Source organism: Streptomyces sp. NPDC056061 (genome assembly GCF_042266885.1).
In the GTDB taxonomy this organism is placed as follows: Bacteria; Actinomycetota; Actinomycetes; order Streptomycetales; family Streptomycetaceae; genus Streptomyces.
The window spans coordinates 114,913-172,583 of sequence record NZ_JBHJWQ010000012.1 but is presented as its reverse complement, the minus strand read 5'-3'; the positions used below and the strand labels follow the sequence as shown (position 1 = coordinate 172,583).

General features: G+C 70.9%; 39 protein-coding genes (2 of these 39 only partly in view). 19 read left to right on the top strand and 20 right to left on the bottom strand.

All coding sequences use genetic code 11. The features are described 5' to 3' along the window. Positions 1-274: the 3' portion of a serine hydrolase domain-containing protein gene (locus ACFC79_RS19190; RefSeq protein WP_376241573.1), read on the top strand. 875 nt of this gene lie to the left of the window's left edge; only the last 274 of its 1,149 coding nucleotides appear in the window; its start codon lies off the left edge, out of view; its stop codon occupies positions 272-274. An 843-nt stretch (positions 275-1,117) separates the two neighbouring features. Here the strand turns inward: ACFC79_RS19190 and manD are convergent. The 11 genes from manD to ACFC79_RS19135 form a co-directional block, all read right to left on the bottom strand. Then, a complete protein-coding gene (gene manD, locus ACFC79_RS19185; protein ID WP_376241571.1) occupies positions 1,118-2,347 on the bottom strand; it encodes a D-mannonate dehydratase ManD in 1,230 nt (409 codons plus the stop codon). Positions 2,348-2,349: 2 nt separating this feature from the next. After that, positions 2,350-3,735 (bottom strand): mannitol dehydrogenase family protein, encoded by a 1,386-nt coding sequence (locus tag ACFC79_RS19180; protein WP_376241569.1) that lies wholly within the window; start codon positions 3,733-3,735, stop codon positions 2,350-2,352. Positions 3,736-3,742: 7 nt separating this feature from the next. Further along, entirely contained in the window at positions 3,743-5,392 is a 1,650-nt protein-coding gene (locus ACFC79_RS19175; protein WP_376241567.1) for a hypothetical protein, read from the bottom strand. Between the two features lie 35 nt (positions 5,393-5,427). Beyond that, positions 5,428-6,582 (bottom strand): N-acetylglucosamine-6-phosphate deacetylase, encoded by a 1,155-nt coding sequence (locus tag ACFC79_RS19170; protein WP_376241565.1) that lies wholly within the window; start codon positions 6,580-6,582, stop codon positions 5,428-5,430. Continuing rightward, positions 6,579-7,499, bottom strand: a complete 921-nt coding sequence (locus tag ACFC79_RS19165; protein WP_376241563.1) for a carbohydrate ABC transporter permease — start codon at positions 7,497-7,499, stop codon at positions 6,579-6,581. Before ACFC79_RS19165 ends, ACFC79_RS19170 begins: the two co-directional genes overlap by 4 nt. Continuing rightward, positions 7,496-8,443 carry a carbohydrate ABC transporter permease gene (locus tag ACFC79_RS19160; RefSeq protein ID WP_376241561.1) on the bottom strand — a complete coding sequence of 316 codons (948 nt, stop codon included), beginning with the start codon at positions 8,441-8,443 and terminating at the stop codon, positions 7,496-7,498. Before ACFC79_RS19160 ends, ACFC79_RS19165 begins: the two co-directional genes overlap by 4 nt. After that, on the bottom strand, positions 8,440-9,729 hold the full coding sequence (locus ACFC79_RS19155) for an extracellular solute-binding protein (RefSeq protein WP_376241559.1): 1,290 nt from the start codon (positions 9,727-9,729) through the stop codon (positions 8,440-8,442). Before ACFC79_RS19155 ends, ACFC79_RS19160 begins: the two co-directional genes overlap by 4 nt. Positions 9,730-9,773: 44 nt before the next feature. Beyond that, on the bottom strand, positions 9,774-10,625 hold the full coding sequence (locus ACFC79_RS19150) for a Gfo/Idh/MocA family protein (RefSeq protein WP_376241557.1): 852 nt from the start codon (positions 10,623-10,625) through the stop codon (positions 9,774-9,776). 3 nt (positions 10,626-10,628) lie between these two features. Then, a complete protein-coding gene (locus tag ACFC79_RS19145) occupies positions 10,629-11,654 on the bottom strand; it encodes a Gfo/Idh/MocA family protein (protein ID WP_376241555.1) in 1,026 nt (341 codons plus the stop codon). A gap of 69 nt (positions 11,655-11,723) precedes the next feature. Further along, positions 11,724-12,731, bottom strand: coding sequence for a Gfo/Idh/MocA family protein (locus tag ACFC79_RS19140; protein WP_376241553.1), 1,008 nt, complete (start codon positions 12,729-12,731; stop codon positions 11,724-11,726). A gap of 74 nt (positions 12,732-12,805) precedes the next feature. After that, the gene (locus tag ACFC79_RS19135; protein ID WP_376241551.1) at positions 12,806-13,810 is read right to left on the bottom strand and encodes a LacI family DNA-binding transcriptional regulator; all 1,005 of its coding nucleotides are present in this window, start codon (positions 13,808-13,810) and stop codon (positions 12,806-12,808) included. A gap of 140 nt (positions 13,811-13,950) precedes the next feature. Here ACFC79_RS19135 and ACFC79_RS19130 point away from each other — a divergent pair, with 140 nt between their 5' ends. From ACFC79_RS19130 to ACFC79_RS19055, 16 genes are all read left to right on the top strand, one after another. After that, positions 13,951-14,655 (top strand): 6-phosphogluconolactonase, encoded by a 705-nt coding sequence (locus ACFC79_RS19130; RefSeq protein ID WP_376241675.1) that lies wholly within the window; start codon positions 13,951-13,953, stop codon positions 14,653-14,655. A 237-nt stretch (positions 14,656-14,892) separates the two neighbouring features. Next, positions 14,893-16,662, top strand: coding sequence for a glycoside hydrolase family 20 zincin-like fold domain-containing protein (locus ACFC79_RS19125; RefSeq protein WP_376241549.1), 1,770 nt, complete (start codon positions 14,893-14,895; stop codon positions 16,660-16,662). A 424-nt stretch (positions 16,663-17,086) separates the two neighbouring features. Then, positions 17,087-18,109 carry a LacI family DNA-binding transcriptional regulator gene (locus tag ACFC79_RS19120; protein ID WP_376241547.1) on the top strand — a complete coding sequence of 341 codons (1,023 nt, stop codon included), beginning with the start codon at positions 17,087-17,089 and terminating at the stop codon, positions 18,107-18,109. Positions 18,110-18,114: 5 nt separating this feature from the next. Continuing rightward, positions 18,115-19,710, top strand: a complete 1,596-nt coding sequence (locus ACFC79_RS19115; protein WP_376241673.1) for an FAD-dependent oxidoreductase — start codon at positions 18,115-18,117, stop codon at positions 19,708-19,710. A gap of 193 nt (positions 19,711-19,903) precedes the next feature. Continuing rightward, positions 19,904-21,187, top strand: coding sequence for an ABC transporter substrate-binding protein (locus ACFC79_RS19110; protein WP_376241546.1), 1,284 nt, complete (start codon positions 19,904-19,906; stop codon positions 21,185-21,187). Positions 21,188-21,189: 2 nt separating this feature from the next. After that, on the top strand, positions 21,190-22,152 hold the full coding sequence (locus ACFC79_RS19105) for a carbohydrate ABC transporter permease (RefSeq protein ID WP_376241544.1): 963 nt from the start codon (positions 21,190-21,192) through the stop codon (positions 22,150-22,152). Continuing rightward, positions 22,142-22,981 carry a carbohydrate ABC transporter permease gene (locus ACFC79_RS19100; protein ID WP_073786170.1) on the top strand — a complete coding sequence of 280 codons (840 nt, stop codon included), beginning with the start codon at positions 22,142-22,144 and terminating at the stop codon, positions 22,979-22,981. Before ACFC79_RS19105 ends, ACFC79_RS19100 begins: the two co-directional genes overlap by 11 nt. After that, positions 22,978-23,955, top strand: a complete 978-nt coding sequence (locus ACFC79_RS19095; RefSeq protein WP_376241542.1) for an ROK family protein — start codon at positions 22,978-22,980, stop codon at positions 23,953-23,955. Before ACFC79_RS19100 ends, ACFC79_RS19095 begins: the two co-directional genes overlap by 4 nt. Continuing rightward, positions 23,952-24,653 carry an N-acetylmannosamine-6-phosphate 2-epimerase gene (locus tag ACFC79_RS19090; RefSeq protein ID WP_376241540.1) on the top strand — a complete coding sequence of 234 codons (702 nt, stop codon included), beginning with the start codon at positions 23,952-23,954 and terminating at the stop codon, positions 24,651-24,653. The genes ACFC79_RS19095 and ACFC79_RS19090 overlap by 4 nt, the downstream gene beginning before the upstream one ends. Further along, positions 24,650-26,293, top strand: a complete 1,644-nt coding sequence (locus ACFC79_RS19085; protein ID WP_376241538.1) for a DUF4127 family protein — start codon at positions 24,650-24,652, stop codon at positions 26,291-26,293. The genes ACFC79_RS19090 and ACFC79_RS19085 overlap by 4 nt, the downstream gene beginning before the upstream one ends. A 14-nt stretch (positions 26,294-26,307) precedes the next feature. After that, positions 26,308-27,891, top strand: coding sequence for a beta-N-acetylhexosaminidase (locus ACFC79_RS19080; RefSeq protein ID WP_376241537.1), 1,584 nt, complete (start codon positions 26,308-26,310; stop codon positions 27,889-27,891). A gap of 508 nt (positions 27,892-28,399) precedes the next feature. Then, entirely contained in the window at positions 28,400-29,266 is an 867-nt protein-coding gene (locus ACFC79_RS19075) for a DUF4132 domain-containing protein (protein ID WP_376241535.1), read from the top strand. Next, a complete protein-coding gene (locus ACFC79_RS19070; protein ID WP_376241533.1) occupies positions 29,263-34,176 on the top strand; it encodes a DNA-binding protein in 4,914 nt (1,637 codons plus the stop codon). Before ACFC79_RS19075 ends, ACFC79_RS19070 begins: the two co-directional genes overlap by 4 nt. 159 nt (positions 34,177-34,335) lie before the next feature. Beyond that, positions 34,336-35,487 (top strand): AAA family ATPase, encoded by a 1,152-nt coding sequence (locus ACFC79_RS19065; protein ID WP_376241531.1) that lies wholly within the window; start codon positions 34,336-34,338, stop codon positions 35,485-35,487. After that, positions 35,484-39,263, top strand: coding sequence for a DUF5682 family protein (locus tag ACFC79_RS19060; protein ID WP_376241529.1), 3,780 nt, complete (start codon positions 35,484-35,486; stop codon positions 39,261-39,263). Before ACFC79_RS19065 ends, ACFC79_RS19060 begins: the two co-directional genes overlap by 4 nt. Next, positions 39,260-41,131 carry a hypothetical protein gene (locus ACFC79_RS19055; protein ID WP_376241527.1) on the top strand — a complete coding sequence of 624 codons (1,872 nt, stop codon included), beginning with the start codon at positions 39,260-39,262 and terminating at the stop codon, positions 41,129-41,131. Before ACFC79_RS19060 ends, ACFC79_RS19055 begins: the two co-directional genes overlap by 4 nt. 166 nt (positions 41,132-41,297) lie before the next feature. Here the strand turns inward: ACFC79_RS19055 and ACFC79_RS19050 are convergent, their stop codons facing one another. Both ACFC79_RS19050 and ACFC79_RS19045 read right to left on the bottom strand, forming a co-directional pair. Then, the gene (locus ACFC79_RS19050; RefSeq protein ID WP_376241525.1) at positions 41,298-41,729 is read right to left on the bottom strand and encodes a DUF3995 domain-containing protein; all 432 of its coding nucleotides are present in this window, start codon (positions 41,727-41,729) and stop codon (positions 41,298-41,300) included. Positions 41,730-41,739: 10 nt separating this feature from the next. After that, entirely contained in the window at positions 41,740-42,183 is a 444-nt protein-coding gene (locus tag ACFC79_RS19045; protein WP_376241523.1) for a DoxX family protein, read from the bottom strand. 123 nt (positions 42,184-42,306) lie between these two features. Here ACFC79_RS19045 and ACFC79_RS19040 point away from each other — a divergent pair, with 123 nt between their 5' ends. Next, positions 42,307-43,281, top strand: a complete 975-nt coding sequence (locus ACFC79_RS19040; protein ID WP_376241521.1) for a LuxR C-terminal-related transcriptional regulator — start codon at positions 42,307-42,309, stop codon at positions 43,279-43,281. A 122-nt stretch (positions 43,282-43,403) separates the two neighbouring features. On the opposite strand, the gene ACFC79_RS19035 is transcribed toward ACFC79_RS19040, so the two are convergent. From ACFC79_RS19035 to ACFC79_RS19010, 6 genes are all read right to left on the bottom strand, one after another. After that, entirely contained in the window at positions 43,404-44,624 is a 1,221-nt protein-coding gene (locus ACFC79_RS19035; RefSeq protein ID WP_376241519.1) for a hypothetical protein, read from the bottom strand. Between the two features lie 651 nt (positions 44,625-45,275). Then, positions 45,276-46,283, bottom strand: a complete 1,008-nt coding sequence (sbnA, locus tag ACFC79_RS19030; protein WP_376241517.1) for a 2,3-diaminopropionate biosynthesis protein SbnA — start codon at positions 46,281-46,283, stop codon at positions 45,276-45,278. 213 nt (positions 46,284-46,496) lie between these two features. Next, positions 46,497-47,567 carry a 2,3-diaminopropionate biosynthesis protein SbnB gene (gene sbnB / locus ACFC79_RS19025; protein WP_376241515.1) on the bottom strand — a complete coding sequence of 357 codons (1,071 nt, stop codon included), beginning with the start codon at positions 47,565-47,567 and terminating at the stop codon, positions 46,497-46,499. Beyond that, positions 47,564-48,568, bottom strand: a complete 1,005-nt coding sequence (locus ACFC79_RS19020; protein WP_376241513.1) for a TauD/TfdA family dioxygenase — start codon at positions 48,566-48,568, stop codon at positions 47,564-47,566. Before ACFC79_RS19020 ends, sbnB begins: the two co-directional genes overlap by 4 nt. A 23-nt stretch (positions 48,569-48,591) precedes the next feature. Beyond that, entirely contained in the window at positions 48,592-51,846 is a 3,255-nt protein-coding gene (locus tag ACFC79_RS19015) for an amino acid adenylation domain-containing protein (RefSeq protein ID WP_376241511.1), read from the bottom strand. A gap of 77 nt (positions 51,847-51,923) precedes the next feature. Next, the gene (locus ACFC79_RS19010) at positions 51,924-54,437 is read right to left on the bottom strand and encodes a Pls/PosA family non-ribosomal peptide synthetase (RefSeq protein WP_376241509.1); all 2,514 of its coding nucleotides are present in this window, start codon (positions 54,435-54,437) and stop codon (positions 51,924-51,926) included. A 1,267-nt stretch (positions 54,438-55,704) separates the two neighbouring features. Between ACFC79_RS19010 and ACFC79_RS19005 the strand changes: the two genes are divergently transcribed. Beyond that, the gene (locus tag ACFC79_RS19005) at positions 55,705-56,316 is read left to right on the top strand and encodes a LacI family DNA-binding transcriptional regulator (RefSeq protein WP_376241507.1); all 612 of its coding nucleotides are present in this window, start codon (positions 55,705-55,707) and stop codon (positions 56,314-56,316) included. A gap of 377 nt (positions 56,317-56,693) precedes the next feature. On the opposite strand, the gene ACFC79_RS19000 is transcribed toward ACFC79_RS19005, so the two are convergent. Further along, on the bottom strand, positions 56,694-57,671 hold the 3' end of the coding sequence (locus ACFC79_RS19000; RefSeq protein WP_376241505.1) for a BTAD domain-containing putative transcriptional regulator. Its footprint extends 1,953 nt past the window's final position; 978 of the gene's 2,931 nt are visible here — the last part of the coding sequence; the start codon falls outside the window, past its right edge — the gene reads right to left on this strand; its stop codon occupies positions 56,694-56,696.

Here is a 57,671-nt window from a genome sequence, read left to right as displayed (position 1 = left end):
TCCGGCGGCCGAGATGAAGGAGATGACCAGCACCGTCCAGGTATCTCCCGACCTGCCCGGCGTCGGCTACGGGCTCGGTCTCATGCAGCAGAAGCTGAGCTGCGGCAAGGAGGTCTGGGGGCACGGCGGCGGCATCCACGGGTCCCATTCCGAGGCCCAGGTCACCCGGGACGGGGAGCACTCCCTCGCCGCGAACTTCAACGCCGACTGGACCGGTGACACCCAGAAGCTGATCGAGGCGGAGTTCTGCGGCACCGCCCCGGCGAAGCGGTAGCCCTCAGTGGGGCAGGACCGGCAGCCGGCAGTGGGGCAGGACGACCACGCAGGCGGCCGGCTGCCGGTCACGCCCCTGCTCCTTGGGCTGGAACCGTCCCGTCGGAGTCCCCCATTTCACGACGCGCCTGGCATCGTCGTGCAGATGAGTGAGGTGAACAACCCCGGAAGTTCCTCCGGAGGCGTCTGGGTTTTCGGCCTGGAGGAGATCCCCGCCGTCGGCGCGAGCGAGGATGTCACGACGCATCAGGTCGCTCCCGCCCTCGGCAGGACTCGTGACGGAGGCCCACCATCCGCTGCCTGCCTGCCTGCCTGTCTGCCTGGCGAATCAGGCGACTCGGAGAGCGTGACCGGAGTCGCAGACGCAAGGCTGAGTAGTCGACATGTGCGACCTTGGTCAATTTTCGCGACAGGCGCTGGGGGCCTTCGTGGGCAACGGCCGCGCGGAAGTTCTTCGGGGGCATGCGGAGAACGTGACGGAGCCCTTCCCCCGGCGGGGGGAAGGGCTCCGTGAGTGAGCGCCGGGCAGGCCTTGCACCTGCATCTCCCCGCAGGAAGCGGGGCGTCTTTCCTTGGACCACCAACGCAGTGTCAGCCGCGACGAGTTGATGCGAACTGCCAAGATCAACTGTAGCGCATGCGGGCCGTCGGCCGGCCTCGGCCGACGCGCGGCCGACACTGCCGGGATTTCGGCCCCGGTGACGCCGAAGACGCTGAGACGGAACGGGCGACAGCAGACCGGCGCCCGGACGACTGCTCCGGCTCGGCCCATGGCGGCACCGCGTGGCCGGGGGACCGGGGTCGTGGTGCCGGCAGCGGTGGGCCGGGCTGCCGCGCCTCGGGGTCACCAGTCGTGAATGGTGCCGTCGGCAAGCCGGTTGTAGGGCAGGTACGCCTGCTGGTACGGGTGGGCTGCGGCGGCTTCCTCGTCCAGCTCCACGCCGAGTCCGGGGGTGTCGCCGGGGTGGAGCAGGCCGTCCTCGAACGTCATCGACTGGCGGAAGACCGACTGCGTGGCCTCGCTGTGGCCCATGTACTCCTGGATGCCGAAGTTGTGGATGGCCAGGCCCAGGTGGGCTTGGGCGGCCAGGCCGACGGGGGAGATGTCGGTGGGGCCGTGGAAGCCCGACTTGATCTGGTATTCGGCCGCGGTGTCCATGATCTTGCGCAGCGGGGTGATGCCGCCGAAGTGGGTTGCGGCTGCCCGTACGTAGTCGATGAGCCGTTCGGTGAGCAGGGTCTGGAAGTCGGCCGCGTGGTTGAACACCTCGCCCACGGCCAGTGGGGTGGTGGTGTGGTGGCGGATCAGGCGGAAGGCTTCCTGGTGTTCGGCGGGTGTGCTGTCCTCCAGCCAGAACAGGTCGTAGGGCTCCAGGGCTTTGCCGAGCTTGGCCGCCTGGATCGGTGTCATCCGGTGGTGGCCGTCGTGCAGCAGCGGAAGGTCCGGGCCGAACTCGTTGCGTACAGCCTCGAAGACGGTGGGCAAGTGGTGCAGGTAGGCGCGGGTGTTCCAGACCTCCTCGGGCGGACGGCTGCCCCGCCCGGCCGGTTCGTGGTCATAGCGCACGCCGCTGGCCTGGGGTTGTGCCGCCACTCCGTACAACGCGCTGATGCCGGGGACGGAGCTTTGGATCCGTACGGCCTGGTGGCCTTCCTCGATGTGCCGGCGCACCGAGTCGAACAGTTCGGGCAGGTCTCGGCCGGAGGCGTGGCCGTAGGTCATCAGCCCGGTGCGGGAAGCGCCGCCGAGCAGCTGGTAGACGGGCATGCCTGTGGCCTTGCCCTTGATGTCCCACAGCGCCATGTCGACGGCTGCGATGGCCGCCATCGTCACCGGGCCGCGTCGCCAGTAGGCGCCGCGGTAGAGGTACTGCCACGTGTGCTCGATGCGGTGCGGGTCGCGGCCGATGAGCAGCTGGGCGACATGGTCGCGCAGGTAGGCGGCGACGGCGAGTTCGCGGCCGTTGAGGGTGGCGTCGCCGAGGCCGGTGATGCCCTCGTCAGTGGTGATCTTGAGGGTGACGAAGTTGCGGGTGGGGCTGGTGACGATGATGTCGGCCGAGGTGATGCGCATGTCTACCTTCTGGGTTGTGGGGAGTGGCGGAGCCGGTTCACGGCGGTCAGGATCGCCGGATCCTCTCCCCAGGCCGGGCTGATCACGGAGAGGAGCGCCGCCAGGCGACGGTTGTCGCCCGCCAAGGCGCAGGCACGGGCCAGAGCGGGGGCAGCGGAGTCGGGCAGGGCTGCGGGGTCGGGTGCCGTGAGCACGTATTCGGCCCAGGCCGCCGCGCAGCGCAGGGCGGGTTCGGGGTCATGTCCGGCGGCCTGTTCGGCACGGACCACCGGCAGGAGGCGGGCGCGCAGTTTGGTGCTGCCGTCCATGCCGATCTGGGCCAGACGGTGGGCGATGCGCGGATTGCGGAAGCGGGCCAGCAACTGCCGGCGGTAGGCGGGAATGTCGAGCCGGTCGTCGTCCAGGTGGCGGGCGGCGGCGTCCCACAGATCGTCCACCGCCCTCTCGCAGCCGGGATCGCGGATGGCCTCGGCCACCGTTGTGTGGCCCCGGGCGAGGCCCGTGTAGGCGAGCAGCGAATGTGCCCCGTTCAGCAGCCACAGCTTGCGCCGCTCATAGGGGCCGATGTCGTTGACGAACAAGGCGCCCGCCCGCTCCCATGGCGGGCGCCCGGCCGGGAAGCGGCCGGCCAGGACCCAGCTGTGGAACGGCTCGGTGACCACCGTGTTCAGGTCGCGCAGACCCAGGTGTGCCGATGCCAGGTCGGTGTCGATGTCAGTGGTGGCCGGTGTGATGCGGTCGACCGACGTGCTGACGAAGCTGACCCGGGCATCGATCCAGTCGGCCAGCTCCTCGTCCAGTGCGGCGGAGAGGCTGCGGACCGCTCGGTGCGTCACCGCTCCGTTGCCGGGCAGGTTGTCGCAGGAGATGACCGCCACGCCGCCGACTCCGGCACGGCGGCGCGCGGACAGAGCGTCGAGCAGGCGCGCGGGGGCCGTGACCAGGGAGCCGTCCGTCCCTCTGCGCAGGGCCTGCAGATCGTGCCGTACGGGCGCCGCGGACAAGTCCAACTCGCCGTCGGCGCCCAGGTGGTAGCCGGCCTCGGTGACCGTCAGCGTGACCGCGGCGGTCTGCGGGGACGCCGCGAGCATGCGCAGCCGCATCCGGTCGGCCCCGTCGTGAGCCTCGGTGATGGAGCCCACCAGCTCGACACGGTCCTGCGCGGCGGAGCGCTCGATCACCGAGTACAGGCCGTTCTGTGCCGCCAGCGCATGTGCGGCGGCCGGGCGGCGACCGGTGAAGGCTGCGATGCCCCACTGGTGCTCATCGTCGGCCCGGTGGGTGTACCAGGCTTGGTGTGCGCGGTGGAAGGCGCCGAGCCCCAAATGGATGATCCGCACCGGGGCCCGCGAGGGGGCCCCGGCCGTCGCTTGGTTGAGCAATCGCATGCGGGGACTACTCCTGCGGATAGGTGACCCCGCCGCCGCCCTGCACGGAGGGAAGGATGAGCAGGCTCTGGTAGTGGTGCATGGCGATGCCGGCGAAGTACTGCTCGTCCGGGGCGTAGGCGGCGTAGACCTTGGCCAGTTCGGCCTCCATGTAAGTGCGGCCCTCTTCCCAGAAGGTGACCGTCTGCGGGTCGCCGCCACCGGTGAGGTCCTTGGTCTCGACGCCGATCACCACCGATTCCGGCTTGCCGATCTGGCGGGCGTAGGCGACCTCGTGGGCCGCGCGCGCGATGATGCCGCCGGGGCCGTCGGCGTGGTCGACGTAGTCCATCAGCGAGACGTAGTCGCTGAGATCCTGCACGTGGTCGCTGAGCGGGGCGGTCTTGCCGTGCCAGGTGACGGCGGTGCAGCAGGCAGTGGAGGAGTCGAACCAGCTGGGGATGGCGGGCCCGAACAGCAGCGGCTGGCCGGAGGCGTCGCGCAGGTGGACGAGCTTCTCCAGCAGGTCGAGCCAGACGACAGGGATGTTGCCCGAGTCCGGCTCCTTCCACTGCGGCAGGATGTAGGGCTCGATGTCGACGTTCACGCCGTCGAAGCGCGCGTCCGCGGGGGCGGCCAGGTTGTAGTCCAGAACCTTCTGGAACTCGCGGACGGCGTGGTCCTGGTACTGCGGCAGGACGCCCAGATACGGCGGGACGGTGCCGGCGGCGACGACCGCCTGGACGTGATAGCCGCGGCCGCGTGCCCAGCGGATGAACGAGGCCACCTGCGGGCGCGCCTCGCGCAGCATGTCCTTGCCCTGGTAGTCGTCCACACCGAGGTAGAGGGTCCGGACCGGCGCCGAGCCGGGGAAGGTGGTGGTGTCGTCCATCATCCTCCCGAGCCGGTCGCGGGCGGCGGTGTCGAACACCGCCGGGTAGGAGTTCTGCTCCCACACCCACATGGCGCGGTCCTGGTCGTAGTTCTGCCGCGGGGCGGGCGTCGCGCCGCCGAGCGAGACATAGGTGGAGGTCGAGGTGCCGACCCGGCCGCTCCGGTCGGTGGCCCGTGCCTCGAGGCCGGCGAAACCGGGGGTCAGGGAGCGCACGTCGAGCAGCGCCGCGTACCGGTTCGGCGAGCCGGGGACGCGTGAAGCCGACTTCCAGGAGCCGCCGTTGGCCCGCACCTGCACGCTGCGCAGCCTCTTCCCGGAGGTCACCTCGATGACGGAGCGCAGGGTGGTGCCGCGGACCTTGTCGGACATGCGCGGGGAGACGATGCGCACGGCCGGCTTGGCGGCGGCGGGGTTGTGGACGTCGACCGACAGGAACGAGGACCACTGCGTGTACAGCGTCTGGTTGTTCTTGCCGTACGCGGCCAGGCCGAGGGTGCCGTCCTTGTCGCTGATGTCCACGGTGGCCGACCACGTGCCGTTGTCCGGATCGGTGGTGACCGGGACGGTCTGCTGTGCGTCGACGACCAGCTTCAGGTCACTGGTCTCGGCGTAGCGGCCGTGCACGGTCATCGTGCGGCCCTGGACGGTGGCCCCGTCGCCGGGTGACTCGATGGAGATCACGGGGGTGGTGGCTGCTTGGCTGGTGCCGGTCGGTACCAGCCAAGCAGCGGTCGTACAGGCAAGAGCCAGTCCCAGGCTCCAGAGCCTTCTGCCTCTGCGCACGGTGATACTCCGTTCTCTTGGTGGGAAGAGTTGATTCAGAGCTGCGAGGTGTGGTCGGCGCGGTGGACGACCGTGCCGGCGACCACCGTCTTCAGGACCCGGAAGTCGTCGTCCAGGAACACCAGATCGGCGGCTGCGTCGGCCGTAAGGCTGGCCCGGTCCGCGAGGCCGGCGAGTTGCGCGGGGTTGGCCGCCGCCAGCGACAGGAGGTCCTCGTCACTCAGCGGGGTGTGCGTGCGCGCCCAGCGCACGCAGTCCAGCAAGCAGGCCGCCGATCCGGCCAGCAGTGTGCTGCCGGCCAGGACGAGGCCGCCCTCGTCGGTGACGCTCACCCGGCCGCCGACCGCCGTGGTGTAGGTGCCGGGCGGGGAACCCGCCAGGGCCGCCGAGTCGCTGACCAGGAAGGAACGTGATATCCCCTTGGCACGGATCATCGCGGTCAGGGCGTCGGCGGGCAGATGGTGTCCGTCGGCTATGAATGAGGCGGACAGCCGGTCGTCGGCGAGTTGCGACCAGATCTGATTGGGGTGGCGCGGCAGCAGGGGCTGGATGCCGTTGCCCAGATGGGTGGACAGCGATGCCCCGGCCGCCGCCGCACGGTGGATCTGATCGGGTTCGGCCGCACAGTGCCCGATCGACACCAGGACACCGGCGCGCATCGCGGCCTCGATGTACGCGGTCGCCCCCGCCCGCTCGGGCGCCAGGGTCACGATGCGCAGCAGCCCGTCGGAGGCGGCGACCCAGCGGGCCAGTTCGGCGGTGTCGGGGTCGCGCAGATGCCGTGCGTCATGCGCACCGCGCGCCCCGTCCGCCGCGGACAGATAGGGCCCTTCGACATGGATGCCGGCGACGGAGTGGGCGAGCAGCGGATCGGAGCGTACGGCGGCCGCGATGGTTTCCAGCGCGTGGACGATCTTGTCTTCCCCGGCGGTGATGACGGTGGGGAAGAACGTCGTGGTCCCCGCGGCCCAGAGGGCCTCGGCGAGCCGGTGAACGGTGTCGACGGTGATGTCGTCGGCGTTGACGTCATGGCCGCCATAGCCGTTGACCTGGAGATCTACCAGGCCGGGGAGCAGAATGGGCAGGCGTTCCGGCCCGTTCGGTCCACCGTTTTCGACCGAGCGGATGCGCCCATGGGCGTCGGTGATGACGCGGGCCGTGCGCCCGTCGAGGAGTCGTCCGTGCATCATCCCTTGACCGCCCCCGCCACCAGGCCCGAGCTCATCCGGGAGTGGACCGACATGAACAGGGCGATCACCGGTACGGCGATCAGGGCGGAGCCGGCCATGACGCCGCCCCAGTCGGTGGCGGAGGTCTCGCTGCTGAAGCTGCGCAGCCACAGCGGCAGCGTCGCGTGGTCCGTCTTCGTCATGACGATGAGGGCCAGGTTGTACTCGTTCCAGGTGTGCAGGAACGCGAAGACCGACGAGGTGACCAGCCCCGGTCCCAGCAGGGGCAGGGTGACGCGGAAGAACGCGCCTACCCGGCTGCAGCCGTCGACCATGGCCGCCTCTTCCAGCTCCGCGGGAATGTTGTCGATGAAGCCGCGCAGCAGCCACATCGTGAACGGCACGTTCCCGCCCAGACACAGGAGCGACAGGCCGGTGACGGTGCTGAGCAGATTCCAGTCGTCCAGCATCCGGAACTGAGAGATGAACAGCGCCTCGGCCGGCAGCATCTGCACGACGATCACCAGCATGACCAGTGCGCCGCGGCCCTTGAAGCGGAACCGGCTGGCGGCCACCGCCGCCATGAACCCGAAGAGCACGGCGAGGACGACCACCACCGAGGTGACAGCGGCGCTCGTCCGCAGGGCCGACCAGAACTTGTCGTCCTGGAGGACCCCGGAGAAGTGCTTGAAGGTGCCGGGGAACGGCACGAACTTCGGGGTGAGGCCGAACAGTTCGGATGTCGGCACGAACGCGGTGTTGACCATCCAGTACACCGGGAAGACCCACACCAGGGCGGCCAGCACCGCGAGTGCGTTGAGCGCGGAGCGTCGACGGGTGCGCCGCCTCTGCGCGCTGGTCGGAGGATGGGGCCCGCCGGCGGGAGAGGCCGGGGGATTGGCCGGGCCGCTGGTGCGGGCCATGGTGGATGCGCTCATCGGTCCGTCGCCTCCTTCTGCTGCTTGAGCAGCGTGGCGATGTACTTCCAGGTCAGCAGCAAGGTGAGCAGCAGAACGACGGTCGCCAGAGCGGAGGCGACACCGTAGTTGCCCTGACCGATGCCGAGCCGGTAGACGGCCGTGCCCAGCAGGTTGGTGTCCTCGGTGGAGCCGCCGCTCTGCTGCAGGACGTAGATCTGGGTGAACACCCGCAGGTCCCAGACGATCTGCAGCAGTCCGACGATCATGATGACGGGCAGCACCAGCGGCAGAGTCACGCTTCTGAAGCGGCGCCAGGCGGAAGCCCCGTCCAAGGAGGCCGCCTCCATGACCTCGGCGGGCACCTGGCTCAGGCCCGCATAGCTCATGAACGCCACCAGCGGGATGCTCATCCAGATCACGATCAGCGCGGCCACCGTGAACAATCCCATCGGATCCGCTGTCCAGGCATGCCCCTCCATCCCGGATATGCCCAGGTGGGACAGCAGCCAGTTGACGACGCCGTAGCGGCTGTCGAACAGCCACTGCCACACGGTCATGGTGACCATGACGGGCATGGCCCACACCAGGAGCAGGCAGACCTGCAGCATCAGTCGGGCCCACCGGCTGATCGCCGTCATCAACGCGGCGAGGCCCACCCCGATCACCATGGTCAGGCTCATGCAGACGAGGCAGAACGCGATGGAGCGGACGAGGACCTTGAGCATCGCCGGGTCGCTGAGCACGGTCTTGTAGTTGTCCAGCCCCACCCATGCGGGCGGCTGACCGAACTGCTGGCGCAGCCCGAACTCCTGGAAAGACATGAGGAGCTGCCGGACCAGCGGATAGCCGAGGGCCACAATGACGGCGAGGAACATCGGCGCCGCCAGCAGATACGGCGTCACGGAGGTTCTGGGCCGGCGCCGGTCGGGCGGCGCGGAAACATCCTTCGGAGCGGTGGTCATTTCTTGTTCAGGACTTCCTCGATCTTGCCGTCCGTGGCTTTGGCCAGCTTCTCGGCGGATCCGCCGCGGGCCAGCTGCGCCCAGAAGTCGGCAGGGATGTTGTTGCCCTGGACCACCGCCCAGTTCTCCGCGGACGGGGTGAGCACGGAGCTCGCGGCGATCTGCTGCTGCAGCTGCCCGCTGGCCATTCCCTCGGGGACCGCGTCGGCGTAGGCGATGTTGCCCGGGATCCAGCCCTGTGCGGCGACCCGGGTCTGGAACTCCTTGCTGTAGATCAGCTTCAGCGCGTCCTGCGACAGCGACTTGACCTGCGACTTCGCCGAGATGCCGACGCTGGAGCCGCCGGAGAAGGAGTGGCCCACACCGCCCGGCTCGACCGGCGGGATCGCCATCACCGCGGTGTTCTTCTTCATCTCCGCCGAGATGTTCTGCTCGGCGAAGGTACGGCCGGACATGATCGCGACCTCGCCGTTGTTGTAGGGCACCCAGGGCGCCGCACCCTGTTCGGAGGAGTCCTGCGCTCCCAGAGCAGCGGTCTTCCACAACTGCTGCAGCATGTCGAACCCGGCCTTGGCCTGGGGGGTGTCGAGCGTGCCCTTCCAGGTGCCGTCGGAGTTCTGCTTGGCGTAGTTGGCGCCGTGGGAGAAGATCCACGCCTCCATGAAGTGGTTGTCGGCGGCCGGCAGGTAGATGCCCTGGAAGTTCTTGCGCTTGTCGGGGTTGGCCGCCTTCACCTTCTGCGCGGCAGCGACCAGTTCGCCCAGCGTCCCGGGCGGAGCCACGTGCGCCTTTTCGAACAGGTCCTTGCGGTAGTAGATGACGCTCGCCCCGCCGTACAGCGGCAGCGCGTACTTCTTTCCGCCCGATGTGCCCGCCTCGACGAAGCTGGGGATCAGCTTCTCGCCGCCGAGCTCCTGATAGATGGGGCTCAGGTCGGCGAAGGCGCCGATGCTGGCGAAGGTCGACGACGTCGTGTTGCCGATCTCGACGATGTCGGGTGTTTCCTTCTCGCTGGCCATCGAGGTCTGCAGTTTGGCGACGATGTCGTCCCACTGCTGGATCTCGATCTTGAGAGTGGAGCCGGGGTGCTGCTTCTCGAACTGGGACTTGAGGTAGTCCTGCGCGGGCTGCGGGATCGAGTCCTTCATGAACCACACCCGCACGGTGCCCTTCTCCGGGCCGCCGGACAGGGATTCGTTTCCGCTGCCGGAGCCGGTTGAACAACCGGCCATCAGCAGTCCGGCGGCCGCGGCCGCCGCCGTCGTTCTGACAATCTTTGCGTCCATCGCTGGTCTCCATCGGTGAAAGGCAGTGAAGTGGGCGTGCCGCCCTACAAAGCGGCGCTGATCTGCTCCAGGACGGTGATCGGAGCCAGCAGCGTCTCGGTGGACAGCGGCGGCCTGCCGGTCTCGAGCATCTGCAGGAAGACCTTCAGGCCCGGCTCCACGTAGTCGGCGTTCAGCTCGATGTCGCGGCCGACCAGCCCGTACCGGCCCACGATCTCGACGTGGAACGGCACCCGCCCGGCCTCGGTGGGGGTGACCATCTGCAGCGTGACCAGCACGCCTGCCGGGCTGCGGTACCGGGCCACGACGGTGCCCGCCACCCGTTCCACCTCCACCGGTCCCGGGGTGCCCGGGGCCAGGCGCTGGGCGAGGTCGGCGGCATGAATGCCGTAGAAGAAGATCCCGCTGTGTTCGCTGTCCGGGTCGGCCGGGCCGGTCACGGTGACGGTCTGGATGTCACCGATGCCGGTGGCGGCCTCCTCGACCCGGTCGGCGTCGGGTACCCATCGCACTGCCGAGTACGAGGTCATCGGCGCCCCACCACGGTCGGCCGCCTCGATGATCGCCTGCGCGTCCCGGACGCTCGCAGCCAGCGGCTTGTCCACCCAGACCGGCTTGCCCGCCTCCAGGTACGGCACCGCCTCCGCCCGGTGCGCGGCGCCGTCGCGGTTGGTGACGATCAGGGCGTCGACGGAGTCGATCAGCTCGGCCGAGGTGGCCACGACGGGCAGGTCGCCGCCCAGCGCGGCCAGTTCCCGGTTGCGTTCGTCGTCGGGGCCGACGAGGGCGACCACCCGGACCTGCGGGGAGATTCTCTTGACGTTGAGGCAGTGGAGGATCTCCTCGGCGTGGCTGTTCTCGGTGCCGACGATCGCGATGCGCAGTGTTTCGCTCATGGTTCAGCTCTCCTGGAGGTCGACGGGGCGGCCGGTGCGGGCGGATTCGTAGACGGCCAGGACGACCGCGAGCGAGCGGCGCGCCGCCGCGAGCGTGACGCCCGGTTCGCGACCGGTACGGATCGCGGCCACGAAGTCCTCGTACTGAGCCAGGTGCGCGTTGTCGACCAGGCTCCAGCCGTCGCGCAGCGGCTCCTCGGACGGCGGCGGCGCGGGGACGTGGTCCGAGAAGTGGACATACTCCAGCCGGTCGTCGGCCATCACCGCGGTTCCCCGGTCGCCGTGGACCGACAGCCGAACCGGAAGGCCGGGATAGGCAGCGGTGCTGGCCAGCAGCAGTCCCACCGCGCCGTTCTCGAACCGGATGGTGGCCGCCGCCAGGTCCTCCACCTCGATGTCCTGGTGGGCCACCCGACCGGTCTGCGCGCTGACCTGCACCGGCTTGCCCAGCATCCACAGCAGCAGGTCCAGGGCGTGGATGCCCTGGTTCATCAGCGCGCCGCCGCCGTCGACCGCCGCCGTGCCGCGCCAGTCACCGGATTCGTAGTAGGCCTGCGGGCGGAAGAACGCCGACTCGGCGATCCCGGAGGTGGTGCGTCCCAGCCGTCCCGCGTCCACGGCGTCCTTGATGAACGCCGCCGGCGGCTGGAAGCGGCGCTGGCTTATGACGGACACCGTGCGGCCGCTGCGACGCTGGGCGGCAATGATCCGATCGGCCGCGTCCAGCGTGATGTCCACGGGCTTCTCGATGAGTACGTGCTTGCCCGCGTTCAGCGCCTCGATCGCCGCGTCCGCGTGCAGGGCACTGGGCAGACACACGGCGACCGCGTCGATCTCCTCGGCGGCGTACGCCTCGGCGGCGTCGGCATAGGCACGGGAATTGTGCTCCTCGGCCAGCGTCGTGGCCTTGTCCAGGTCGCTGTCGATGACGGCGGCGAGCTCGGTCCGGGGGTCGCTCTCGTGGAGCGTGCTGATCAACCGGGCATGTACGGCACCGATGACACCGGCGCCCAGCAAGGCGAAACGCATGGTTGTTCCGTCACTTTCGAGAGGTACTGAGGTTTGCGCGGCTCACGCACAAGGCGTTGGAGGGGAGGGTCAGAGGGAAGGGGCGGGGGGCGCCGACCAGGCGATGCTCGTACCACCGGCGTCGGCGGACTGCTGAGCCAGCAGCGCCAGCCGGGTGGCCAGAAGGCTGTGACCGGTGGAGATGTCGGGTGCCTCGCCCTGTGCCAGGGCTCGCAGGGGGAGCTGGGCGGGCCGAAAGCCCTCGGGCAGTTCGACGTCGTGCGTGGCGTCCTCGTCGGTGGTCACCACCAGGCGGCGACGGGCCCACAGCAGATCGGCTGTGCCGCGGGTGCCGACCAGCCGCATCCGGTAGTCGCCGTGCACCGCGGAGGCCGCCGGGGTCATCCAGCTGACCTCGGTCGTGACCAGGACATCCGCGCCCGTGAAGGTCGCGACGCCGTAGGGGGCGAAGTCCGTCGTCCCCGGCACCGTGCCGACGACGTTTCCCCGCACGGTGCCGGTGGTGAGGCCGGTGAAGCACAAGGCGGCATCGATGTCGTGGACGACCAGGTCGGCCAGGATGCCTCCGTAGCGGGCCCGGTCGAAGAACCAGCCGGGCCGCTGGGGCCGGTTGAGCTTGTGCGGCGCGGAGGACAGCACGCCGGTGATCTTCCCGAGTGTGCCCGCCCGCACCAGGTCGAGCGCGGCGAGCGTCTCCGGGTAGTACCGCTTCTCCAGCATCAGCACCACCTGACGTCCGCTGCGCCGGGCCGCCGAGGCGATGGCATCGACCTCGTCGAGGGTGGTGCACAAGGGCTTGTCCGCCAGCACATGGCAGCCGGCGTCCAACGCGTCGACGACGATCCGGCCCCGGTCGCCGTAGACGCCTGCCGTCACGACCACATCGGCCCGCACCTCATCAAGCATCCGGCGGTGATCGGTGAAGACACGCGCCCCGTAAGGCGAAGCGCACTCTTCGGCCAACTCACGCGCCGGATCGGCGACGGCAATCAACTGCAGATCGGGGGACCGGCTCACTTCGTCGAGCACGTAGTCGACATGAGGATGGGCTGCCCCTGCAACAACGATCCGTGTCATGGCCCGAACTGAAGCATGCAACCGTTTGCATCGTCAACGGGTTACGCAGAGAAAGTTCTGCCGTAACGCATCCGTCACCTCGGCGCGGGTCCCGTGGTGGCGCGGATCACCAGGTGGGTGGCGACGGTCAGCCGTTCCGGTTCCGTGTGCCCCGTCTCCAGCATGCGCACCAGGAGGTCGGCCGCCGCGGTTCCCGCGGTGGCCGACGCGGCCGACACGCTGGTCATGGCCGGTGTGGTGAGCGCGGCGAGCGTGTCGTCACAGCCCATGAGGCCGAAGTCGTCGGGCACGCTTATGCCCCGCAGCTCCAGGCCGGCCAGCACTCCCTGGGAGACCACGTCGTCGAACGCGACCGCTGCCGTCGCACCCGATTCCACCAGCGCGGACACCGCGTCCCGGCCCGCCGCGTAGCTGGGGCGTCCGACCTCGACGATCTCGACGTGCACGCCCACATCGGCGGCCGCCTGCCGGATGGCCGCCCGGCGCTGCTGGTCGGACCAGGAATCGCGGGGGCCGGCCAGATAGGAGATCTTGCGGTGCCCCAGCCGCTTGAGGTGCACGACCCCCTCGATCATCCCGCCCGAGGAGTCGATGAGCACCCGGGGAATTCCCTCGATGTCCCGGTTGACCAGGACGGTCGGGCGGCCGGCGGCCAACTCCCGTACCACCTCTGCCTCAAGCCGCGAGGAGGCCAGGATGAACCCGTCCACCTGCGGGCTGAACCGGGCGGCCAGTTTGGCCTCCCGGGCGGCGGACTCGTCCGAGTCCCCGAGGAAGACGGCCAGGTCGGCCTGCTCGGCCCGCGCCTGCACCGTGCGCACCATGGGTGGGAAGAACGGGTTCGCCACGTCGGGCACGACCATGGCGATGTTGCCGAACCGCCCGGTCGACAGCGCCCGTGCCGCAGGGTTGACCATGTAGCCGAGCCGCTCCGCGACGGCCCGGACGTGTTCGACGGTCTCGCGGCTGAGCAGGTCGGGGCGGCTGAAAGCGCGGGACACCGTGGAGCGTGAGACCTCGGCGGCGACGGCCACGTCGCCGATGGTGATTCCGGAGGAAGAGCGTGGTCGAGTCGACATGCGCACACCTTAAGGGGCTATGCCTCTTGACGTGCAAACGGTTGCACTCCAGACTCCCGGTCATGCCACTAAACGACCTTGATGTCAGACTGAAGGTGTTCCCGGACAGGCAGGCGCTCGGCGAGACGGCTGCCGCGGAAATAGCGCATCGGCTCCGCCTGATCTTGGCCGAACAGCACCATGCCCGCATGATTTTCGCCGCGGCGCCCAGCCAGACCGAGACGCTCGCCGCCCTGATCCGCCAGCCGGATATCGACTGGAACCGCGTCACCGCCTTCCACATGGACGAGTACCTCGACCTGCGGCCCGAGGCGCCGGAACGCTTCGGCAATTGGTTGCGCACGGCCCTGTTCGACCGACTTCCCTTCGCCGCCGTCCACTACATCGACACGACCGGCGCGGAGACACCCCAAGCCTCCGCCGACCGCTACGCAGAGCTTCTGCTGGAAGACCCGATCGACATCGTCTGCCTGGGCATCGGCATGAACGGCCACCTGGCCTTCAACGATCCGCCCGTGGCGGACTTCGCCGATCCCCAGGCGGTCAAACCGGTCTCCCTCGACCAGGCATGCCGCGAGCAGCAAGTCGCCGACGGCTGCTTTCCCACCCTGGCCGACGTGCCCGCGACCGCGATCACGGTCACGATCCCGACGCTCATGAACGCCTCCCACCTGTTCTGCATGGTTCCCGGCGCACTCAAGGCCGACGCGGTGCGGGCGACGGTGCAGGAGCCCCTGACCGTCCAGTGGCCCAGCACCATCCTGCGCACTCACCCGTCGTGCACCGTCTACACGGACGTTCACGCGGCCGCGCTGCTCGACCAGGACATCCCCACCGCGCCGTAGCGCCCCTCGCGCACGTGGCCCTCAAGGCCGCCGGGCCTGCTGTGCAGTTTCCCGGATCCTCGGCTGTGCCCTGCACGGCAGGGCGCAGCCGACGCAGATGCCCGGCCCCACCGGCGCTTCGGCCGCGCGTGCCCCCGCGTCCGGCCGGGCAACGGGCAGGACCGTGCCGTCCCGTACACCGCCCCCACGCTCAGGAGACTGGTTGTGCCTGTCATTCCCTATCCTCGCCCGCGTTCGATGACCACGCGGGCGGGCGGCGCCGCGTTCGATGCCCCCGTGGTCGTGGCCGTGGACAACTCCCTGCCGGCGCAGGGCTATCGACTGCACACCGGACCGGCCGGCATCGACCTCCACCACCGCGACGCGGCGGGTCTGCGCTACGGCCTGCAGACCCTCGATCAGCTACGGGCCGACCAGGACTTTCCCGAGACCGGCTACGAGATCGCCGACCACCCCGACTTCGCCGTCCGAGGCTTCATGCTCGACATCAGCCGCGACCGGGTACCGACCCGCCGCACCCTGGAGCGATGGCTGTCCCTGCTGTCCCTGGCCCGCTTCAACCAGCTCGAACTCTACTGCGAACACACCTACGCCTACCGAGACCACCAGGAGGTCTGGCAGGACGCCTCCCCGCTCACCGCCGAAGACCTTCGATGGCTCGACGCCCGTTGCGCGGCGCACGGCATCGACCTGGTGGCGAACCAGAACACCTTCGGCCACATGGAGCGCTTCCTGCGCCACACCACCCATGCCCACCGGGCCGAGAACCCGGACGGGTTCGAGCGCGGCGGGGCCCACTGCCCACCCGGCACACTGGCACCCACAGCGGACAACGCCGCGTTCGTCACAGCTCTGTTGGAGGAGATGACCGGCAACCTCCGCACCCGGCGCGTCAACATCGGAGCCGACGAGCCGTTCGAACTCGGCACCGGACACTCCCGTGAACAGACCGCTCGCGACGGCGTCGGCGACGTCTACCTGACCCACCTGGAGCGCATCATGCGGCCCTGGCTGGACGCCGGGTACACCGTGCAGTTCTGGGCCGACGTCTTCGCCGAGCACCCCGAACTGATGGACCGCGTGCCGCAGGGAGCCGTACCCGTCATCTGGCAGTACGACTCACCGCGGCAAGCCGCCGATGTCATCGCTGCCGACAGCGAGGAGCTGAGGTCCTGGCAGCGCACGGGCTCGGACATGGACCAGCTGCGCGACGGCTTCCGCGGGCGGGCCGAAGTGCTGCGCGAGGCCGGAATCGCGTTCTGGGTCGCTCCCGGCGCCGGCAACTGGAACTCGCTGATCGGCAGGCTCGACAACGCCGTGGAGAACATGGTCGACGCGGCGGAAGCGGGACTCGAACACGGCGCCGAGGGCTACCTGCTCACCTCCTGGGGCGACCAGGGCATGTGGGACCCGCCGTCGATCGCCTTCGGGCCTGCCGTCTTCGGCGGCGCCGTCAGCTGGTGTCTTCGGAGCAATCGCGACCTCGACATCGCCGCCGTCCTCAACGAGCACGTGCTGTTGGACGCGACCGCCCTCAGCGGAACCGTGCTCGACCGCCTGGGCCGCATCGCCCGCGCCCTCAACCCCCCACTCCTCAACGCCTCCCCGCTCACCCGCGCCCTGCTGCCGGACCCCACCTGCCCGATGCACACCTACCCGTCGCCGCAGGACCTCGACGCCGCCGCCACGACGTTGGCCGCCTGCCGCCTCGACCTCACCGCTGCCGAGCCCGCGGCCGGCGACGGCGATGTGCTGCTCCGCGAACTCGACCACGCCATCGCCCTCGCGCAATTTGCCGTGCGGCTGCTCCGGGCTCGCGCGCAGGCACGTGCCGAGGCCAGTGCGATCGACCCCACCACGGCCCACCGCCTCCTCCGAGAACTCGAACCACTCCTGGCCGAACAGCGTTCCTGCTGGCTCCTGCGCTCCCGGCCAGGAGGTCTCGACGACAGCATTGCCCGCTTCGACCGTCTCCGGCACCAGCTGCACGTGGCTGCCCGGCAATGACCTCAACTCGCCGACGGACCCCTTGCGGTGGGCGTCGACGGGGTCTTCGGCGTCCGGGCGGGTGGGGCCCCCGGCTGCCACGGCCCCGGTGGGCTCGTGTTGCTCGCAGGGATGGGAAGGTGCTGGTCAGCCGGGGGCGGCCACCGCAAGGGTGACGGACGCGAGGGACGTGTGGACTGCGGCGGAAGCGGTGGTTGCCATGACCATCGCGCCAGGGGCCGCGAGGCGGCCGGGGCTTCTCGAATCCCGCCCGGTCCCGCGACGTGCTTCGCCACGCACACCGGCATTCCTTCCACCGTGATCGCCCGGACAAAGCCCCCTCGGGACCGTTGACACCGTGAAACGGCCCGAGTAGCGTCACTGATCACCAGGTTGATAATACGTATTATCAGCCGATGGCTTCAGCGGCCTTCGGAGGAGTTCCGTGTCAAGGATCACGCAGCGTGACATCGCCCGCCTCGCCGGCGTGAGTCAGGCGGTGGTCTCGCTCGTGCTGAACAACAGGACCGACGCGACGACCCGCATCGCGCCCGAGACCCGGCAACGCGTCCTCGACGTGATCCGGGAGACCGGGTACGCGGCCGACCCGGTGGCCCGCCGAATGGTGCGTCAGCACAACCAGATCCTCGGCGTATTCACCTACGAATCGGTGTTCCCGAGCACCAGCGCCGACTTCTACTACCCGTTCCTGCGCGGCATCGAGGAGTGCGCCGAGCAACTCAGGTGCGACCTGCTGCTGTTCACCAGCGCCCCGGTCACCGACGGGCGGCGCAAGGTGTTCCACGAGAACAACCGGCTGCGGATCGCCGACGGCTGCCTCCTGCTCGGCCGGGACATACCGCACGACGAGCTGGCCCGGCTGAATCGCGAGAACTACCCGTTCGTGGCCGTCGGCCGACGCGACGACGCAGGTGGCCCGGTGCCCTGCGTGGGCGCGGACTACGCCGCCGCCACCCGGAAGCTGGTCGAGCGGGCCCAAAGGCTCGGGCACCGGGAGTTCGCCTACGTCGGGGCGGGGGAGGGAGCGGAGTCCGCCGACGACCGGATGAACGGGTTCCGCGCCGGTACCCGAGGGAGCGGTCGGCACGAGCGGACAGCCGGCCGGTCCGCGGGGGAGACCCTGGACGCGCTGCTCGCCGCCGGGGTGACCACCGCCGTGGTCGAGGGCCACGACGACGGGGTCGCGCTGATCCGGGCGGCCCGGGAGCGCGGCGTCGACGTGTCCGGTGACCTGTCGGTCGTGGTGACCGGCGTACCTGCCGAGTCGGCGGACGCCGACATCGCGTGCACCGGCTTCCGCATTCCGCGTCGGGAGATGGGCTGGCAGTCGGTGGAACTCCTCGCCGCCCTGCTGGAGGACGAGCCAACCACCATGCTCCAGCGGCTTCTGCCGTGCCACTTCGTCGAGGGGCAGACCCTCGGCGAACCGAGAAAGGACCGTTCTTGACTGAGATACGCAGCGATGTGCTGGTGGTCGGCGGAGGGCTGGGCGGCGTCGCCGCGGCGCTCGCCGCGGCCCGCGCCGGCCGGACCGTGGTGCTGACCGAGGAGTTCGACTGGCTCGGCGGGCAGCTCACCAGCCAGGCAGTGCCGCCGGACGAGCATTCCTGGGTGGAGCAGTTCGGCGTCACGGCCGGCTACCGGGCCCTGCGCGACGGCATTCGCGACTACTACCGCCGGCACTACCCGCTCACCGAACGGGCAAGGGCCCGCCTCGACCTGAACCCCGGCGGGGGCTGGGTGAGCAAGCTCTGCCACGAACCGCGGGTCGCGGCGGCGGTCATCTCGGCGATGCTCGCGCCCTACCGCGCCGGCGGGCGGCTCACCGTCCTCCAGCCGTACCGGCCGACCGCCGCCGACACCGACGGCGACCGGGTGACCGCGGTGACCCTGACTCACCGCGACACCGGCGAGAGGATCCACGCCACAGCCCCCTACGTGCTGGACGCCACCGAGACCGGCGAACTGCTGCCGCTCACCGGCACCGAGTACGTCACCGGCTTCGAGTCCGCCGCCGATACCGGCGAGCCGAGCGCCCCGCAGGTCGCCCAGCCGCTGAACATGCAGGCCGTATCGGTGTGTTTCGCCCTGGACCACGTCGACGGCGACCACACCATCGACAAGCCCGCGGACTACGACTTCTGGCGTTCCTACCAGCCCGACGTCTGGGGCGGACCGCTGTTGTCCTGGCAGTACCCGCACCCCAGGACGCTGGAGCTCGTCAAACACGACTTCAGCCCCAACCCCGGTGACGACCCACTGGCGGTCAACGCCGACCAGCGGGTCAATCCCGGCAACGCCAACCTGTGGACGTTCCGCCGGATCGCCGCCCGAGACACCTTCACCGACGGCGCGTACCCCAGCGACATCACCCTGGTCAACTGGCCGATGATCGATTACCTGGAGGGCCCGGTCCTCGACGTTCCCGACGCCGCCGACCACCTGCGCCGGGCCAGGGAGCTGAGCTTCGCCTTCCTGTACTGGATGCAGACCGAGGCGCCCCGACCGGACGGCGGCACCGGATTCCCGGGGCTGCGGCTGCGCGGCGACATCACCGGCGGCACCGACGGCCTGGCCCAGGCCCCGTACATCCGCGAGGCACGCCGGATCAGGGCCGACTACACCGTCGTCGAGCAGGACCTCTCGCTCGCCGTCCGCGGGGAGCGCGGCGCCGTGCGGTACCCGGACACCGTCGGCCTCGGCATGTACCGGATCGACCTGCACCCCTCGACGGGCGGCGACAACTACATCGACGTCGGCTGCAGCCCGTTCGAGATCCCGCTGGGCGCACTTCTCCCGCAGCGGGTCGAGAACCTCCTGCCCGCCGGCAAGAACATCGGCACCACCCACATCACCAACGGCGCCTACCGGGTCCACCCGGTCGAGTGGAACATCGGGGAGGCCGCCGGCGCACTCGCCGCCTTCTGCCTCACCCACGGCACCCGCCCCCGCGCGGTCCGGGAGACCCCCGAGCTGCTCTCGGCCTTCCAGGACCAGCTCACCGCAGCCGGCGTCGAGCTGCGCTGGCCCGACATCACGGGCTACTAGTGCCGCTCCCGGCGACGTCTGCCCCGTCTCGCCGCCCGGCACCTCCCCGAACTCTCGACCCCGTTCGAGCAGGGGAGATCCCATCCGAGGGCTTCCGGCCGTCTTGCGATCACACGCGCCGGACACCGCTTCTTGCGGGCAGACATCGCCGGTCACGGCACCGGACCTCCACGCACCACCGAGGGAGAACACCATGTTGATACGAAGAGGATTGGCCACGGTCGCCGCCGCGATGTCCGCAACGCTTGTACTGTCCGCGTGCAGTGGAGGCGGCTCGGAGGGCGACGGCGGTCCGGTGACCCTGCGGATGACGGTCTGGACATCCAACAAGCCGCACCTGAAGCTCTTCGACGAGATCGCCGCCGCCTACAAGAAGAACCACCCCGAGATCAAGGACATCAAGTTCGACCCGCTGCCGTTCGAGACCTACAGCACGGCGCTCACCACCCAGATGACCGGCGGCAACGCCCCCGACCTCGCGTGGGTCTTCGAGACGGACGCTGCCGACTTCGTCGGCTCCGGAGCCCTGGTGCCGCTCGACGACACCCTGAAGCAGACCAGCGGTTACCAGTACGACGACCTGCTCCCGAGCACCACCAAGCTCTGGAAGAGCGACGACAAGCTGTACGCGTACCCGTTCTCCACCTCGCCGTTCGGTGTCTTCGTCAACCGCGACCTGCTGAAGAAGGCCGGCCAGAAGACGCCGGACCAGCTCATCGGGGCGGGCAAGTGGGACTGGCCGACCGTGCTCGCCGAGGGCGCCGAGGTGCACCGCTCCACCGGCAAGGCCGGCATGGTGATCCGTGACTTCGAATACAAGGAATGGGGCAACCTCGCCACCTTCTGGGGCGGCTGGAAGGCCGAGCCCTGGAGTGCCGACGGCAAGACCTGCACCTTCAACAGCAAGCCGATGGTCGACGCGATGACCACCCTGCACAAGGGGATCTTCGAGGACAAGGCGATGCCGGGCCCCGGCGAGACCGCCGACTTCTTCACCGGCGACTCCGCGATGACCATCACCCAGATCAGCCGGGCGTCGCTGCTGGAGGGCGCCAAGTTCGCATGGGACCTGGTGCCGCTGCCGGCCGGACCGAGCGGCGACTACTCGGTGATCGGCCAGGCCGGCATCGGCGTGGTCAAGCGGGGCGGCCACACCAAGGAGGCCAAGGACTTCCTCGCCTACTTCACCAACCCGCAGAACTCCGCCAAGCTCGCCGCCTACTTCCCGCCGCCCCGGGCGTCCCAGCTCACCGCGGAGAACCTGGCCAAGACCAACCCGCTGCTGAAGAACGACCAGCTCGACAGCGTGGTCGTCGACGGCGTCAAGAAGGGCGTGGTCAAGCCGGGCCACACCGGCCAGGCCGAACTCGCCCAGCGGGTCCGCGCCGGACTGGACCCGCTGTGGAAGCCGGACGCCGACGTCAAGGGCGTTCTCGGCGACCTGTGCGGCAACATCTCCCAGCTGCTGGAGAACTGACCATGTCCGTCTCCCCGCGAACAGCGGCGGCGGACCCGCCCGAGGGCGGATCCGCCACCGCAGGGCAGCCGATGCGACGTCCGTTCTGGACCCGGCGCCGACGCGACCAACTCGCCGGTCTCGCGTTCATCTCCCCCCAGCTCCTCGGCAGCGTCGTGTTCGTGCTGCTGCCCATCGCCCTGGTCGTCCGGTTCAGCCTGCACGAGTGGAACGTGCTGGCCGGCGAGTTCCACTACACCGGCGGCGACAACTACACCAAGCTGCTGGACGACGCCAACCTGCCCCAGGTGCTGAAGTCCACGGCCCTGTTCTCGGTCGGCCTGGTGGTGCTCAACCTCTGCCTGGCCCTCCTGCTCGCCGTCCTGCTCAACCAGAAGCTGCGCGGGATGACGGTGTTCCGCACGCTGTTCTTCTCACCCGTCGTGGTTTCGCTGGTCGCCTGGACCATCGTGTGGGGCTTCCTGCTCCAGGCCAACGGCGGCATCAACGGCATGCTGCGCACCGTCGGCGTCGACGGACCCAACTGGCTGCGGGGCGAGGGCTCCGCCATGTTCTCGGTCATCGTCGTGCAGGTGTTCAAGAACGTCGGTCTGAACATGGTGCTGTTCCTGGCCGCGCTCCAGGGCGTGCCCAAGGAGCTGTACGAGGCGGCGCGGGTCGACGGCGCGGGCGCGTGGACCCGGTTCCGGTCCATCACCCTGCCGCTGATCAGCCCGACGGTACTGCTGACGTCGGTGATCACCATCGTGGGTTCGCTCCAGGTGTTCGCGCAGATCGCGGTGCTCACCCAGGGCGGCCCGAAGCTGTCCACCACCGTGCTCGTCTACTACCTCTATCAGCAGGCTTTCCAGTTCCATCACTTCGGCTACGGCGCGACCCTTTCCATCCTGCTGCTGCTGATCGTGCTGGCGCTCACCGTGTTCCAGTGGCAGTTGCGCAAGAAGTGGGTCTTCTATGAATCGTAAAGTCCCGCTGCGCGCCCGAGTCGCCCTGTACGGCCTGCTCTGCGTGCTCGCGATCCCCTTCGTCTTCCCGACCTGGTGGATGGTGACGTCGTCGTTCAAACCCGTCAGCGACATCTTCGCCTACCCGCCACAGCTCCTGCCGACCAGCCCGACGGTTTCGGCCTACCGGGAGGTCTTCGACGGGCGCCCGTTCGTCCAGCAGTACGTCAACAGCATCTACATCGCCGCGCTGGTGACGGTGGGCACGATGATCGTGTCCTCGCTCGCCGGGTACGCCTTCGCCCGTATCAAGTTCCGCGGCCAGAACGTGCTGTTCCTGGTGGTGCTGGTGGGCCTGCTCATCCCGAGCGAGGTCACCATCGTCCCGCTCTTCCAGATGTTCAACGACCTCGGCCTGATCAACACCCACTGGCCGCTGATCCTGGTGCCGATCTTCGGCGCGCCGAGCGTCCTGGCCACGTTCATCATGCGGCAGTTCTTCATCAGCCTGCCCAACGAACTGGAGGAGGCCGCCCGGATCGACGGCATCGGCTACTTCGGCACGTTCTGGCGGATCGCCCTGCCGCTGGCCAGGCCGGCGCTCGGCGCCGTCGGGATCTTCACCTTCCTGCAGAGTTGGAACCTCTACCTGGAACCGGTGGTGTACCTCTCCTCGCCGGAGAAGTTCACCCTGCCGCAGGCACTCACCCAGTACATGGACGCCTACGGCGGGCCCATGTGGAACGTCCAGCTCGCCGCGGCGTCGCTGACCGCGATCCCCGTGCTGGTGGTGTTCGTCGTCGCCCAGAAGCAGTTCATCGAGGGCCTCGCCCACACGGGGCTGAAATGAACGCCACACTCGGCATCGACATCGGCGGCACCAAGACGCTGGCCGCCCTCGTCGGACCCGACGGCGCCGTGCTCGACCAGGCGCGAGCCGACACCCCGGCCGCGCAGGGCCCGGACGCGGTGCTGCGGACCGCCGCCGACCTGGCCCGGCGCCTCGGCGGCACCGGTCCGGTCGGCGTCGGCGCCGCGGGCGTCATCGACCCGGCCACCGGCGTCGTCCGGTACGCCACCGACTCCCTGCCCGGCTGGGCCGGCACACCGGTGGCGGAGGCGCTGGCCCGGCGCATCGGCCGGCCCGTCGTGGTGGACAACGACGTCAACGCCGCCGCCCTCGGCGAGAGCTGGGCCGGGGCCGCCCGCGGTCACGCGCATGTACTGCTGGTCGCGGTCGGCACCGGCCTCGGCGGCGGCCTGGTCCGCGGCGGCGCCGTCGACCACGGGGCGCGCGGCGGCGCCGGAGAGATGGCTCATCTTCCGGCGCCGGACGCCGACAAGCTGACCTGCGGCTGCGGGCGCACCGGACACCTGGAGGGCGTGGCCTCCGGCACCGGGCTCGCCCGCGCCTACCGGCTGCGCACCGGGGCGGACGTCACCGGCCGTGAGGTCGCCGCCCGCTGCGCCTCCGGCGACGCAGCCGCCGCGGAGGTCCTCGCCACCGCCGGCCACGCCCTCGGCCGGACCCTCGCCGGCCTGGTGGCGCTGCTCGACCCGCAGACGGTGGTGCTGGCCGGAGGCGCCGGTGAAGCACTGCTGCCGCACACCCGCAGCGCCTACGCCGCCGAACGGCTGCCGGTCCACGCCGACGTGACGCTGGTCCCGGCCGCGCTCGGTGCCGCAGCCGTCGCCGTCGGCGCGGCCAGGGCGGCGATGACCCGGCGAGCCACGCGCCTGCCGGCCGATCCCGGACCGGTCGATCCCAGCAGCCGACCCCGGTCGGTCACCTTCCCGCACACCACCGAGACGGAGCCCCAGTGAACGTTCTCGACACCCTCCGCGGCGGCCTGGTGGTCTCCTGCCAGCCACTGCCGGACGAACCCGCCGACCCGATGCGCGACGCATCCGTGCAGGCAAGGGTCGCCGCCGCCGCGGTCCTCGGCGGCGCGGCCGGCATCCGCGCCAACGCCCCCGACCACATCGCCGCCGTGCGGGCGGCGGTGGACGTACCGGTCATCGGCCTGTGGAAGGACGGCCCCGGGCCGGTGACGATCACGCCGACCAGCACGCACGCCCGAGCCGTTGCGCAGGCCGGGGCGCACCTTGTCGCCATCGACGCCACCGACCGGCCGCGGCCCACGCCGTTCCCGGCCGTCGTCGCCGCCGCGCACGCCGTCGGCGCCCTCGTCCTGGCGGACGTGTCCACCGAGGCGGAGGGACACGCCGCAGTCGACGCAGGCGCCGACGCCGTCGCCACCACGCTCTCCGGCTACACCCCGCACTCCCCGAAGACCCAGGGGCCCGACCTCGGCCTGCTGGAACGCCTGGCCACGCGGCTGGCCGTGCCGGTGCTCGCCGAGGGCCGCTACCGCACCCAGGACGACCTGCGACGCGCCTACGCCGCAGGGGCACACGCCGTGGTGGTGGGCAACGCCATCACCTCACCCCTGTACCTGACCAGGGAGCTGGCCCGGACAGCTCCTGCTCACGCCGACGCGAACGGAGAGCACCCCCGATGAGAAGACGCACAGTCCTTACCGCCGGAGCCGCCGTCCTGGCCGCCCCGCTGCTGGGCCTCACCCCGCAGGCCGCCACCGCGACCCCACGTCCGAGCCGCCGGATCGCCCTCGTCCCTCTCGACGACCGGCCCGTCAACGTCTACTGCCCGACCATGACCGCCGCCGTCGCCGGCGTCGACCTCACACTGCCGCCGCGCAAGGCCCTCGGCCGGTTCTTCCAGCCCGGGGACGGCGCGGCCGTCGCCCGCTGGCTGGGCTCGGTCGGCGCCGACGAGTACGTGATCTCGGTGAGCATGCTCGCCTACGGCGGCCTGATCGCCTCCCGCACCGGCACACCCACCCTCGAATCGGCGCGGGCCAACATCGCGGCGATCCAGACGCTGCGGGCCGCCCGGCCGGGCGCGCAGATCGTGGTCCACGACACCATCCAGCGCCTCGCGTTGACCCCCGGCAATCCCGACCTCGAACAGTACGTGGCTCCGCTGGTCGAGTGGGCCAAGCTGTACGACCAGGTGGAGAACCTCGGCCGGGAAGAGCTGCGGCCCCGGCTCGAGGCGGTCCGGGCCACCATCCCGGACGCGGTGGTCGACGACTACCGGACGGCGCGGGCCCGCAACCATGAGGTCAACCGGCAGATGGTCGAGTGGGTCGCCGACGGAACCATCAGCCATCTGGTGCTCTCCGAGGACGACACCGCCCCGGTGGGCCTGGCCCGGGCCGAACGCGTCGAGCTCGAAAAGCTGGTTGAACAACTCGGGGTCGGCCGACGGGTCGAGGTCTTCCCCGGCGCGGACGAGGTGGACGCGCTGCTGGTCGCCCGGCTGATCGCCGCGGGGACCGCGCCCACCTACCGGGTGGAGTACGCCGGGATCTCCGGCGAGCAGTGGACGGCGGACCTTGAGGGCATCCCGTTCGCGGAGAACATCCGCAGGCACGTGAAATCCGTCGGCGGCACCGTCGTCAACGGCCGCGCCGACCTGGTGCTCATGGTCAACACCCCTTCGGCGAGCGAGAATCAGCGGGCGGCCGACCTCGCCGCTTTCGCCCGCAGGGCCGCCGCGCTGACGGCTGCCGGGGAGTCGGTCGTCGTGGTGGACCCGGTCTTCGTCAACCGCGCCGACCACGACCTGGTGGCCGAGTTGGAACAGCGAGTAGACCTGGCCGCGCTGCTGTCGTACTCCGGCTGGAACACCGGCGGCAACGCCCTCGGTCTGGCCCTGGCCCATGCCACCGCCCGCTGGGCGTTCCTGCACCGCTCGACCAGCGGACTGGGGGTACCGGCGCTGACCGGGCCGGGCCGGGCGCACGCGGAATACCTGCTCTACCGGTTCGTCAAGGACGACCACTGGAAGAACGTCATCCAGAAGGCCGCCTACGCGGAGGCCACGTCCAGGGGGTGGACCCCCATGAACCTGACGGCCGAGCAGAAGACGTTCTTCGACGGCTGGGTCCAAGACCGCCTCGCCCCGGTGACCCGTCAGTACTTCACCGACCACTTCGCCGGCCACCACCTCCTCCTCGGCCGCCGCGGCGCGACCACCCGCACCGCCAAGCTCGCCGACGTCACCGACATCCACATCGAACTGCCCTGGGACCGCCTCTTCGAGGTGACCCTCGAACCCCACCTCACCCTGGCCTGAGAGGAGAACGAACGATGCAGCACAGCCCCCGTCGCCGCAGCATCCTCCTCGCCGGCGCCGTCGGCCTCGCCGGTGCCGCCCACCTCACCTCCACCGCCGCCGCGGCCCCCGCCCGCACCACCCCCGTCACACCGCCCGCGCCCGCGCTCATCCCCAAACCCCGCTCGCTGCAGATGACCGGCGGCCGGCCGTTCGAGATCACCGCCGACACCGCCGTCGCGGTGCGCCACCGGGCCCACGAGGCCCGCCGCACGGCCGAACACCTGGCCACCTGGCTGCGCCGGGCCACGGGGCATGCCGTCCCGGTGGTTGCCTCCGGTGCCGCCCCGCGGGCCATCACCCTGGCCGACGACCACGAGACGCCCTCCGCCGAGGGATACCGGCTCGACGTCACCCACGGCGGCGTCCACCTGCGCGCCGCCGAGCCGGCCGGCCTCTTCCACGCCACGCAGACCCTGCGCCAGTTGCTGCCCGCCGCGGCGGAGTCCGCCACCCCGCACGCCGGTCCGTGGACCATCTCCCCCCTGCACATCGACGACGCCCCGAGGTTCCCCTGGCGCGGGTCCATGCTCGACGTGGCCCGGCACTTCTTCACCGCCGACGAGGTGAAGCGCTATATCGACATCCTCGCTCTGTACAAGATCAACCGCCTCCACCTGCACCTCAGCGACAGCCAGGGCTGGCGCCTGGAGATCAAGAGCTGGCCCCGCCTGGCCACCTACGGCGGCTCCACCGAGGTCGGCGGCGGCCCCGGCGGCTACTTCACCCAACGGGAGTACGCCGACATCGTCCGCCACGCCGCGGAACGCCACATCATGGTGATCCCCGAGATCGACATGCCCGCCCACGTCAACGCGGCCCAGGCCAGCTACGCCGAACTCACCTGCGACGGCGTAGCACCGCCGCTCTACACCGGCGAGACCGGCATCCCCAACTCGCTGTGCATCGACAAGGACCTCACCTACCGGTTCATCGGCGACGTCCTCGGCGAAGTCGCCGACCTCACCCCCGGCCCCTACCTGCACATCGGCGGCGACGAGGCGCTGGCGACCGAACCCGAGGACTACCGCTCCTTCATCAGCCGCGCCCAGCAGACCGTGCACGGCCTCGGCAAGCAGATGGTCGGCTGGGAGGAGGTCGGCCTCGCCGACATCGCCCCCAGCACCGTCGTCCAGTTCTGGGCCAACGCCGCAAAGGCACAGGGCGCGCTGGCACAGGGCGCCAAGCTCGTGCTCTCGCCCAGCAAGAAGGCGTACTTCGACATGAAGTACGACGCCGACACACCGTACGGGCACGACTGGGCCGGATACACCGACGTCCAGGACGGCTACACCTGGGACCCGGCCACCTACATCCCCGGCGTCGCCGAGAGCCAGGTGCACGGCGCCGAGTCCGCGCTGTGGACGGAGCGGGTGGCGACGTTCGAGGAGGTGCAGTACATGACGCTGCCACGGCTCCCCGGCATCGCGGAGATCGGATGGTCGCCGGCCGACGGGCGGGACTGGGAGGAATACCGGGTACGGCTCGCCACGCACGCGCCGCGGTGGTCCGGGCTCGGGTGGCGATACCACCGATCGGTGGAGGTGCCGTGGGGGTGACCCGGTGACCCGGTGACCCGGTGACCCGGGGGATCGCTGCCGGACGTCGCGGCGGCCACCGATCTCGGTCCCCGGCCCGCAGGGCAAGCCGTACGGCCACCGGACCGGGGAGGAGACGATCCCTCAGGTCGTGTCCGGCGGATCGGGGCCGGCCGGACACGACCTGGAGGCCACCGCCTTCCTTCTCACCGAACACATCAACCGCCTCACCGACGCCCCGCACTTCGCCCCGCTCGGGCTCGCAGTCCCTCTCGGCCGTCCTCCGCGCGTACCTGCTGCGCGGAGGACGACCGGCCGCCCCGGGCCGCCCGACTCGGTGCATCCGGCCCCGTGGACCGGTTTCCTCGCCGGTGAGCACGGGGCGCGGGGAGCGCCGCGACGGCACCCCGGACCGACCCGCGTTGTCAGTGGTCCTCGTTAGTCTCCCCTCATATCGCAGTTCAGGGGCTTTGTGCTCCTTGGTTCGGGCTGCGCCGAGATCTGATGGACAGGCAGAGGGGCACGGCTGATGGCGTGGCTGGCAGCGGGTGAGGGGTACGAGATCACCCTTGAGGACGGGCGTGTGGTCGCACGGCGTGTCGGAGGGCGGCAGTTGAAGGCGCTGCCGAAGGCATTGCGCGACAGTCCCGAGGCCGACCGGCTGAGGCAGCTGGCCGAGTGGCTGGACCGGCACGCGGCCTCGTGCGTGGCGCAGGTGGATGCCTGGATGGTGTCGTCGCTTCCGGTTCCGACCGAGCTGATCGCGCGGGTGTGGCCGGACGAGGCGTGGCAGGCGGCGCTGCGTGACATGGCCGTCGTGGGCGACGATCCGGACGAGGTCGGCTTCCTGCGGGACGTCACCGGCGACGGGGAGCTCAAGGTGGTCGACCTCGACGGCGAGACCGTGCGGCTGTCGCCGCGCACGGTGACGCTTCCCCACCCCGTGCTCCTGCCGGACCTCGACGACGTACGGGACTTCGCGGCCGACCTCGGCATCACCCAGAAGGTGGAGCAGATCCACCGGGCGACCTGGGCCAGGCCGGACGGGCCGGATGCCGGGCGTCCGGAGACGGCGACGGAGGTACGGGACTACGCGGGCGGGAAGTTCGCCTCGCGGTTCGGTCTCGCGGCGCGCGCCACGGGCCTCGGCTACCGGGTGTCCGGTGGCTACGCCACCTGCAAGGTGCGTGAGGGGGGCCGCAGCACGGAGGCGTCGGTGTGGATCGGCGAGCCGTACTGGGACGGGGAGTCGGAGACCGGCGGGCTGAGCTGGCACGACGAGGACGGCCGCGCGGTGCGGCTGACGGAGGTCGGGCCGGTGGCCTGGTCCGAGGGGATACGCATGGCCGCTGCGCTGTACGCCGGCCGCACGATCGAAGAGGGTGGGGACGCGTGACCGGGACGGTTGGGAACGACAACAAGGAACTGCTCGCGGCAGGCGCGGTCCTCCCGGCCGACGCGCGGGGTGCGGGCCCTTCGGCGGTCGAACTGACCGCGCGGGCCTATCGCCACGCGGTGCTCGGCGAGGACCGGGTCGTCGTGCGGCTGGCCGCGGCCGAACTGGGCCCCGCCGAGGACCTCGCCGCCGGCTTCCTCGGACTCGAACCGCAGGGCGAGCCGGCCGTGGTCGGTCTCGGTCGGCGCCAGGAGCTCGGCTTTCCCGAGTGGGTGCTGGTGCACCACCCCGAGGACGGGCACCACGCCCTGGCGGTCGTGCCGGAGCTGGACCGGCTGGCCCGGCAGGCCAGGACCAAGCCCAAGGCCGCCCTGGACGCCTGCCACGAGCTGGCCGGGCGGCTCGCCGCGGCGGTCCCGCACTTCCTGCCCGTCTTCTACGAGCAGGCCGCGCGGGTCTTCCTCGGCGTCGAGAACAGCACGTACGCCGGCCAGCTGTTCGGCCGTGCCCGCACGAGCGAGGCGCAGTACGGGCTGACGGTCGACGAGGAGCGGCTGGACGCCGTGTTCCTGGAGTTCGCCCTGGCCGGCGCGCTGCCGGTGAAGGTCCTGACCGGTTACGGCAAGGATCTGTCGGCCCGGCTCGCGCCCGTCGAGGCGTACGAGCGGTTCCGGCGACTGTGCGTGCGCCGGACCGCCGGCGGTCTCGCGCCGTCCGCCCAGGCCGCGGTGGAGCTGAAGCGGCTCGCCCGCGCCGCGGCCCTGTCCGGCAACGAGGCGGAGCAGGACTATCTCGCCGAGCTCCTTCCGCTGCCGGCCACCTTGCGGGCCGCCGCCGGTTGGTGGAAGTCGCACCGCGGCGCGCTGATCGCGCTGGCCCGGCGCGTTCCGTCCGTGCGGGGCACGCTGCTGTCGATGACCCCGCCCGGGGACAACGGGGAGATGACCGAGCTGTGGCTGGGGATCCTGGCGGAGTCGGGGGCCGCCGCCGGTCTCGCGGACGCCGGCCTGCCGCAGGAGGAGCAGTGCTCCGACGGCGCTGCGGGCTGGCTGGAGCGCTTCCACCACGCCCGGCATCACGGCTGGGGGCCGCGCCCGACGCCGCCCGCCCTGCTGGAGCTGGTCGGGCGGGCGGCCGGCCGGCTGCGCGCAGATCTGACGGCACGGCCCGAGGACGAGCGGTTCCTGCGGATCGGCGTCGAGGACGTGAACCTGCTGGACCTCCTGCTCTCGCTGGAGATCGCGGTCGCCGATCCCGAGGAGAAGTCCGCCCACCACCAGCGCGGCAGCGCCCTGAACCTGTCGGACTGGGCACGCGGCGAGGAGCCGCGGGACCTGGTCGCGCTGGCGGCCGACCCGCGCTTCCGGCCCGCCTTCGGACGTGGGGCGTACGGCTACAACAACGCGTCCTCCGGTGCGGACGTGATGCGGCGGCTGGCCGCCTCGCCCGGCGGCCGGCCGATGCTCACCGAGTGGATGCGCGAGGTGGCCGCCTCGTCGGTGGCGGCCGGGCTGCCCGGACTGCCGGAGGCGATCGAGCGGCTTTCGTGGCTGCCCCCCGAGGCCCTCGCGCTCGCGCCGCAGGAGGTCGCGGCCGCGGCAGGCGCCGATCTCGGCGAGGCCGTGGCGCGCACGCTTCGGGGCGGTCTGTGGGAGGAGCTGCGCTGGCCGGCGTGGGAGGAGGCGCTGATGGAGCTGGCGCCGGAGCGCCACACCACCGAGGGCCTGACGGTCGTCGAGTCCTGGCCGTATCTGATCGTGGCCAACGCCACGCAGGCGCGCGTCATCGACGCCGACTCCACCGTTCTCGTGCACGATCTGCGGGTGCCCACCACGTCCGTGTGGCAGACGGGCTTCCACTACGTGGACGGTGCACTGCTGGTGTTCTGGAGCACGTACGGTCGCGGCGAGCCGCAGGGCTACTGGCACACCGCGCCCGACACGGTGTTCGCTCTCGCCGACGCCGGCTCCTGGGTCATGCGTTCGGACCACCTCAGCCTGCAGCTGCCCGGCGGCGGCCGCACCACCGGCGGCGGGGTACTTCACAGCGGTGACACGAAGCTGCCCGCGGAGCGCGCGCTGCTGTCCGACGGCACGTCGTACTGGGTGTGGCAGGACAGGGACGGGGAGGACAAGGGCGGCTGGCTCGAGTACGACCCCGTGGGCGGCGCGTACGGCCGACGCTCGCAGCCCGGTTTCCTCGCCGACGCGCTGCTGCGGCACGCCCCCGGGGCCGAGTTGGCGGCCGGCTCGTGCCGACTGCTGCCCGCCCCGGCGGTGGCGGGTTCGGCCCAGGGGGCGTCCGAGGACGGGCTCCTCGGCTGGCGTGTCGTGCGGCTGCCCGACGGCGGCCACCACGGCGAGGACACCACGGGACGGTTCGTCACCCTTCCGAAGGGCGCCGACAAGCCGGTTGCCGCGCTGACGTTCCCAGGCGACGACCGGCCGCGGGCACTGACCCAGCAGTGGCGCGAGCTGTCGCTCAGCGACCCGGAGGGCATGGTCACGACGACGGTCCGGTGCGACCACCGCAACGAGCTGTACGAGACCGCGGCCCAGGCCCTGCCGCCGCTGCCGTACCTGTACATGCTGCGCGCGCGTGATCCGCAGGGGTCGGCGGCGCTGCGGCGCGCCGACACGGAGTCGGCCGGAGTCCTGCTGAAGGCGGCCGTGCTCGCGGAGCGGGTGGCGGACCTGCCCGAGCTGGTGAGCGCCGCGCTGCCGCAGGTCTCGGCCCCCGAGCTGATCGCCGGCGTGGTGAAGGTGCTGCGCTTCGCGGTGCGGCAGCAGAAGGTGCTGGACGCCGTGGCCGCACGGCTCGACCCCGGCGCCGAGCCCACGGAGGCCCGGGTCCAGGGACCGAGCGACCGCGTGCTCGTCAAGGCGCTGGACGGCATCGTCGACACCGGCTACTACGGCTACGGCGCGGACACCGACGTGACCCACCGCTACCTGGAGACTCTGGCGTCCGTGCGCGCGGACACCGCCGCCACGGCGCTGCCGGGCCGACTGCACTTCGATCTGCCGTCGCTGCCCCACTCGGCACTGCCGTTCGCCTCGCTCCTGGACGAGCCGGCCGCGATCGCCTACCGGGTCGTCGCGCCCGGCAGCGACCCGGAACACCGGGCGGCCCTGCTCGAAATCCTCGACCGGGTGGACGCGCTGGGGCTGGCCTCGACGGCGGCCTCGGCCGGTCACTGGCGCCGGGTCCTGGTCCGCCTGGCGACACCCCACCTGCACACGCCGGACGGCCAGCGGCGCAACGTTGCGCACCGCAGTGTGCTGCCCCTGGGCGGCGGTGCTGCGCTCGGCTTCACCGAGCACAACTCCGGCGTCGACGACGGGTGGGAGTTCGGCGCGCTGCTCCACGACCCGAGCGGCCGTTTCGAGGTGCCCGGCCCCTACACCGTGAGCGGTGACGCGCCGGTGGGCGACCGGGTGCGCGGCGCCGACTGGCTGACCGGCTTCCTCGGGGAGGCGCGGTCCCGCGAGGCAGTGCCCTTCCTGCCGGAGGCCGCCGACGAGTTCAGCCGCCTCACCGGTGTGTCCCGGGCGCTGGCCCGGATCATTCTCGCGGGCATGCCCGGCGTGGACAGCTGGGAGAACAACTTCCTGCCGACCGAGCTGCGCAAGACGCTCGGGCTGAAGGTGGCCGAGGCGGGACAGGCCCGCGACGAACTGCGCGCGCTCCCGGTCGGGGTACGCCGGGCGGTGCTCGCGGCGCTCCTGCCCGACGACCCGGCACGGCTGTGGAGCGAGGGCCCTGACGTGGCGTCGGCGGCCGCCGTGTGGAACGAGAAGGTGGGACGGCGCCGACAGGTGCCCGACTGGCTGGCGGCGGAGGCTGCGCGCGTCGCGCGCGGCGGCTGGCCCGTGCACCGGGCACTCCCGGCGCTGCTGGAACCGGCGTCGTCGCCGGAGCTCGGCGTCGACGTGCCGTGGCGCATCGAGGGCGATCGCCCGGCGACTGCGTCCCCCGCCGATGAGCCGTTCACCTCGGCGGTGCTGGTCGGCTCGATGAGCCTGACGGCCTGGCTGGCCCACCGGCTGCCCGCCGGCGACCCGGTGCGGGCGGCGCTGCCGAGTGCGCTGACCGCCGTGCGGCAGCGTCTCGCGGCACCCGAACTGCTGCTCTCCGCCGGGCACTACACGAGCCTCGCGGACTTCCGGAAGGTGGCCGGCGCACCGACGGAGACGGCACCGGACCACGAGCGGTACGGCGCGGTGCTCATGGCCACGCAGGACGGCCAGCCCCAGCCGGCCATCCGGCCCGCCCTGCTGGACTCCACCGGCTTCGACCCGTACCTGGTGGCACTGCGCGGCGCCGATCAGCAGCAGACCGGGGTCGAGGCGGCCCTGCAGCGGGCGCACGACCCGGCGTTCGCGCGGCTGCTGGCCGACCCGGGCGCGCCCGCGGCCGGCGCGACGGACGACGAGGGCCTGTGGTGGCCGCAGGATCCGTCTCGTTCGGTACCCGAGCGGGTGGCCGAGGTCGCCGAGGCGCGCGGTCTGACCGCCGACGCGGCGACGCTGTACCTGATGCTGCTGGCCATGCCCGACCCGACGGACCGCAACACCGCGCGATGGACGGGGTGGAAGCCGGCCCGCCTCAAGGCTGCGCGGGCCGAACTGGCCGAGACCGACCTGGTGGTGTCGGTCGTACGGGCCCGGGCGGGACGCTCGCTGGTCCTGCCGGGCGCCTGGGCGGAGCAGTCGGCGCCCGTCCTGCCCGTCGAGCAGTGGAAGCTGCCGATGTACGGGGTGGCCTCGGGAAGTCGGCCGGTGCTGGGCGCCCTGGTGCCGGTCGAACCGGCCGCGGAGCTGTTCGCCCGGGCCTGGCAGCGGATCCTCGACGGCGATGTCCCGCGCTTCGAGGAGCTGAAGGTGCGGCGAACGAGACGCCGCCGCTGAGGCGCCCTCACCGTGGCGCTGCCGAACGGCACCTGATGCGCCGCCGACCGGCCGCCCGTCGCCGGCACGGCGCGGCGCACCCGCCCCGGGTGCGCCGCGCCGCGCCGGTTCCCCCGCCCCGTACGCAACACCTGTCGAACCATGACGAAGGAAACCCGCATGACCGTCACCGAACCCGCACCCGTCCGGCAGGGCCAGCCGGCCGAGGAGCGCCACGCCGCCGAACTCGCCTTCCTCGCCGCCCAGGACCCCGGGCCGCGGCCGCCCGGCTGGGCGCTCACCCCACGCGCGGTGGTCACGTTCGTCTGCGGCAGCGACGGCGTGGAGCTGGCCCTGCCCCGGCGTCGCGCCGGTCTGCCGTCGAAGCTGGTGATCGCCCCGAAGTTCGTCGGCGAACGCGCGCTGGTCGAACGCTGTGTGGTCACCCTCGCCGGAGAGCGCGGGCTGCTGCTCACCGGTGAGCCCGGTACGGCCAAGTCGATGCTGTCGGAGCTGCTCGCGGCCGCTGTCAGCGGGACCAGCGCACTGACGGTGCAGGGCACGGCGGGCACCACCGAGGACGCGTTCCGCTACGGCTGGAACTACGCCCTGCTGCTCGCCCAGGGCCCCACCCCGCAGGCCCTGGTGGACTCCCCGGTCCTCGCCGCCATGCGGGCCGGACGGGTGGTGCGGGTCGAGGAGATCACCCGCTGTCTGCCCGAGGTTCAGGATGCCCTCGTCTCCATCCTGTCGGACCGGCGGATCACCGTACCCGAGCTGACCTCCACCGAGGACGCGGTTGTCCGCGCCGCCCCCGGCTTCACCGTCATCGCCACCGCCAACCTGCGCGACCGGGGCGTCTCCGAAATGTCGGCCGCGCTGAAGCGCCGTTTCAACTTCGAGACCGTCGACCCGATCGCCGACGCCGACGCCGAGGCGGTCCTGATCCGCCGCCAGGCTGTCGCCGCCGTGCAGCGGGCGGGCGCGGCCTTCGCCGTCGACGAAGCCGTCCTCGATGCCCTCGTCACCGTCTTCCGGGACCTGCGCTCCGGCCGCTCCACCGAGGGCTGGGACGTGGAGCGGCCGGGCACGGTCATGTCCACCGCCGAGGCCGTCCAGGTGGCGGCGTCGCTCGGGGTCGCTGCCGCCTACCTGCCCGGCGGGGACGTGCTCGACCTGCTGCCGGGACATCTGCTCGGCGTGGTCCGCAAGGACGACCCCGCCGACCACGCACGGCTGCTGGGCTACTGGGACGGCCCGGTGCGCCGTCGCGCGGAGAACGGCTCGGCGATGTGGCGCCGGCTCTGGGACCTGCGCGGGAGTCTGCGTTGACGACCGTCGATCCACGCACGGCCGTGGACGCACTTGTCGCATCACGTGCGCCGTACCTGCTGGGAGTGCGCCACCACAGTCCGGCGCTGGCCGCGGTGGTACCCGCTCTGCTGGACGAGGCACGGGCCGAGGTGGTCTGCGTCGAGCTGCCGACCGACTTCCAGCCCTGGCTCGAACACCTGGCGGACCCCGAAACCGTCGCCCCGGTCGCTCTGGCCGGGGCGGGCGAGGGGGGACGGCTTTCGTTCTACCCGTTCGCGGACTTCTCACCGGAGCTCGCCGCGATCCGCTGGGCCAGAAGCCGCGGGGCGGAGGTCGTGTGCTGCGACCTTCCCCTCGGCGACCCGCGCTGGTCGGCGGGGGCGCCCGGACCGGTGCGCGAGCCGGACGGGAGCGAGGCCGTACGTCCGGAGGCCGATGCTCCTTCGGCGGCCACGGGTGCGCTCGACGCCGGTCCCGACCCCGCGACCGGCGACGGGACGGCGCGGGTGCGGCGCTCGTACGCCGAGGCGCTCGCCGCCGCCGGGACCGGCAGGGACGGTGACGACCTGTGGGACCGCGCGGTGGAGGTGCTGGCTCCGGGGTGCGCCCCGGACGCGGTGCGCCGAGCCGCACTGGGCGTGGGCTGGGCCCTTCGCGCCGACGCCGCCGTACCCGCCGCCGACCTGGCGCGGGAGGAACGGATGCGGCAGGTGATCGCCTCTGCCTCGGCGGACGGGCGCCGGGTGGCAGCCGTGATCGGTGCCTTCCACGCACCCGCGCTTCTCGCGTCCACGGAGGCGGACGCCGGAGCGGGGGCCGGGGCCGGGGCCGGGACGACGGGCGTCCGCGGCGCCACCGGGCGGGCGGCCGTCCCGTCCGAGGCCGGGCCGCGCGGTGCGGGGCCCCGCGCGCGGGGGTCCGGTACGGACGCGACAGGGGGCTGGGCGGCCGGCAGGGCCGGGGAGGACCGCACCGCGGAGACCGAGGGCCCGGCGGTGACCTCCCTCGTGCCGTACTCCTTCGACCTGCTCGACTCCCGGTCCGGCTACCCGGCCGGAATCCGCGACCCGTTGTGGCAGCAGGCGGTGCTCACCGCCGCCGGCGACACGGAACGAATCCGGGAGGCGGCGGCCGACGCGGTGACCGCCCTGTGCCGCGAGATGCGCCGCGGCGGCCACACCGCGGGGACCGGCGAGGCCGCCGAGGCGCTGCGCCTGGCCTGCGACCTGGCGGCCCTGCGCGGACTGCCCGCGCCAGGGCGCGGCGAACTCCTGGAGGCCGTCACCACTGTCCTCGGCCAGGGCGAACCCCTCGGCCGGGGCCGGGCCCTGGCCCGCGCGCTGGAGGCCGTGTTCGTCGGCACCGCACGCGGCCGGATCAGCCCGCACGCGCCCAGGTCCGGTCTCGGCCCCTCGGTCGAGGCCGAGCTCGCGGAACTGCGGCTGCCCCGACCGGACGACCCCGACCGCCGCGACCTGCGCCTCGACCCGCTCCGTTCGCCGCTGGACGGCCGCCGCGAAGTGCTGCTCCAACGGCTGCTGGTGATCGGCGCCTCGTACGGCGAACCCCTGGACGTGGCGAGCACGGGCGACGGCACCGCGCTCGGCACCAAGTGGCGTCTGGCGTGGACGCCGTCCGTGCCCGCCCGCCTCGACCTCGCCGGCGCGCGCGGGGTGACAGCGGCCCAGGCCGCTGCCGGCACGCTCACCGCGACCGCGCGCCACGAGGCCGCCGAGGGCGGCCCCACTCCGGCCCAGATCCTCACCGGGCTGACCGCCGCCGCGCGCTGCGGCCTGCCCGAACTTGTCGACGCACGCCTGCACGAGGCATCCGCCGTGCTGCCCGACAGCGCCGACCTGCCGGAACTCCTCCAGGCCCTGGACCTGTTGGAAGGACTGCGGCGCGGCCACCACCCCGGCACGACGCAGGACGCCCGCACGACGGCGGACGCGCTCACGGAGGAACTCCTCGAAGCCGCGGTCCGGTCCCTGCCCGGCCTCGCCGGGAGCGACAGCGGCGCCGACGCCGCGGCGCTGGTGGCACTGGCGGACCGGACGGCCGCCCGTCACCTGGGCCTGCGACTGGACCGGGCGCTCGCCGAGCTGGCGGCCGATGGCTCCCCGCTCATCCAGGGCGCGGCCCTGACCGTACGCGTGCTGCTCGACCTGGACGACGCGGCCGGGCTGGGCGAGCGTACGGCCGGCTGGATCGACGGGGCCACGACTCCGGACACGCGCCGGGCACTGACGAAGCGTCTCGCCGGGCTGCTCACCGCCGCCGGTCCCCTGCTCCAAGCCTCGCCGGACGCGCTCGCCGCGCTCATGGACCGGGTCGACACGCTGGCCGACCAGGACTTCCTCGACCGGCTCCCGGCCCTGCGCGGCGGCTTCGACACGCTGGCCCCGGCCGCGCGCGACAGGCTGCTCACCACCGTGACCGAGCGGCTCGGCGACCGGCTCGACCTGTCACTCGACGCCCCGCCCGAACTGCTCGCCCTGTGGGCGGCGGCCGACGCGGCCGGATCGGCGGCGCTGAAGGCCCTGGGCCTGCCGGGCGCGGACGCCGACGCAGGAACGGACCCGGGACCGGGCGCGGACCCGGACGCGGCAGGGAATCCCCGCCCCGCACCCCCACCCGCCGCGGACAGCGCCGCCGCGGACGACGCGGACCGACGGCTCGGCCGTGCCGACCGCTGGCGGCTGCTGCTCGGCCGCCACAAGGAACGGCTCACCGGCGACGCACGCCGCTACGCCCACGCCCTGGACGAGCTCTACGGCCGCGGGCGCGGCGAAGGCGCCCAGGACCTGGACGGCGGCGCACCAGGTCAAGGCGGCGGTCAGGACCCGTCCTTCCCCACCGCGCGGGAGTGGGCGCAGGAGCTGGAGGCCCTCTTCGGCACCGACGTACGCGAGGAGGTCCTCGCGGAGGCCGCCGACGCGGGGCGCACCGACGTGCTCGCGCAGCTCGATCCGGCGTCGGTACGCCCGTCGGTGGAACTGCTCGGTTCGGTGCTGTCCCTGGCCGGAGGCATGCCCGAGGCCCAACTCGCCCGGCTGCGTCCGCTGGTGAAGCGGCTCGTGGACGAGCTGTCCCGGGAGCTGGCCACGCGCCTGCGCCCGGCGCTCACCGGTCTGGCCACCCCGCGCCCGACCCGACGGCCCGGCGGGCGCCTCGACCTCGCCCGTACCCTGCGGGCCAATCTCGCCCACACCCGACGGACGGAGGACGGCCGGGTCGTCGTCGTACCGGAGCGCCCGCTGTTCAGCACGCGGGCGAGCAAGGAGGCGGACTGGCGCCTGGTCCTCGTCGTCGATGTCTCCGGCTCGATGGAGGCGTCGGTGATCTGGTCGGCGCTGACGGCCGCGGTCCTCGGCGGGGTTCCGACCCTGTCCACGCACTTCCTGGCCTTCTCCACGCAGGTGATCGACCTGACCGACCGGGTCGAGGATCCGCTGTCGCTGCTGCTGGAGGTCCGGGTCGGGGGCGGTACGCACATCGCGGCCGGTCTCGCGCACGCGCGTTCGCTGATCACCGTGCCGAGCCGCACGCTCGTCGTCGTGGTCAGCGACTTCGAGGAGGGCGCACCGCTCGGCGGGCTGCTGGGCGAGGTGCGCGCCCTGGCGTCCTCCGGCGCCCACCTGCTGGGCTGCGCGGCGCTCGACGACACCGGCACGCCGCGCTACTCGGTGTCCGTGGCACGCCAACTCGTCGCGGCCGGTATGCCGGTGGCCGCCCTCAGCCCACTCGAACTCGCCCGCTGGGTGGGCGACCGCCTCCGTGGAGAACCCCGTTGAGTACCGAACTCCTGCCTCCCGTCGCCCCCGACGTCCTCGCCGACGCCGTGGAGCAGCTCAGCGCACGGCTGCGCAAGAAACTCGACGCGGCGATCCCGGGCTGCGCCGACCGGGCCGCCGCCACGGCAGACGGGGCGGTCGAGGTCCACTTCGGGGAGGACGCCACGGTCACGCTGCGCCCGGGCCCGTCCGGCACGGTCACGAACGCGGAACAGGCAGTCTGCACCTGCCTGTTGGCCCCGCGCTGCCTGCACCGGGCCGCGGTTCTGGGCGCGGCACCCATCGCCGACGGGGAGGTCGGAGCGGGCGGGGGCGACGACTCGGGTACGGGCAGGACCGCAGGCTCAGGTACAGCCCCCGACACGGGGGCGAGGCCGGAGGAAGCCGCACCCGCCGTCCCCGTCGCCGACGTCGCGGCCACGACGGTCGCGCCGGCCGCCCTCACCACGGCGCAGGTCCGCGCCGCAACGGCGCTGTGGGACGCTGCCGCCGAAGCCTTGTCCGCCGGAGTCACGGCGGGCGGCGTGGTGGTGCAGGCCGAGTTGCTCCGCGCCGCCCACACCGCGCGGCTGGCCGGGCTGCCGCGGGCCGAAGCGGCCGCGCTGAGGGTCGTACGGAGCCTGAGGGCCGCGCGGGAGCGGAGCGAGGGACAACGTCTCGCCGACCTCACCGGAGCCTTCCGTGAGCTGCTGGCCGGCGCCGCCCTGCTCGCCTCCGGTTCGGCCGACACGGACGCGGCGGGCTCCACGCGCCGGGTCTACGAACAGGGCGGCAGCCTGCGGGTGTACGGCCTGTGCCGGGAGCCGGTGCTGTCCGCGACGGGGTACGGCGGAGTGACCACGCACCTGGTCGGTTCGGACGGCGCCGGTTACACGGTGTCCGACGTGCGCCCCGGTGGCCTCGCCCGCGCGAAGGGCGCGGGGTCCGCAGCCGTGGCGCTCGGCGGTGCCGTCCTCGACCACGCCGGGCTCGCGCGCGGGGGTCTGCGGATCGTCGGCGCGACCGTCTCCGCCGACGGGCGGCTCGGGGCAGGGCGGGGTGTCGGCGCGACGCCGCTGCGCGGGGTGGACTGGTCCGAGGAACCCGTCGCCGCCCTCTTCACCCGACCGGTGCGGGAGGCGATGGCCGCCGTACTCGCCGACGACGTGCCCGAGACGGGTGGGCCGGGCAGTTCGGCGCCGAGCCTGCTGGGCTGCGACGTCGAGGTGATCGGTGCGGTCGGCGACTCCGTCGTCGTCCGCGTTGCCGGTGGGGGACCACTGCTGCGGCTCCGCCCCGCGCACCCCCACCCGGAGCTGCCGCACACCGCCAACCTGCGCCGGATCGCCGAGCACCCGGGGCTCGCCCTGCGGGTGCTCGGCCGTCCCGACCTGGACCGGACGGCGACGCTCCGGTCACTGGCGGTCGGGCCGGTTCCGGGGGCGTCCGCCACGCTGCGGCTGCCGGACGGGTGGAAGGGCCGTGCCGACCTGGGCTACGACCGGCTCCAGGGCGAGCACTTCCCCCGCGAGACGGCGGGAACCGCGGTCTGCGGGCCGGTCACCGTGGGCCCCGACCCGCTCGCGGAGGCACCGCTGTGGCGTGTCCGGCGCCTGCTGGAGACGGGCGTCGCGGGCGGTCGCCGTGCCGTGGCCGAGGCGGGCCGCGGGACGGACGCGGCCTCGCTCTCCGCCCGCCTGACCCGGGCGGGACTCGGCGGAGCCGCCCACCTCGCACAGGCCCTGACAACGGAAGCGGGCCGCCGCCCCCGCGACCCCTTCGGCCGCCTGACCGACCCCTCGGCCGACGCCTACGCGAGGGCCTGGCTCGCCTCCGCCGTGCACCTGGCGGCTGCGGAACGCTCGCTGGTGGCCGCATCCTGGTCGTGACCTACCGGCTGAGCCCACCGGGCCGCCCGGTGGGCTCGGGCGGCAGCCGAAGGGCCCGGGTCCCGGTCCTTCCGGCGTCCCGCACCACCAAATACGGCAGCCCGTCTGCGGACTCCTCCACCAAGCCGCTCCCAAGCCACCGGTGACGGCACGGGGCCGTCTTTGCTCAACTGTTGCGCCGGGCGGCGGCGACCGCGGTCGATGTCGCGAGCGCGAGGCACAACGGCGAATAGGCGAGTCGGTCGAGGCGCCGGAAACGGGACGAGACCGATCCGGGGGACAACAGATCGGTCCGCCCGACGAGCCCTGCCACACCGCGCACGCTGAGCACTCCTGCGACGCCGGCCGCGCCCAGCCGGGACAGCGCCGGGTACCGCCGGGGCTGTCCGGCGACCAATAGGGCCGCGGTCCCCAACGCGCCTGCCACGACATGGCAGGCGACCGGGCCGGGCATGTCCGGTCGGCCGGTCACCGCGTCCGCGAGGGACTCCCGGTCGGACATCGGCCACGACGAACCCCGGCCCCAGGCAACGTGCATACCCGCAAGAGCGGTCAACGCCGTGACGGAAACCCGGCGGGCAGTGCGTTCGATCTTCATGGCGTTGACGCTATCCCCCGCGCCCCGGGGAAGTCCGAGCGGGTGGCCGGCCGCGGCGGACAGCGCACGCCCAGCAGCAACCGGCCGTCGAGGACGAGGGCCGCGGCCTGCCGGCGGTGGCGATACGTGATCCCCGGTGCTCGGCCGCCGGGACGACGAGGAGCACGTCGGCGCCGGGCGTTCCCTTGACGTCCTTGACCCGCAGGTGGGCGATCACGGCGCCCAGGAAGTACAGGACCACACCCACGGCCGCCGCGACGCCGAGTGGACGGCAGCCGATGCCGACGAGCAGGCCGACCGCCCGGCGAACTCCAGAAGTGTGGTCGACCAACCATCTGCGGGTCCGACAAGAGCCGACCTGTCGCCGCGTCGCACCGCCGCCGGCGCGACTCCGTCGCCACGTGTCGCGGCTTCCGGCGGATTTTCCACCGGCTTCACCGGCGCCGCTCGTCACGCCGTCCGCTCCGGGGCCGCGTGATCACGCCGGTGTTACGCTGACGATCTTTGGCGGAATGGCAGCCTCCGCAGTGATGGGGTCGGTGGGCGGTGTCGTGCGGCGCCGCCGGGTTGGGGGGACATGCGCACGCTGCGCCCATTGCAGGCTCTCGGTCTCTCCGCGACGGCGGAAGCCGTCTACCTCACGCTCGTGGAACGGGGTCCGCAGACCCCGGCCGAGCTTTCCGGTCGGCCGGCGTCGGCCGGGGCGCCGCTCGAAGGCATCGAGGAAGCCGTCGCCGAACTCGGCGACATCGGCCTGGTGACCCGTACCGACGGCCGGCTGACCGCCCAGCCGCCCCGCGCGGTGCTGGAGGCGGTCGCCGAGCAGCGCGCGCACCAGGCCCGGATCGCCTACGAGAGCGCCACGGCCCTGTCGCGGTACTGGCTCGACCACACCGTCGGAGCCGGTTATGTCGAGGTCGTCGACACCTCCGAGCGGCGCGGGGAGATCCAGTCGCGGGTGCACAACGGGGCCGTGTCCCAGGTGCGCGCGCTGTCGATAGGACCGGTGGGCGGGGGCGACCGGATGCCGGAGGTCGGCCCCGGCACGCTGGACGCGCTGGACCGTGGGATCGCCTACCGGGTGGTGTACAGCGCCAACATCCTGCAGGACCCCAAGGCGCTGGAAGTGGCGCACCGGTGCGTCGCCCGGGGAGAACAGGCCCGGGTCTTCCCCGATGTCGCGCTGAACGTGCTGGTCTGCGACGACCGTTTCGCCGTGGTGTCCGTCGCCGCCCCGAACCGTACGGGACACCACAGTGTCGTCGTGCAGCCGTCGGGGCTGCTGGACGGACTGATCGGCGTCTTCGAGTCGTACTGGCAGATCGCCGTTCCGCTCCCACCGGCCGGTGAGGCCGTCAAGAGCGAGGCGACCCCCGAGGGTCGGCAACTCCTGAGCTACCTCAGCACCGGGCTGACCGACGAGTCGATCGCCCGTGAGCTCGGGGTGAGCGAGCGCACCGTCGCCCGGCGCATCGCCCGCCTCCAGGAGATGCTCGGCGCCAAGACCCGGTTCCAGCTCGGCGTCCAGGCCAGCCGTCGCGGCTGGCTGTGACCCCGGGCCGCGGCCGGGCTCCTGGCATGGGCGCGCGGGGCGGGCCGGTGCGTGATCCGGCCCGCCCCACGCGGGTTCTCAGCTGCTCAGGCGTTCACCGCCCCACGGCGTGGTGGTGACCCCTACTTGCTGTCCGGCTTGACCAGGTCGGGCAGCTTGGCCTCGAAGAGCTTGTCGAACGCGAGGGCGGGCAGGATGTGGCCCTGGTTCGGCGCCTCGTCGGCCACACTCGCCCCCCAGGTCGCCGAGTTGAACCGCTGGTCGGGCGTGCCGTGGTGGCCGGAGCTGGTGAAGCTGCAGTCGCCGACCTGGTAGAACGACTTCTCGGACTTGAGGACGCGGGCGGCGTTCAGCGACTCGCCGCGGGAGTGCGTCAGGTAGTACGTGCCGAACGCGTCCGCCATGAGCTCGGTGCGGCGGGTGGCCTCCGGGCCGGTCAGGTCGCTCTCGAAGAGGTTCTTCTGGTACTGGACGTGGTGACCGAACTCGTGGCCCAGGATGCCGCGCGGTGCCACGTCGCCCAGGTTCACCGCGTTCATGCCCTGCAGGATGCCGTCACCCATGATGATCCGGTCCGTGACGCCGAGCGGCTCCGGTTCGTCCTTCTCGCTGTACGCGAAGGCGTTGAAGGTGAAGATCGGGTTGGCGCCGCCCTGGAGGACCGGCTCCGAGTCGACGAGTTCGATGAACATGTCGGCCAGGTCGAGGTTCTCCTCGGGCGTGCCGCCGTACAGCACGGAGAGCGTACGGGCGAGCCGGTCCGGGCTGGCGAAGACGTCCGCGCCGTGCATGGGGATCAGCTCGATGCGTGCCGAGTCGATGTCCCAGAAGCGCTTGAGGTTCTTCATCTCGGAGTTGAGCTGCTGGGTGTACTCACCCTTGACGCCGAACGTGTTCGACGACGACTCCTTGCCGTAGATCAGCGCGTCGTAGGTGGGCAGGTCGAAGCCGCCGTAGAGCGAGAGGATGAAGATGGTCCACGGGTCCTGGGCGCCATCGAGGAGGGAGTTGGCGTACTTCGACAGTTCGGTCGTCCGGCACTGGTAGTCGCCGGGATTGATCGCGCTGTCGCGGATCTGCTGCCACTCCTCGCCCTTCAGGCCGTACTTGGCTCTGGCCGCGTCGAGGCGTGCCTCCCAGTCGGCGGGCAGCTCGGCCTGGATCCGGTCGACGACGGCCTGGTGCTGCGGGTCCATGGAGGAGGTGTCGATGGGGGACTGCAGCGACCGGCTCGCCGCAGTCGTGACGCCGGTCGCGTCGGAGGCGTGCGCGGGAAGTGCCATGCCGAGGCCACAGGTCGCGGCGAGCGTCAGGCTCGCTGCCGCGGACAGGGTCTTCTTCACGGGATCTCCTTTCGAGGGTGCCCGGTAGGGCATCCAAGGGCGACGCCCAGTCTGTAAGCCCAACTACCGGATCAAGAACTGTCGTTCACTGTCTGAAACCGGCATGTCTGGAACCTGACAACTCATGCATTACGTTGTGTGTCCGCTGTCGGCGGCTCGGTCTGCGCACGCCCCACCGGCTCGACCGCACCCGCCCCTCATACGCGACGGGCGGGGTGGCGGCCGGGCAGTGGCGGGTGAGCCGCAGTCAGTGGGCTTCGGCGGCGGAGCCGGGCGGACTTTCCGGCCATCCGGCTCGCCGGTCGCCGGTCGCCGGAGAGGCGTCCGTACGAGGGGAGGACGCCAGAAGAGCCCCTGAAGCAGCGGTATCGCCCCTCAGGGCTGTCCCGTAACTGCCGGTCACAGTGGAGATGACCTCGCTGTGGCCGGTGTGATCACGGCGTCGGAGCCGTCCTGATCCGGTGTTGGTCACAGTCACGAGGGATGTGCGCCTGGACAGCCCCGTTCACCGCTGCGGAGAGTCGCCGAGGAACCCGCGGTGGACAGCGTGGAGCCGGAGTATGTGACCGTGGGCGGACGAACGCGGGAAGGTGCCCGGCGTGGACGGCGCACGGCCCCGGAACAGGGCCGGCACCGCGCCGCCCGACGGCCCTACGGTGTCGTCGACGAGGGGGCGGCTGCCCAGGAATCGGCGGCCTCCTTGTCGGAGCCGAGCACGTCCGCACCGTAGAGATCCTGTAGCCAGTCGGTCTGGTAGATGGTGTCGAGGTAACGCTCGCCGAGGTCCGGACCGATGGCCACTGCGGTGAGTTCGCGCGCGTCATGCCGGGCCATCCAGTCCGTTGCGCCGCTGATCACCGTGCCGGTGGAGCCGCCGAACAGGAATCCGCGCCTGGCCAGACGATGGCAGGCACGTATGGTGTTCGCCTCCTCGACACGAATCACCTCGTCGACATAGGACTCGTCGAGCAGCGGCGGGCGCATGCTCGTGCCCAGACCGGGAATCATCCGGCGGCCCGGCGAACCGCCGAAGGACACCGAACCGACGCTGTCCACCGCGATGATCCGCACCCGCCGGTGCCATTTCCGGAAGTAGCGCGCACAGCCCATCAGGGTTCCTGTGGTGCCGGCTCCGACGAACAGCACGTCCAGCCGTGGGAACTGACGGGCGATCTCCGGCGCGGTCGTGCGGTAGTGCGCCTTCCAGTTGCTCGGATTGGTGTACTGGCTGAGCCACACATACCGGTCGTCGGAGGCACACAGCGCGCGGACGTAGTCGAGCCGTGCGCCGAGAAAACCGCCGTTGGCCTCCTGTTCGGAGATCACGTGCACCTGGCTGCCCAACACCTCCATCATCATTTTGTTGGACAGATTGACGCGCGAGTCCGTCACACACAGGAACCGGTAGCCCTTGCTCGCCGCGATCACGCTCAGCGCCACGCCGAGGTTTCCGGACGAGGACTCGACCAGGATCGATTCCGGCGTCAGGATTCCATCCCGCTCAGCGTCCTCCACCATCTCGGTCGCGGCCTTCAACTTGATCGAGCCGGCGAAGTTGAAGCCCTCACACTTCAGGAAGAGCGAGTGCCCGAAGATCGCCCGGAGGTCGACATAGAGATCCTCTTCGTTGAAGGCGTAGGGAGCGGAAATGACGGGCACGATGGTCTCCTCTGTCTGGAGCAGAGCGCTATCGGAACTTCCCTCCGGCCGTGGGTGCGTTCCTCGTTTGTGCGGGCGAGCCCTCGTGTCCAACGGGGCGGGACGGGGGCCCGCGTCAGCGGCCGCTGTCTCATGTGTCAGGACCTGCTGCGACGTGACCGGTGGTCTCTCCTGGGAGCAGCCTTGAAGGGGCCTCCCGAACTCTTGGCCTGCTCATCCGTACCGGCTCATTTCGTGGAAGAAGTTGTCGATGACGTGCAACTCTCCGCGCCGGGCCACTTCGGAGTACACGTACTTGCCCACCGCGAGGTCGAGCACTCCGAGGCCGAAGGGCGAGAACACCACCGGCCGGTCCGTCGGCACCGTCGCCCGCCCGGCCATCACGTCGTCCAATGTGCCGTGCAGGAAGTCCCGGTTGCCCGTGAGTTGCTCGGCCAGATGCGGCGACGTGTCGGCCTTGAGGCAGTGCTCGACGTCATCGACGATGTTGGTCGAGGCGAGCAGGATCTCCGGCGCGAGGTCGCGCAGCGACACATGCAGTACCAGCGGGTTGTGTGCGAACCATGACAGGTCACTGACGTGCGGCTGACCGGCAACCGTGGCGAAGACCACCAGTTCGCTGTTTCGGATCAACTGCTCGGCGCTGTCGTGCACGGTGATTCGGCCGGAGGCGTCCGACTGCTCCAGGTAGCAGCGGAAGCCTGCCGCGCTGTCGGCGGACAGGTCGTGCACGCCGATCTCGTCGAACGACCAGCCGGTACCGACCAGGAAGGTGTGGATGTAGCGGGCGATCAGGCCCACCCCGAAGAACCCGACGCGCGTCGGTCGCGGCCGGTCTCGGCTGAGCCAGTCGGCCGCCGACGCCGCCGACGCTGCCGTCCGGGTGGCACTGATGATCGAACTCTCCATACAGGCGAACGGGTAGCCGGTGTCATGGTCGTTGAGGATCAGCACGGCCGATGCCCTTGGGATGCCGGCCGTCACGTTCTTCGGGAAGCTGGAGATCCACTTCAGGCCGTCCACCCGTGTGTCCCCACCGATCGAGGCGGGCAGCGCGATGATGCGGGAGGACGGGCGGTCGGGGAATCGCAGGAAGTACGACGGCGGGTTCACCGAATCACCGGCGCCGTGCACCCGGTAGGTGGTCTCGATCAACTCCGTGATCCGCTTCTCGCGTCCGTGCAGCGTGCGCCGGACCTGGTCACCGGAGATCACCGCGAACGGTGGCACGGTGATCGGGGCGACGCCTGCGGACTCTCCCGCGGTGGAATCGACAGTGGTCATCGCGTGGTCACCTCCACGGTCGGTGAGCAGTCGGCCAGACGCACCGGTTCGGCCATGGCGACGAGCACCTCGCGCGGTCCCTCGAAGGGCTCCCTGCTGTGCGCGGTGCGGACGTTGTCGACGAGCATCAGGTCGCCGGCCTGCCACGGTTCGCGTGCGGTGTTCGCCTCGTAGACGCTGTTGAGCAACTGGACGACGTCCTCGCCGATCGGGTCGCCGTTGCCGAATCGGGTGTTGAACGGCAACCCGTCGGCGCCGTAGACGTCCACCAAGTACTCGTGCACCTCGGGGGCCATCGTCCACTCGTTGAGGAACGCGATCTGGTTGAACCAGCAGCGTCGGCCGGTGACCGGGTGGCGCACCACGGCGCTACGGCGCTGCCTGGTGCGCAGTCCACCGTCGGGCTGCCACTCGAACGCGATTGCGTTGGCGCGGCAGTAGCGCTCGACGGCGCCCCGGTCGTCAGTGCCGAAGGCCTCGGTGATGGACGCGCCGATCTCGTCGTTGTAGCTGCGGGTGAGCAGCCAGCCCTCGCGCTCGAACCGCTCGGTCAACTCGGTGGGCAGTGCATCCAGCACGGTCGGTGAGTCGGCCACCGCGGTCGCCCCGCCGTCGGTGGGCGCGCTGAGACAGGCGAACATCATCAGGCCGGGGAACTCAAGCGTGTAGCTCAGTTCGTGGTGCATACACATGGGCTGGTTCGGCGGCCACTTCGATGAGGAGTACAGCCCGTAGGAGTAGGCATGCCGGGGTGCGAAGGCCTCCTGCTCGGTCATCGGACCGGTGGCCAGCTCTGAGAAGACGGCACCGGTCCCGGCCGCATCGCGCAGCCCGAGGCCACGGACCAGGACCGAACCATGCTCGGCGACGACTGCGCGCAGCGCTTTTCGGTGCTCGGCCGCCCAGACCGGCGCGTCACCGGTGGTTTCGGCCCGCACCCGTGGGGGTGCGCCGGAATTCAGTTCCACGTCGACCAGCAACGCCGCGGATGTGAACGACATCTCGTTTTCCCTTCAGCCGATACTCAGGAAGAAGCGGACAGTCCGGCGGCGTGCAGCACGGCCTTTGCTGCCTCGACCGGACGGGTACGCAGGAAGTAGTGGCCGCCGTCGGCGAGCTCGTGCAGGTCGACCTGCTCGGCCAGAAGCTGCCAGTCGAGGTACCGGCGCGGGTACTCCGCCGTGCTCGGGTCGTCCGCGGCAACGACCACGGTGACCGGAGCGGAGAGCTTCTGCGTCGGCGGGTGCTCCAGGACGTCGGCGAAGTATTTGTGTGCGGACACGCAGTCGTGCCGGTAGGCGGCGCCGACGTGCTCGGCCTGCTGCGCACCCAGCTCACCGAGCGAGGTGTGGCCGCCGCGCGTGCTCAGGCTCGCGGCGATCTCGGCGTTGCTCCGTCCGGTCAGCTCGGTGACGGCGGTGCGCCGGTCGTGGGCGTCACCGAGCAGTTGCGCGCCGAGGAACACCCGTTGGACGTCCACCCCGCGCTCCCGCAGTTTTCTGGCCGTCTCCACGGCCGGCGCGGTTCCCGAGGAGTGGCCCCACAGCAGGACCCTGGTCAGGCCACGCCCGGTGATCTCGTCGACGACCTGCTCGACCACCTGCGTCATCGGCACGAGCGACTCGCTCTCGGCGGCCACGTCGTGACCGGGCAACTCGACGGCGTAGACCGCCGGTCCACCGTCCGGCAGCGCTCCGGCCATCGGCCGGAAGTTCACCGCGTTGCCGCCGGCGTAGGGGAAGCACACCAGGGCTGCGGTCTGCGCACCGTCCGGTTCCGACAGTGGCTGAAGCAGCCCGGCACGCCGCGCGGACCTGCCGTCGATCAGCCCGGCCAGATCGGCGAGGACCGGGTGACCGGTGACATCCTTGAGGGACACCGCACGGTCCAGGACGATGGCCAGCTTTACTGCCGACAGCGACGTGCCGCCCCGGTCGAAGAAGTGGTCCCGCCGTCCGACCTGGTCCTGCGGGATGCCGAGGACCCTCGCCCATGCGGCTGCCAACTGCTGTTCGGTCGGCGTATCCGGCGCGCGGTAGTCGTCCCGGACGACGTCGAGTGCCCCGGCGAGTGCCTGCAGGGTCCTTCTGTCGATCTTGCTGTTGGCCGTCAGCGGCAGAGCCTCCCGCCAGTGAAAGGCCGACGGGACCATGTACGCGGGCAGCGACTCACCGAGCCGGTCCAGCAGGACGTCGGCCTCGACCGGCTGCCGACCGGAGTAGAACGCCACCAGGTGCTTGCTCCGGTCGGCCCGCTCGGCGACCACGACGGCACCGTCGCGAACACCGGGCACCCGCAACAGGGTGTTCTCGATCTCGCCGATCTCGATCCGGAAGCCACGGATCTTCACCTGGGTGTCGCGGCGGCCGAGGAACTCCAGCTTTCCCCCGGGCGTCCAGCGGCCGTAGTCGCCGCCCCGGTAGAGGCGGGCGCCCTCACGGTGCGGATCTGCCAGGTATGCCTGCCGGGTGCGCTCGGGGTCGTTGACGTATCCGCGGCCGACGCAGACGCCGGAGAAGACGATCAGGCCGGGGGCTCCGAGCGGCACCGGGATCAGGTGCTCGTCGACGACGTAGACGTACACGTTGTTGACCGCGGGACCCAGCAGGACCCGGTCTCCGTCGGGCACGTGGTCCATGACCTCGTGGTTGGTGTCGTCCGAGGTCTCGGTCAGTCCGTAGGCGTTGACCAGCCTGATCCCGGGCTGGGCGGCGAACCAGCGCTGCACGAGTTCCTTCTTCAGCGCCTCGCCCGTGACCGACACGCACCGCAGGTCCGGCAGCTCGCGTGGGTGCTGCTTCAGCCAGGACACGACCACGTCCAGGTAGGAGGGTACGACCTGGAGGACGGCGACCCGGCCGTCGACGATCTCGTCGACGAACCGCTGGACGTTCAGGATCACCTCCTGCTCCACCAGCAGGGTCCGCCCCCCGACCAGGAGCCCGGACACCAGCTGCCACAGCGAGATGTCGAAGCATTGGGGCGCGGTCTGGGCGACCACCTGTCCCTCGCCGATCTCCAGGTCGTCGATCTTCGCGTAGAGGTGGTTCAGCATGCCCGCGTGCTCGCACATCGCACCCTTGGGCTCCCCTGTGGAGCCGGAGGTGAAGTAGATGTAGGCGAGCCGGCCCGGTGCGATGTGGAGGCCCAGATCACCGTCGGCGTGGCCTTCCTCGTAGGCCGCGCCGACGAAGAGCTTCTGGACCCCGGACAGCGAGGCGAGGGCCTGGTCGAGCGTGGAGGTGCTGCCGGGTTCGGTCAGCACGAGGCCGCATGCGGCACGGGAGATCATGGTCGCGAGACGGTCGGCCGGGAAATGCGGCTCGATGGGCAGATACACGCCGCCGGCCTTGAAGACCGCGAGGACGGCGGCCATCCAGTCCAGGTTGCGCTCGGTCACCACCGCGACGACACCCTCGGGGCGCAGCCCCCGCGCCAGCAGGGCTCGTCCCACCCGGTTGGCGCGCGCGTTGAGTTCTCGATATGTGAGTTGCTGCTCCCCATGCACCGCGGCGACGGCGTCCGGGTGTGCCGCCACCCGCTGCTCGAACAGTTCGTGGAACCGGTGGTCCGGCAGTTCTCGGCGTGGACCGGCGAGTGATTCGAGCTGGAAACGGAGTTCCTCGGCGGAGAGCAGGTTCTGCCGACCGTGCTCGGCGTCCGGATCGGCGGCGATCAGTGCGAGTGCGGTGAGGTGATAACCGGCGATCCTGACAACGCAGTCCTCGTCGAGCACGTCGGTCCGATGGCGCAGCCGCAGCACGAGGTGGCCGCCGCGTTGCGAGAATCCCACCCACAGCACGGTGCTGTCGGCGACTTCGCCGCCCACGCCGTGTGGATCGAACACGGCCTCGATCGACGGCTCTGCCAGGCCCAGTTCGCACCTGAGCTCATCGACCGGGTAGTCCTTGTGCGACAGCAGGTCCGACGCGACTCGGTGAGCATCCAGCAGCAGCGTCCGCCACGAGTCGGGCTCGGTCGTCAGCCGGCAGAGCAGCGGTCGGCCGCCCTCCGCAGCGACGTACCCGGTTGCGACCTCGTGCTCGCCGGACAGCGCGGCGAGCACCTTGGCGTGTGCTGCCAGCAGCACCGAGTCGAGCGGTACCGTCAGGTCCTCGGCCAGCCGGCCCAACGCCGCGACGACGTCGTCCGGGACCGGCGTCTCGTGTTCGCCGACGCCCTTCACCGGATTGAGCGTCCACCGCGGGATTTCGGTGGATCCACCGGCGACGAGCACATCGCGCCAGAACTCCCGGTCGGTCTGCGCTTGCATTCCCATCTGGTCGTCCCTCTCCATTCGCCTTCGCCACCGTGCTGTTCGGCGCCGACAAGGTCGGAGCCGCTGTCCCGTCCGCGTCAGCGCCTCGGGCTGCCAGGGGCGTCCCGCATCTCCGTGGCGGGGTTTCCTCCCCAGCGTGCGTGCTGCGGGACCTCCTCGCCCTTCATCAGGAAGGAGTCGGGTGCGAGCACCGCGCCGGTACCCATCGTCACGCCGTAATGGACATGGGCTCCCACGCCGATGGTGCAACCGGCGCCGAGGGTGCTGCGATCGGATTTGAAGGTGCCGTCCTCCTGCGAGTGGCACTGGATCTTGCTTCCCGCATTGAGCGTGCAGTCGTTCCCGATGGTGGTGAGCGTCCGCTCCGTCAGATAGCAGCCGTCATCGAAGACCCTGCTGCCGATCCGAACTCCCAGCATCCGCCAGATCACGTTCTTGAAAGGGGTGCCGTTGAAGATGTCGAGGTAGGTGTCGGGCACCTTCCAGAGGCGCTCGTGCCACCAGAAGTAAGGGTCGTAGATGGAGCACACCTGCGGTTGCAGCGCGCGGAATGCCGCGATGCCGCGCTCCACCAGTACGAAGTAGACAGCGGTGAACCCGAGGCTGAGCACCAGGAACGCGGCGATCACCACATACCCGTAGGAGTCGTACAGCTCGGCGTTCGCCAGGCCGAGCATCGTGAGCACGAAGAAGTGCAGCCACCGCACGAGCAGGAAGAAGATCATCGAGCGGATGTTGTAGCGGTTCTTCGCAGCGAGGTTGCGGCGCAACTTGTCGCCGGCGCGCAGATGGTCGAACCGGGAGTCGCGCTCGACCGACCGGGGAATCTCGAAGCACGGCGAGCCCAGCAGGCCCACCCCCTCGCGCACCTCGCCTTCGAGCGGAACCATCACCTTCGTCGCGAGGAGACAGTTCTCACCTGTCCTGGCCCCCGAGGGAAAGGCGATGTTGTTCCCGAGGAAGTTGTGTGCCCCGATCGAGGCCCGGGACACCCGGAAGGACGTGCTCGAATAGTCGGCGTTGATGACGGAGAGCCCGTCGGCGACCATCGTTCCGCTCCCGACCGAGCACAGAAACGGGGTCTCGTGCTGCACTTCCGTGCCGAAGTTCGACCCCGTCTGCTCGATCCGGGACAAGTCGTATCCGATGCCGCGCAGGTAGTGGACGATGTAGGAGCTGTCACCCAACAGCCATGTGAAGAACTTGATGTTGGTCATGCGCCCGATCGCCCGGTGCGCCGAGTAATGAAACCCGTACAGCGGATAGATCTTGTTCGGCCTGACAACCAGGTTCAGCAGGCGTGGAACGGTGAACATCACGGTCAGGCCCACGACGACGAAGCCGAAGAACAGCAGCAGGGAAAGGACCAGCGCGTCGATGTAGAGATCCAGTGACGTGAGCTCCACCGTGCCCGTGCCCGGCTGGTCGTGCAGCGCCGGGACCAGGGTCACCAGCATGTACGTGCCCCCGACAGACAGTGGCACGTAGAGGAAGAACAGCTGGAGCACGGTGATGAGGCCGAAGCCGGCCCGGCGCAGCGTGCCGCATGCGGCCGGCCCGATCCTCAGGTAGTCGTGCTGCGTGGGCTGTGCCGGGGACCCGTGCCAGCGCTGACCGTCCGGGACCGCCTGGCCGCTGTACAGCGTGGACGTGTGGCCGAGCTGGGCCCCGTCGCCCATCGACGTGTCGATGTCGAGCACGGTCTTCTCGCCGATGAACACGTCCCGGCCGAGGGTGATCCGGCCGGTCTGGATACGCCCGGCATGTGCCCGGTAGCAGAGGAGGAACGAGTCTTTGCGGATCACGGTGCCGGCGCCGACCGTGAGGAGGTCGGTGCATACCGGAACGTTGTGGGAGAGGATCGTGACCCCTTTGCCGATCCGTGCGCCCAGCGCTCGCAGGTACAGCACGTACAAGGGATTGCCGACGAAGAAGATGATCGGGTTGGCGTGGATCAGCACTTTGACGGTCCAGAAGCGCAGATAGGTCAGTCCCCAGACCGGGAAATTTCGTGATGTCCACCGGCCGATGAGGAGCCATTTGGCTGCGATGGGGAAGGTGCACAGCCCCACGAAGCCGATGCCTCCGAAGACGAACGATCGCAGGTAGACATCGATCGAACCCGAACCGGCGGAGACCCATGCGTAGCCCCGGCCGGCAAAGAGTCCGGCGAGGACGGAGTATCCCAGGAAGAGCAGGAACTGCAGGGTCCCGCAGAGGGCGTACCGCACCGTGCCGACTGGGGTCACCACCTCGGGCGGAGCCGGGACCGACGGCTCGACGGGGGTGGCGTTCGCGAGCCCCGTCGCCAGACTGCGGATCGTCGGGTGCCGGTAGATGTCCTTCATCGACGCCGCGGGAAGGTCCGCTCGCTTTCTGACTCGTGCGCAGAAATGAGCCATCACCAATGAGTTGGCGCCGAGATCGTCGAAGAAATGGCTGTCGATCGACACCCGTTCGACGCGCATGACGTCGGCGAGTACCTCGGCGAGGTCTTTCTCGATGCCGGTCTCGGGACTGGTGAACCTGCTTGTATCGATTGCGGATTCATCAGGCCCGGACGTCAAGAAATCGAGGGATTTCTCCTCCATGCGAGCTCCTTGAGGAACATTCGAGTGCCGTCGCCATTACGGTGGGCGCTCCGTACCCGCGCTCTTCGACGGCTGGAGCGAGTGGTCCGGGAATCACGATGTCGGGGTCTGCCGTCCGGATCCCGAACCGTTGCCTCGGTCTTGGCTGTCCACCGCCGCTGCCACCCGAACCCGGTCGCATCGGCCCGGCAGTGGCCCTCCCGGTTCACTCCTCGCCCGGGATCCTGCCCGGCGGGACGGCGATGAGCTGCGGTGCGTCTCGCCGTGCTGCATGCGAGTGGTCCGTTCCTGACCCGGGAGGAGTTGCGCCGGGGTATGGGGCGGTGACGGTGACCCCGACCGTGCCGGTGCCCGAGGGGAAGACCGCCGTGACCTGGGTCGGGGATACCTGGGTGTTATTGGTGGCCAGTTTGCTGCCGAACAACACCTGAGCGGTGTCCCGTAATCCGTGGTGGACCGGTGCGCGGTGTCAGATGTGGTGCATCGCAAGGCGGAGGGGCGTCCGCATACTGGATGTATGTGGACGTTCCGACAATGCGGCGAGGTGCCGTAGCTGTCGTCGCGCGCCCGCCAGGGATTACGGGACAGCGCTTAGGTCGTGTTGGGCAGGTTCGTGATGGTCACCAGGGTTCCGCCGCCGGTGGAGCCCTGGTTGGGAAAGAGGTATGTACAACGCTCCTTGTTCTCCGATGAAACATACGGGGACCGGCGGGACGTCCCCGGCCCAGGAGTTCGGCTTCCGCCGGAAAGGTCGGTTGTCGACGACGTCAAGTGACGCGACGTGTGGTAGCACGCAGTTGTTGGCACTGCCGAGAGTCCGGGGGAGCGGGCGCATAAGGCCGGGGCCCGGCCCCGCGCCCCAGCTGCCGGAACTTCTTCTCGGGCACGGAGAAGAACCGTCAAGCGCTGTCTGTATTCAACTTTCTCGGCTAAGGGCTGTCCCGTAATCCGTGGTGGACCGGTGCGCGGCGTCAGATGTGGTCCATCGCAAGGCGGAGGGGCGTCCGCATACTGGATGTATGTGGACGTTCCGACAATACGGCGAGGTGCCGCAACTGTCGTCGCGCGCCCGCCAGGGATTACGGGATAGCCCTTAGGGTTGTGCAGCCCTTCCGTTCACCAATTCAGTTACCCACAGGGGGATTTGAGGGGCAAGGCTCGTTACCTCGTATCACCCGAAGGTGGTAGTGGCCGGTCTTGTACGAGCGGATTTCACGCTCGGGCGGCCTGGAACCGCCGGATGGTCGCGGGCCTGCACCATCCCGATGTGGATTCATCCCTCCCCTATGCCGTTCGCCACCTCGACGACCCGGCGGTTGCGGCCATCGCGTGTGATCACCAGGCAGTGGGGACCGACGCCACCCGGCACCTGCTGTCTCAGGACATGTGGCCGGTGGCCTTCCTCGGTGGCCGACGGACCTCCGCGCTGTCCGCACGGCTGGGTGCCGGGTACCTCGCGGCCTGTCGGCGCGCCGGTCGGGTGCCCCAGAAATGGATGTACATCACCGGCGACTACCAGACCGAGCCGGCCAGGGCCGCCGTGACACGCCTCCTGACGGAACGTCCTCACACGCGTGCCCTGGTCGCCGCCAACGCGCCGATGGCCCTCGGCGCCATCAGCGCGGCCGCCGACCTCGGACGGAGAATTCCCGAAGACCTCGCCGTGGTGTGCTGCGAGGATGTCCACCTCCTGACGCACATCCGTCCGGCCATCACCGCCGTCGCCCTCGACTTGGACGAACTGGGTTCCCAGGCCGTCGGCACCCTCACATCCGTCCTCGCCGGCGAGAAGGTCGACGCCACTCGGCAACTGCCCTACCGGCTGGTCGTCCGGGAGTCATCGATTCCTCATGCGACCGGGCCGGAACCTACCGGGTGACGCACCGCTGCCGTCCCGAGGAAGCAGCGAGAAAGGAGACAAGCAGAATGGGCAAGAGCAATCCGCTGGTGCGGGCCTGGTTCCGGCGGCGCCGTGCAGGGCCTCACTCGCGCTGAGGATCAACACCGCCGAGGCCCGCGGGGCAAGGCGGCGCGCGGTGCGAAGGCAGGCGGCCTCGGTCAGGCACCGGGCGGGAAGGGTGACCTGGTGCGGGAACCTGCGGACCGTCGGCGGCCGGCGCCGGGAGGCGAAGACCTGCCGGCCGGCGGCGGAGACCGTGCTGCCGCCCGTGCGGCAGCCAGAAGGATCTTCGCCCCCGGAGCCGAGGCCCGTCGGCCCATCCGCCCACCCTGTACGCCGGGGCCCGCGCCGTCGGCTCAAGTCGTCCGTGCTCCTTCGGCCTCGTCGCGTGCTCGAGCCGCGGCCGTGTGATCGCCGGCCAGGTCGTGTGCCTCGGCCAGGGTGTCGAGGCCGACGGCCAGCCACCTGTTGGAGCCGATCTGCCTCCAGAGCCTGACGGCGGCTTCGGCGCGCCTGCGGGCGAGTAACGGCCGACCCACTGCGAGTTGTGCCTCGGCGAGCGCATACAGTGTCGCCGCCTCGCCCCAGAGGTTGCCGAATCCCCGGTAGGCCCACAGGCTCCGGGCCAGCAGGCGGCGTCCTTCCCGGTGCTCGCCCTGCCGGACCAGGATGTCACCGAGCCAGCAGGAGGCGTGTGTGGCGCTGAGACGGTCGCCGAGGTCCTCACTGATCGCGGCGGCCCGGCGGTAGGCGTCGGCGGCGGCCGGGTAGGCGCCGAGTGCGCGATGGCTCTGGCCCAGGCATCGCAGGGCCTGGGCTTCCCCCGGCCGATAGCTCGCGACCCGGCTGACCCGCAGACACTTCGTGAACCGCGCGACGGCGTCCTCAACACGTCCTTGTTCGAGGTCGATGACGCCGAGGCCATTGGTCGCGTAGACGAGGCAGTTGACATTCCCCGCCGATTCGGCGAGTTCGGCGGCCTCTTCGAAATGGAGCACGGCGGAGGAGTACTGCCCGAGGAGCCGGTGCACATAGGCCAGCCCGGCTGTGGCACTGGCCCGGTACATGGGGCCCTGCCCCTCGGCGAGCAGCAGTGCCTGCTCGAAGTGGTTCAGTGCTTCCGGATAGCGGTCGAGGATGGTGGTGAGTTCGCCGAGGCAACGGTGAACCTTCACGGCGCTGTGCCGGTCGCCGCTGCTCAGGGCAGCCTTGAGCGCCCGGCTCTGGAGCCTCTCCCAATCGTCGAAGTGGCTGCCGACCTGGAAGAGGGTCGTGAGGGTGGTGGCCAGCCCGGCGGCGGGTGCGACACTCTCCGTGCCGTCCAGCGCCTGCTC

Coding starts and splice junctions, on each gene's coding strand:
- manD (WP_376241571.1), bottom strand. CDS start 2,347: ATGCGCATCACCTCGGCCGACATCATCGTCACCAGCCCCACCCGCAAC.
- ACFC79_RS19180 (WP_376241569.1), bottom strand. CDS start 3,735: ATGCGATTGCTCAACCAAGCGACGGCCGGGGCCCCCTCGCGGGCCCCG.
- ACFC79_RS19170 (WP_376241565.1), bottom strand. CDS start 6,582: ATGATGCACGGACGACTCCTCGACGGGCGCACGGCCCGCGTCATCACC.
- ACFC79_RS19165 (WP_376241563.1), bottom strand. CDS start 7,499: ATGAGCGCATCCACCATGGCCCGCACCAGCGGCCCGGCCAATCCCCCG.
- ACFC79_RS19160 (WP_376241561.1), bottom strand. CDS start 8,443: ATGACCACCGCTCCGAAGGATGTTTCCGCGCCGCCCGACCGGCGCCGG.
- ACFC79_RS19155 (WP_376241559.1), bottom strand. CDS start 9,729: ATGGACGCAAAGATTGTCAGAACGACGGCGGCGGCCGCGGCCGCCGGA.
- ACFC79_RS19150 (WP_376241557.1), bottom strand. CDS start 10,625: ATGAGCGAAACACTGCGCATCGCGATCGTCGGCACCGAGAACAGCCAC.
- ACFC79_RS19145 (WP_376241555.1), bottom strand. CDS start 11,654: ATGCGTTTCGCCTTGCTGGGCGCCGGTGTCATCGGTGCCGTACATGCC.
- ACFC79_RS19140 (WP_376241553.1), bottom strand. CDS start 12,731: ATGACACGGATCGTTGTTGCAGGGGCAGCCCATCCTCATGTCGACTAC.
- ACFC79_RS19135 (WP_376241551.1), bottom strand. CDS start 13,810: ATGTCGACTCGACCACGCTCTTCCTCCGGAATCACCATCGGCGACGTG.
- ACFC79_RS19125 (WP_376241549.1), top strand. CDS start 14,893: ATGACCACGCGGGCGGGCGGCGCCGCGTTCGATGCCCCCGTGGTCGTG.
- ACFC79_RS19110 (WP_376241546.1), top strand. CDS start 19,904: ATGTTGATACGAAGAGGATTGGCCACGGTCGCCGCCGCGATGTCCGCA.
- ACFC79_RS19105 (WP_376241544.1), top strand. CDS start 21,190: ATGTCCGTCTCCCCGCGAACAGCGGCGGCGGACCCGCCCGAGGGCGGA.
- ACFC79_RS19100 (WP_073786170.1), top strand. CDS start 22,142: ATGAATCGTAAAGTCCCGCTGCGCGCCCGAGTCGCCCTGTACGGCCTG.
- ACFC79_RS19095 (WP_376241542.1), top strand. CDS start 22,978: ATGAACGCCACACTCGGCATCGACATCGGCGGCACCAAGACGCTGGCC.
- ACFC79_RS19085 (WP_376241538.1), top strand. CDS start 24,650: ATGAGAAGACGCACAGTCCTTACCGCCGGAGCCGCCGTCCTGGCCGCC.
- ACFC79_RS19080 (WP_376241537.1), top strand. CDS start 26,308: ATGCAGCACAGCCCCCGTCGCCGCAGCATCCTCCTCGCCGGCGCCGTC.
- ACFC79_RS19075 (WP_376241535.1), top strand. CDS start 28,400: ATGGCGTGGCTGGCAGCGGGTGAGGGGTACGAGATCACCCTTGAGGAC.
- ACFC79_RS19065 (WP_376241531.1), top strand. CDS start 34,336: ATGACCGTCACCGAACCCGCACCCGTCCGGCAGGGCCAGCCGGCCGAG.
- ACFC79_RS19050 (WP_376241525.1), bottom strand. CDS start 41,729: ATGAAGATCGAACGCACTGCCCGCCGGGTTTCCGTCACGGCGTTGACC.
- ACFC79_RS19040 (WP_376241521.1), top strand. CDS start 42,307: ATGCGCACGCTGCGCCCATTGCAGGCTCTCGGTCTCTCCGCGACGGCG.
- sbnB (WP_376241515.1), bottom strand. CDS start 47,567: ATGACCACTGTCGATTCCACCGCGGGAGAGTCCGCAGGCGTCGCCCCG.
- ACFC79_RS19020 (WP_376241513.1), bottom strand. CDS start 48,568: ATGTCGTTCACATCCGCGGCGTTGCTGGTCGACGTGGAACTGAATTCC.
- ACFC79_RS19015 (WP_376241511.1), bottom strand. CDS start 51,846: ATGGGAATGCAAGCGCAGACCGACCGGGAGTTCTGGCGCGATGTGCTC.
- ACFC79_RS19010 (WP_376241509.1), bottom strand. CDS start 54,437: ATGGAGGAGAAATCCCTCGATTTCTTGACGTCCGGGCCTGATGAATCC.